This is a genomic window from Haloarcula regularis (assembly GCF_029338315.1).
Classification (GTDB): domain Archaea; phylum Halobacteriota; class Halobacteria; order Halobacteriales; family Haloarculaceae; genus Haloarcula; species Haloarcula regularis.
This window is the reverse complement of record NZ_CP119794.1, coordinates 3,027,295-3,083,706: the sequence shown is the minus strand read 5'-3', so window position 1 is coordinate 3,083,706 and position 56,412 is coordinate 3,027,295. Positions and strand designations below refer to the sequence as shown.

At 69.2% G+C, this 56,412-nt stretch carries 50 protein-coding genes, 1 tRNA gene and 6 pseudogenes (2 of these 57 cut by a window edge); 36 read left to right on the top strand and 21 right to left on the bottom strand.

Annotated elements, in window-relative coordinates; genetic code table 11:
* The 4 genes from P1N55_RS16650 to P1N55_RS16635 form a co-directional block, all read left to right on the top strand.
* Positions 1 to 322, top strand: the 3' portion of a protein-coding gene (locus P1N55_RS16650; protein ID WP_276276616.1) for a DUF7471 family protein. Its footprint begins 14 nt before the window's first position; the window shows 322 of its 336 coding nt (coding positions 15–336); its start codon lies beyond the left edge, outside the window; the stop codon is at positions 320 to 322.
* On the top strand, positions 319 to 822 hold the full coding sequence (locus tag P1N55_RS16645; RefSeq protein ID WP_276276615.1) for a winged helix-turn-helix transcriptional regulator: 504 nt from the start codon (positions 319 to 321) through the stop codon (positions 820 to 822). Before P1N55_RS16650 ends, P1N55_RS16645 begins: the two co-directional genes overlap by 4 nt.
* A 61-nt stretch (positions 823 to 883) precedes the next feature.
* Positions 884 to 2,158 (top strand): DUF7405 family protein, encoded by a 1,275-nt coding sequence (locus P1N55_RS16640; RefSeq protein ID WP_276276614.1) that lies wholly within the window; start codon positions 884 to 886, stop codon positions 2,156 to 2,158.
* Between the two features lie 82 nt (positions 2,159 to 2,240).
* Positions 2,241 to 3,290: a twin-arginine translocation signal domain-containing protein gene (locus tag P1N55_RS16635; RefSeq protein WP_276276613.1), complete on the top strand. Its 1,050-nt coding sequence runs from the start codon at positions 2,241 to 2,243 to the stop codon at positions 3,288 to 3,290.
* Here P1N55_RS16635 and P1N55_RS16630 read toward each other — a convergent pair.
* The gene (locus P1N55_RS16630; RefSeq protein ID WP_276276612.1) at positions 3,276 to 3,764 is read right to left on the bottom strand and encodes a hypothetical protein; all 489 of its coding nucleotides are present in this window, start codon (positions 3,762 to 3,764) and stop codon (positions 3,276 to 3,278) included. The two genes, P1N55_RS16635 and P1N55_RS16630, sit on opposite strands and share 15 nt — an antisense overlap.
* A gap of 264 nt (positions 3,765 to 4,028) precedes the next feature.
* Here P1N55_RS16630 and P1N55_RS16625 point away from each other — a divergent pair.
* From P1N55_RS16625 to P1N55_RS16595, 7 genes and pseudogenes are all read left to right on the top strand, one after another.
* Positions 4,029 to 5,941 (top strand): annotated as a pseudogene (locus tag P1N55_RS16625) (beta-CASP ribonuclease aCPSF1).
* Positions 5,942 to 6,102: 161 nt separating this feature from the next.
* Entirely contained in the window at positions 6,103 to 7,299 is a 1,197-nt protein-coding gene (locus P1N55_RS16620; protein ID WP_276276611.1) for an FIST signal transduction protein, read from the top strand.
* Positions 7,296 to 8,519: a sensor histidine kinase gene (locus P1N55_RS16615; RefSeq protein ID WP_276276610.1), complete on the top strand. Its 1,224-nt coding sequence runs from the start codon at positions 7,296 to 7,298 to the stop codon at positions 8,517 to 8,519. The genes P1N55_RS16620 and P1N55_RS16615 overlap by 4 nt, the downstream gene beginning before the upstream one ends.
* A 46-nt stretch (positions 8,520 to 8,565) precedes the next feature.
* Positions 8,566 to 9,201, top strand: a complete 636-nt coding sequence (locus tag P1N55_RS16610; protein WP_276276609.1) for an RAD55 family ATPase — start codon at positions 8,566 to 8,568, stop codon at positions 9,199 to 9,201.
* Positions 9,202 to 9,252: 51 nt separating this feature from the next.
* On the top strand, positions 9,253 to 10,284 hold the full coding sequence (locus P1N55_RS16605) for an aldo/keto reductase (protein ID WP_276276608.1): 1,032 nt from the start codon (positions 9,253 to 9,255) through the stop codon (positions 10,282 to 10,284).
* Positions 10,285 to 10,344: 60 nt separating this feature from the next.
* Complete coding sequence (locus tag P1N55_RS16600) at positions 10,345 to 10,992, top strand: helix-turn-helix domain-containing protein (RefSeq protein WP_276276607.1); 648 nt, start codon at positions 10,345 to 10,347, stop codon at positions 10,990 to 10,992.
* Between the two features lie 116 nt (positions 10,993 to 11,108).
* On the top strand, positions 11,109 to 11,411 hold the full coding sequence (locus P1N55_RS16595; protein WP_276276606.1) for a HalOD1 output domain-containing protein: 303 nt from the start codon (positions 11,109 to 11,111) through the stop codon (positions 11,409 to 11,411).
* A gap of 9 nt (positions 11,412 to 11,420) precedes the next feature.
* On the opposite strand, the gene P1N55_RS16590 is transcribed toward P1N55_RS16595, so the two are convergent.
* The 3 genes from P1N55_RS16590 to P1N55_RS16580 are packed head-to-tail and all read right to left on the bottom strand — an operon-like array spanning position 11,421 to position 12,894.
* Complete coding sequence (locus P1N55_RS16590) at positions 11,421 to 12,221, bottom strand: endonuclease III domain-containing protein (protein WP_276276605.1); 801 nt, start codon at positions 12,219 to 12,221, stop codon at positions 11,421 to 11,423.
* A 51-nt stretch (positions 12,222 to 12,272) separates the two neighbouring features.
* The gene (locus tag P1N55_RS16585) at positions 12,273 to 12,698 is read right to left on the bottom strand and encodes a DUF371 domain-containing protein (RefSeq protein ID WP_276276604.1); all 426 of its coding nucleotides are present in this window, start codon (positions 12,696 to 12,698) and stop codon (positions 12,273 to 12,275) included.
* A gap of 25 nt (positions 12,699 to 12,723) precedes the next feature.
* The gene (locus tag P1N55_RS16580) at positions 12,724 to 12,894 is read right to left on the bottom strand and encodes a hypothetical protein (RefSeq protein WP_276276603.1); all 171 of its coding nucleotides are present in this window, start codon (positions 12,892 to 12,894) and stop codon (positions 12,724 to 12,726) included.
* A gap of 111 nt (positions 12,895 to 13,005) precedes the next feature.
* On the opposite strand from P1N55_RS16580, the gene P1N55_RS16575 reads away from it, so the two are divergent.
* The 3 genes and pseudogenes from P1N55_RS16575 (at position 13,006) to P1N55_RS16565 (ending at position 16,729) form a co-directional block, all read left to right on the top strand.
* Positions 13,006 to 14,850, top strand: a complete 1,845-nt coding sequence (locus P1N55_RS16575; protein ID WP_276276602.1) for a glycoside hydrolase family 2 protein — start codon at positions 13,006 to 13,008, stop codon at positions 14,848 to 14,850.
* Between the two features lie 246 nt (positions 14,851 to 15,096).
* Positions 15,097 to 15,986: pseudogene (locus tag P1N55_RS16570) on the top strand (coiled-coil protein).
* A gap of 38 nt (positions 15,987 to 16,024) precedes the next feature.
* Entirely contained in the window at positions 16,025 to 16,729 is a 705-nt protein-coding gene (locus tag P1N55_RS16565; protein WP_276276601.1) for a LysE family translocator, read from the top strand.
* Here the strand turns inward: P1N55_RS16565 and P1N55_RS16560 are convergent.
* Positions 16,724 to 17,446 (bottom strand): HD domain-containing protein, encoded by a 723-nt coding sequence (locus P1N55_RS16560; protein WP_276276600.1) that lies wholly within the window; start codon positions 17,444 to 17,446, stop codon positions 16,724 to 16,726. The genes P1N55_RS16565 and P1N55_RS16560 overlap by 6 nt on opposite strands.
* A 487-nt stretch (positions 17,447 to 17,933) precedes the next feature.
* Here P1N55_RS16560 and P1N55_RS16555 point away from each other — a divergent pair, with 487 nt between their 5' ends.
* Complete coding sequence (locus tag P1N55_RS16555) at positions 17,934 to 18,662, top strand: GNAT family N-acetyltransferase (RefSeq protein WP_276276599.1); 729 nt, start codon at positions 17,934 to 17,936, stop codon at positions 18,660 to 18,662.
* Here P1N55_RS16555 and P1N55_RS16550 read toward each other — a convergent pair.
* From P1N55_RS16550 to P1N55_RS16530, 5 genes are all read right to left on the bottom strand, one after another.
* Positions 18,659 to 18,859 (bottom strand): hypothetical protein, encoded by a 201-nt coding sequence (locus P1N55_RS16550; RefSeq protein WP_276276598.1) that lies wholly within the window; start codon positions 18,857 to 18,859, stop codon positions 18,659 to 18,661. The two genes, P1N55_RS16555 and P1N55_RS16550, sit on opposite strands and share 4 nt — an antisense overlap.
* An 89-nt stretch (positions 18,860 to 18,948) precedes the next feature.
* Positions 18,949 to 20,193 carry a hypothetical protein gene (locus P1N55_RS16545; RefSeq protein WP_276276597.1) on the bottom strand — a complete coding sequence of 415 codons (1,245 nt, stop codon included), beginning with the start codon at positions 20,191 to 20,193 and terminating at the stop codon, positions 18,949 to 18,951.
* A 420-nt stretch (positions 20,194 to 20,613) separates the two neighbouring features.
* A tRNA-Gln gene (locus P1N55_RS16540) sits at positions 20,614 to 20,715 on the bottom strand.
* A 78-nt stretch (positions 20,716 to 20,793) separates the two neighbouring features.
* On the bottom strand, positions 20,794 to 21,228 hold the full coding sequence (locus tag P1N55_RS16535) for a metal-dependent transcriptional regulator (RefSeq protein ID WP_276276596.1): 435 nt from the start codon (positions 21,226 to 21,228) through the stop codon (positions 20,794 to 20,796).
* The gene (locus P1N55_RS16530) at positions 21,225 to 21,698 is read right to left on the bottom strand and encodes a ferritin-like domain-containing protein (protein WP_276276595.1); all 474 of its coding nucleotides are present in this window, start codon (positions 21,696 to 21,698) and stop codon (positions 21,225 to 21,227) included. The genes P1N55_RS16535 and P1N55_RS16530 overlap by 4 nt, the downstream gene beginning before the upstream one ends.
* Positions 21,699 to 21,845: 147 nt before the next feature.
* Here P1N55_RS16530 and P1N55_RS16525 point away from each other — a divergent pair, with 147 nt between their 5' ends.
* Positions 21,846 to 23,474 (top strand): alpha-amylase family protein, encoded by a 1,629-nt coding sequence (locus P1N55_RS16525; protein WP_276276594.1) that lies wholly within the window; start codon positions 21,846 to 21,848, stop codon positions 23,472 to 23,474.
* A gap of 36 nt (positions 23,475 to 23,510) precedes the next feature.
* On the opposite strand, the gene P1N55_RS16520 is transcribed toward P1N55_RS16525, so the two are convergent.
* The 5 genes from P1N55_RS16520 to P1N55_RS16500 form a co-directional block, all read right to left on the bottom strand.
* Positions 23,511 to 24,017 carry a GNAT family N-acetyltransferase gene (locus P1N55_RS16520; protein WP_276276593.1) on the bottom strand — a complete coding sequence of 169 codons (507 nt, stop codon included), beginning with the start codon at positions 24,015 to 24,017 and terminating at the stop codon, positions 23,511 to 23,513.
* A 120-nt stretch (positions 24,018 to 24,137) separates the two neighbouring features.
* On the bottom strand, positions 24,138 to 25,349 hold the full coding sequence (gene sufD, locus P1N55_RS16515; RefSeq protein ID WP_276276592.1) for a Fe-S cluster assembly protein SufD: 1,212 nt from the start codon (positions 25,347 to 25,349) through the stop codon (positions 24,138 to 24,140).
* 2 nt (positions 25,350 to 25,351) lie between these two features.
* Positions 25,352 to 26,782: a Fe-S cluster assembly protein SufB gene (gene sufB / locus P1N55_RS16510; RefSeq protein WP_276276591.1), complete on the bottom strand. Its 1,431-nt coding sequence runs from the start codon at positions 26,780 to 26,782 to the stop codon at positions 25,352 to 25,354.
* A gap of 31 nt (positions 26,783 to 26,813) precedes the next feature.
* Positions 26,814 to 27,740: a Fe-S cluster assembly ATPase SufC gene (gene sufC, locus P1N55_RS16505; protein ID WP_276276590.1), complete on the bottom strand. Its 927-nt coding sequence runs from the start codon at positions 27,738 to 27,740 to the stop codon at positions 26,814 to 26,816.
* A 134-nt stretch (positions 27,741 to 27,874) separates the two neighbouring features.
* Complete coding sequence (locus tag P1N55_RS16500) at positions 27,875 to 31,912, bottom strand: DNA polymerase domain-containing protein (protein ID WP_276276589.1); 4,038 nt, start codon at positions 31,910 to 31,912, stop codon at positions 27,875 to 27,877.
* Positions 31,913 to 32,069: 157 nt separating this feature from the next.
* Between P1N55_RS16500 and P1N55_RS16495 the strand changes: the two genes are divergently transcribed.
* The 3 genes from P1N55_RS16495 to P1N55_RS16485 are packed head-to-tail and all read left to right on the top strand — an operon-like array spanning position 32,070 to position 33,227.
* Complete coding sequence (locus P1N55_RS16495; protein ID WP_276276588.1) at positions 32,070 to 32,261, top strand: DUF7331 family protein; 192 nt, start codon at positions 32,070 to 32,072, stop codon at positions 32,259 to 32,261.
* Between the two features lie 41 nt (positions 32,262 to 32,302).
* Complete coding sequence (locus tag P1N55_RS16490; RefSeq protein WP_276276587.1) at positions 32,303 to 32,770, top strand: DUF7322 domain-containing protein; 468 nt, start codon at positions 32,303 to 32,305, stop codon at positions 32,768 to 32,770.
* A 25-nt stretch (positions 32,771 to 32,795) separates the two neighbouring features.
* Positions 32,796 to 33,227 carry a DUF7346 family protein gene (locus P1N55_RS16485; protein WP_276276586.1) on the top strand — a complete coding sequence of 144 codons (432 nt, stop codon included), beginning with the start codon at positions 32,796 to 32,798 and terminating at the stop codon, positions 33,225 to 33,227.
* Here P1N55_RS16485 and rad50 read toward each other — a convergent pair.
* Both rad50 and mre11 read right to left on the bottom strand, forming a co-directional pair.
* Positions 33,219 to 35,887: pseudogene (gene rad50, locus P1N55_RS16480) on the bottom strand (DNA double-strand break repair ATPase Rad50). The gene P1N55_RS16485 and the pseudogene rad50 sit on opposite strands and share 9 nt — an antisense overlap.
* Positions 35,888 to 35,900: 13 nt before the next feature.
* Positions 35,901 to 37,219, bottom strand: a pseudogene (mre11, locus tag P1N55_RS16475) (DNA double-strand break repair protein Mre11).
* Between the two features lie 205 nt (positions 37,220 to 37,424).
* Here mre11 and P1N55_RS16470 point away from each other — a divergent pair.
* From P1N55_RS16470 to P1N55_RS16410, 12 genes and pseudogenes are all read left to right on the top strand, one after another.
* Positions 37,425 to 38,060: a DUF7310 family coiled-coil domain-containing protein gene (locus P1N55_RS16470; RefSeq protein ID WP_276276585.1), complete on the top strand. Its 636-nt coding sequence runs from the start codon at positions 37,425 to 37,427 to the stop codon at positions 38,058 to 38,060.
* Positions 38,060 to 38,533 (top strand): DUF7311 family protein, encoded by a 474-nt coding sequence (locus P1N55_RS16465; RefSeq protein WP_276276584.1) that lies wholly within the window; start codon positions 38,060 to 38,062, stop codon positions 38,531 to 38,533. Before P1N55_RS16470 ends, P1N55_RS16465 begins: the two co-directional genes overlap by 1 nt.
* Positions 38,526 to 40,382: an ATPase, T2SS/T4P/T4SS family gene (locus tag P1N55_RS16460; protein ID WP_276276583.1), complete on the top strand. Its 1,857-nt coding sequence runs from the start codon at positions 38,526 to 38,528 to the stop codon at positions 40,380 to 40,382. Before P1N55_RS16465 ends, P1N55_RS16460 begins: the two co-directional genes overlap by 8 nt.
* Positions 40,379 to 42,091: a type II secretion system protein gene (locus P1N55_RS16455; protein WP_276276582.1), complete on the top strand. Its 1,713-nt coding sequence runs from the start codon at positions 40,379 to 40,381 to the stop codon at positions 42,089 to 42,091. The genes P1N55_RS16460 and P1N55_RS16455 overlap by 4 nt, the downstream gene beginning before the upstream one ends.
* A gap of 33 nt (positions 42,092 to 42,124) precedes the next feature.
* Complete coding sequence (locus P1N55_RS16450) at positions 42,125 to 42,586, top strand: DUF7283 family protein (protein ID WP_276276581.1); 462 nt, start codon at positions 42,125 to 42,127, stop codon at positions 42,584 to 42,586.
* Positions 42,567 to 42,956 carry a DUF7285 family protein gene (locus tag P1N55_RS16445; protein ID WP_276276580.1) on the top strand — a complete coding sequence of 130 codons (390 nt, stop codon included), beginning with the start codon at positions 42,567 to 42,569 and terminating at the stop codon, positions 42,954 to 42,956. The genes P1N55_RS16450 and P1N55_RS16445 overlap by 20 nt, the downstream gene beginning before the upstream one ends.
* Positions 42,953 to 43,825 (top strand): DUF7284 family protein, encoded by an 873-nt coding sequence (locus tag P1N55_RS16440; protein WP_276278754.1) that lies wholly within the window; start codon positions 42,953 to 42,955, stop codon positions 43,823 to 43,825. The genes P1N55_RS16445 and P1N55_RS16440 overlap by 4 nt, the downstream gene beginning before the upstream one ends.
* Positions 43,822 to 46,833, top strand: coding sequence for a DUF7286 family protein (locus tag P1N55_RS16435; RefSeq protein WP_276276579.1), 3,012 nt, complete (start codon positions 43,822 to 43,824; stop codon positions 46,831 to 46,833). The genes P1N55_RS16440 and P1N55_RS16435 overlap by 4 nt, the downstream gene beginning before the upstream one ends.
* A 41-nt stretch (positions 46,834 to 46,874) precedes the next feature.
* Positions 46,875 to 47,303: a DUF5791 family protein gene (locus tag P1N55_RS16430; RefSeq protein WP_276276578.1), complete on the top strand. Its 429-nt coding sequence runs from the start codon at positions 46,875 to 46,877 to the stop codon at positions 47,301 to 47,303.
* A gap of 2 nt (positions 47,304 to 47,305) precedes the next feature.
* Positions 47,306 to 48,190: an SDR family oxidoreductase gene (locus P1N55_RS16425; protein WP_346429981.1), complete on the top strand. Its 885-nt coding sequence runs from the start codon at positions 47,306 to 47,308 to the stop codon at positions 48,188 to 48,190.
* Positions 48,191 to 48,235: 45 nt separating this feature from the next.
* Positions 48,236 to 49,435: pseudogene (locus P1N55_RS19825) on the top strand (DHH family phosphoesterase).
* A gap of 48 nt (positions 49,436 to 49,483) precedes the next feature.
* A complete protein-coding gene (locus P1N55_RS16410; protein ID WP_276276577.1) occupies positions 49,484 to 50,569 on the top strand; it encodes an aldo/keto reductase in 1,086 nt (361 codons plus the stop codon).
* On the opposite strand, the gene P1N55_RS16405 is transcribed toward P1N55_RS16410, so the two are convergent.
* On the bottom strand, positions 50,570 to 50,740 hold the full coding sequence (locus tag P1N55_RS16405) for an HVO_0758 family zinc finger protein (RefSeq protein ID WP_276276576.1): 171 nt from the start codon (positions 50,738 to 50,740) through the stop codon (positions 50,570 to 50,572).
* Between the two features lie 115 nt (positions 50,741 to 50,855).
* On the opposite strand from P1N55_RS16405, the pseudogene P1N55_RS16400 reads away from it, so the two are divergent.
* From P1N55_RS16400 to P1N55_RS16385, 4 genes and pseudogenes are all read left to right on the top strand, one after another.
* Positions 50,856 to 51,991, top strand: a pseudogene (locus P1N55_RS16400) (MFS transporter).
* Positions 51,992 to 52,069: 78 nt separating this feature from the next.
* A complete protein-coding gene (locus tag P1N55_RS16395) occupies positions 52,070 to 52,540 on the top strand; it encodes a DUF7109 family protein (protein WP_276276575.1) in 471 nt (156 codons plus the stop codon).
* 61 nt (positions 52,541 to 52,601) lie between these two features.
* Positions 52,602 to 53,219 carry an NUDIX hydrolase gene (locus tag P1N55_RS16390; RefSeq protein ID WP_276276574.1) on the top strand — a complete coding sequence of 206 codons (618 nt, stop codon included), beginning with the start codon at positions 52,602 to 52,604 and terminating at the stop codon, positions 53,217 to 53,219.
* Positions 53,219 to 54,325: an NAD(P)/FAD-dependent oxidoreductase gene (locus P1N55_RS16385; protein WP_276276573.1), complete on the top strand. Its 1,107-nt coding sequence runs from the start codon at positions 53,219 to 53,221 to the stop codon at positions 54,323 to 54,325. Before P1N55_RS16390 ends, P1N55_RS16385 begins: the two co-directional genes overlap by 1 nt.
* Positions 54,326 to 54,353: 28 nt before the next feature.
* Here the strand turns inward: P1N55_RS16385 and P1N55_RS16380 are convergent, their stop codons facing one another.
* Complete coding sequence (locus P1N55_RS16380) at positions 54,354 to 54,791, bottom strand: Hsp20/alpha crystallin family protein (RefSeq protein WP_276276572.1); 438 nt, start codon at positions 54,789 to 54,791, stop codon at positions 54,354 to 54,356.
* A complete protein-coding gene (locus tag P1N55_RS16375; RefSeq protein ID WP_276276571.1) occupies positions 54,788 to 54,946 on the bottom strand; it encodes a DUF7559 family protein in 159 nt (52 codons plus the stop codon). The genes P1N55_RS16380 and P1N55_RS16375 overlap by 4 nt, the downstream gene beginning before the upstream one ends.
* A gap of 96 nt (positions 54,947 to 55,042) precedes the next feature.
* Here P1N55_RS16375 and P1N55_RS16370 point away from each other — a divergent pair, with 96 nt between their 5' ends.
* Positions 55,043 to 55,840, top strand: coding sequence for a DUF429 domain-containing protein (locus P1N55_RS16370; protein ID WP_276276570.1), 798 nt, complete (start codon positions 55,043 to 55,045; stop codon positions 55,838 to 55,840).
* A gap of 41 nt (positions 55,841 to 55,881) precedes the next feature.
* On the opposite strand, the gene P1N55_RS16365 is transcribed toward P1N55_RS16370, so the two are convergent.
* On the bottom strand, positions 55,882 to 56,412 hold the 3' portion of the coding sequence (locus P1N55_RS16365) for an SDR family NAD(P)-dependent oxidoreductase (protein ID WP_276276569.1). 171 nt of this gene lie beyond the right edge of the window; only the last 531 of its 702 coding nucleotides appear in the window; its start codon lies beyond the right edge, outside the window; the stop codon is at positions 55,882 to 55,884.

Below are 56,412 nucleotides of genomic sequence, written 5' to 3'. Positions count from 1 at the left end.
CCCCCTGGACGTCCAGGCCGGCGGCCTGCAGCCGGACGTCGCCTTCGTCCTCGCGGTGTCGGCCGTGGCGACGGGGGTGCTCTGTGCGCTGGGCGTGGCGGCCTATCGCCGTCGCCGGTCGCGAGCGTACCTGCTCGTCGTCCTCGCCCTCGCGGCCCTCGTGGCCCGGCCGCTCGTCGGCGCCCTCTCGGTGACGCCGCTGGTCTCGCCGGAGACGCACCACCTGCTCGAACACGCTATCGACGCCGTCGTCGTGGTGCTGGTCCTCGGCGCCGTCTACTACGCCCGCACCGTCGAGCGGCGACTGGAGGACGACGCATGAGCGAGACGCGCGACCGGATCGACCGGCACATCGAGGCCAACCCGGGCGTTCACTTCCGGGAGCTGACCCGCGCGCTTGACCTCGCGACCGGCCAGGTCCAGTACCACCTCAAGCGCCTCGAGTCAGTCACCGAACAGCGGTGCAACGGCCGCATCCACTACTACCCGGCGGGATACGGGCCGTGGGAGCGGCGGACGCTGGCGTACCTCAGACGGGAGACGGCACGGGACGTCGTCGTGCTGTTGCTCGCGGCGGAGCAGGCGTCGCCGGCCGCGATCACCGAGGAGCTGGGCGTCGCCCGGAGCACACTCGAACACCACCTCGACGGCCTCGTCTCGGCCGGCGTCGTCGCGAAGCGACGGACGGGGAACCGGGTCACTCTGTCGCTCCGTCGGCCCGCGGCGACGGCCGGCCTGCTCCGGACCGTCGAACCCACGTTCGCCAAACGCCTCACCGACCGCTTCGAGCGCCTGTTCGACCAGCTCCTCGAGGGGGCGTGAGGCGACCGGTTTCGAGCGGCGTACCACAACCATCATGCGACCGTAGGGCCTAGCGGTGGTGATGACCGGACGCGGAATCTCCCGTCGCGAGTTCGCGAAGAGCGCCGTCGCCATCGGCGGGGCCGCCGCGCTCGCCGCCTGTCTGGACCGCGGCGGCGGGTCGATACCGGCGGGGACCGACGACCCGTCGAGCCTGCCCGAGCGCCAGCACGCCTGGGACGCCGCGCTGGCCACCGACGACGCCGGCAACCCCCGGCTGGCGCGCCACCACGTGTTGCTCCTGCTGGAGTACGCCGGCGAGGGGACGCCCACCGACGCGGACCGGACGCAGGTCGAGGACGCGCTGACGTCGCTCGAACGCGCCTACGAGTGGAGCAGCGAGGGCCTGCTCTTTACGCTGGCGTACGGCCCGACGTACTTCAAGCGGTTCGAGGCCGGCGCGCCCGCAGGCGTGGACCTGCCGGCCCCCGAGGCGCTGGCGCCCTTCGAGGACCCCGAGCCGGACACGCCCGACGCCCTGTTGCATCTCGCGAGCGACGACGAGCGTGCCGTGCTCGCGGCCGAGGAGGCGCTGCGAGGCGAGACCGACACCGCGAACGGCCACGAGATGGCGGCGGCGTTCGACGGCGTCTTCGAGACGACGGCCCGCCGGACCGGGTTCGTCGGGGCCGGCCTGCCCGCCCAGAACCAGGACGTCGACGGCATCCCGGACTCCGAACCCGTCTCCGAGGACGCCCCCCTGTTCATGGGTTTCAAATCGGGGTTCAAGGGCAACCAGGCCACCGAGGACCGCGTGACCATCGAGGAGGGCCCGTTCGCCAGCGGGTCCACCGAGCACCTCTCATTTATCCGCCTGCAGCTCCAGCAGTGGTACGAACAGGACTCCCGGGACCAGCGCGTCTCGAAGATGTTCTGCCCGGCCCACGCCGCCGAGGGGAGAGTCGAGGGCGTCGGGGAGAACCTGGGGACGGACAGCGCCATCGACGAGTGCCCCGAGGACGTCGTCGAGAGCAGTCGCCGCGAGGGGGTCGTCGGTCACTCGCAGAAACTCGCCCGGGCACGCGACGGCGAGGACAGCCCGCGTATCCTCCGCCGGGACTTCGACTCGACGGACGGCGGCGAGGCGGGCCTGCATTTCCTCTCCTTGCAGGGCGCCATCGCCGACTTCGTCGAGACCAGAGCGGCGATGAACGGCACCGACGTCGCCGACAACTCCGCCGTGGGCCAGCGGGTCAACAACGGCATCCTCCAGTACATGCGCGTCGAGCGGCGGGGCAACTACCTGCTGCCGCCCCGGTCGCTGCGTGCCCTGCCGCCGGCCGACCCGTCGCAGTAACTCGCAGCCGGCCGGACCCGCATCGGTCGTTTTCGCCCCGCGTACCAGAACCGTCTTTCACGAGAGGCCGGTAGGGACGTACATGAACAGACGACAGTTCCTCGCCGGTGCCGGCGCCACCGGGGCGTCGCTGCTGGCGGGGTGTGGGTCGCTGCGCTCGCAGTCGGCGCGCGCGCCACCGCTCGTCGACGACCGCCCCGACGCCACGTACCGCCCCACCCACAGGGAGGGGATGGGCATGGTCGGGATGGGCCAGGCCGGCGACTACATGGTCGGCCTGACCTACTCGTTCCCCCACCGGTTCTGGACGGTGACCGGGACCGACGCCGAGCGCGTGGACATCCGCGAGGAAGACAGCCTCCACCTGATGGCGAGCGTCTGGGACCCCGAGAGCGGGACGGTCCTGCCCGTCTCAGCCGGCGTCTCGATATCGGTCGAACGCGACGGCGAGACGGTCGCCGACAAGCAGCCCTGGCCGATGGTCTCTCAGAACATGGGCTTTCACTACGGCGACAACTACGCCCTCGACGGCGAGGGACTCTACCAGGTCACCGTGCGCGTCGAGGGGATGACCGAACGCCGCCTCGGCGCCTTCCAGGGGCGATTCGGCGAGGCCGGCGAGGCCACCGTGGAGTTCGACTTCGCCGACGCCGCGCTCGAGGGACTCGCCTACGAGGAGTTCCCCGAGACGCAGGGCGAGCGGGCCGCGCTCGACCTGATGCAGATGGAGATGATACCGACCTCGCAGGTCCCCGCTCCCGGGTCGCTGCCCGGCACGGTGCTCGGGACCGCGAGCGGGAGCGACGCGGAGTACGTCGCCGTCTGGCTCCGTGACGCCCCCTTCCTCGGCGACGGCGAGTCATACCTCGCCGTGTCGGTCCGCACGCCGTACAACCGGGTGCCGCTGCCGATGATGTCGCTCGACGGCACCGTCGAGGCCGACGGCGAGACGGTCTTCGAGGACGCCCTGCGGGCGGCGCTCCACCCGGCGGTCGGCTCCCACTACGGCGCTGTGGTGCCGACGACGGCGGCCGACCCCTCGGTGACCGTCGACGTGGTGGCCCCGCCGCAGGTCTCCAGACACGAGGGGTACGAGACGGCCTTCCTCGGGACGCCGTCACTCACCTTCTAGGGCGAACGGGCTCGGCGTCTCCTGCCAGGGCCAGCCGGGGAGCCGCGTCTGGATCCCCGCGGCCAGGGCCGCGTCCAGGTCGTCCGCCCCGGCGGGGTCGTCGCTGTCACCGTGGGTCCGGACGTCCGCGACGTGGAACGTCGCCTCCGCGAGGAGGCGGAGCGGCTGGTCGCCGGCCACCACGGCGGCGAGTTCCCGGCCCAGCAGCTCGTCGACGACGAACCCCGGATAGTCGCCCTCGACGTCCAGGTCACGGAGCAGCCTGGAGAGGGCGGCGACGTTGACGGCCCGGTCGCCGTCCGCGAACACCGTCGCCACGGCCTCGTCGTACTGCGTGTCCGTGACGGCGGCGACGTCGACGTCGAACTGCTCGCCGAGGTGCTCGCGGGTGTCGTTGATGAGCGGAACCACGACCGACCGCCGGTCGCGAATCCACGCGTACTCCTCGCGGACGACGGTGGGGGTGACGCGCATGGGGATGCCGTCGCGTGGCGGGAGCATACGCCTTGTGCCGGAATTGGGGGTTCCGTCCACGGTCGAACACGACCCGGTAGTGCGAAGCCTTTTATATTGTGAGGGGAATACCTCGGGTAGAGGCCGATTTTCCGGGCGGAGTTCCGTTCCGGAGAGATATACAAACTGTATGACACCCGTAGACAGCGTTCATCCCGCAGGTGCCGGGCCGACCGCCAGCGAGCACGGGGCCCGCCTGTCGGCGACACCGACCCGTTCTAACTCATGAGTACGGTAGACAAGCAGCTCGAAGGCGTGAAGGCAACGATAGACGACGTCGTCCCGCGACGGATCTCCATCTCGGACGTGACCTACGAGGGACCGGAGCTGGTCATCTACACGCGAGACCCGGCGGAGTTCGCGGCCGACACCGAACTCGTCCGGCAGCTCGCGTCCACGCTCCGCAAGCGAATCACGGTCCGTCCGGACCCGAGCGTCCTCACGCGCCCCGGGGACGCAGAGAGAGTCATCCGGGACGTCGTCCCCGACGACGCCGGCGTGACCGACATCGAGTTCGACCGCGAGACCGGCGAAGTCCGTATCGAGGCCCGGGACCCGGGCGCCGTCATCGGCCGCGGCGGCGAGACCCGCCGCGAGATCACCGCGGCGGTCGGCTGGACGCCCGAGGTCGTCCGCAGCGCCCCAATCGAGTCCTCGACGGTCGACAACGTCCGCAGCTTCCTCGGCCAGGAGCGCGAGGAGCGCCGGACCATCTTAGAGCGCGTCGGGCGACAGATCCACCGCGAACCGATGTCCGACGACGAGTGGGTCCGCATCACCTCGCTCGGGTGCTGTCGCGAGGTGGGGCGTGCCGCGTTCGTCATCTCGACGCCCAACACGCGAATCCTGGTCGACTGCGGCGAGAAACCCGGCGCCAACGGCGAGACGCCGTACCTCGACGTGCCCGAGGCGCTCGGGTCCGGGGCGTCGACCATCGACGCCGTCGTCCTGACCCACGCCCACCTCGACCACGCCGCGCTGGTCCCGCTGCTGTACGAACGGGGCTACGACGGCCCCATCTACTGTACCGAACCCACACGCGACCTGCTGGGCCTGCTGACGCTGGACTACATCGACAGCGCGAACGCCGACGGCCGGACGCCGCCCTACGACTCCGAGATGGTCCGCGAGGCGATCAAACACACCATCACGCTGGAGTACGGCGACGTCACCGACATCGCGCCGGACGTCAAGCTCACCCTGCACAACGCCGGCCACGTCCTGGGCAGTTCCGTCGTCCACTTCCACGTCGGCGAGGGCCTGTACAACGTCGCCTTCTCCGGGGACATCCACTACAGCGATACCCGCCTGCTCGACGGGGCGGTCAACCAGTTCCCCCGCGTCGAGACGCTGGTCCTCGAGTCGACCTACGGCGGCCGCAACGACTACCAGACCGACCAGAACGACTCCGAACGAAAGCTCAAACAGGTCGTCCGCGACACCGCCGACCGCGGCGGGACGGTCCTGGTGCCGACGGAGGCCGTCGGCCGGGCACAGGAGGTCATGCTGGTCCTCGCCGAGGCCATGCGCGAGGGGGAGATTCCCGACCTGCCCATCTACCTCGACGGGATGGTCTGGGAGGCGACGGCCGTCCACACGACCTACCCCGAGTTCCTCCGGGACGACATGGCGGACCGCATCTTCGACGCCGACGAGAACCCCTTCCTTTCCGACCAGTTCCACGCCTTCGACGGCGACGACGCGGAACGGGAGTCGATCGCCGGGGGTGACCCGGCGATCGTCTCGCCCCGTCCGGGATGCTCACCCGGGGCCCGGTCCGATCGTGGCTCGAACACGTCGGCCCCGATCCCGACTCGGCGCTCACCTTCCTCGATTACCAGGCGAAGGGGACGCCGGGCCGGCGCATCCAGAACGGGCAGCGAGAGGCTCCGGCGCGCAACGGCAGCCGCGAGACGGTCGACCTGTCGCTGCGCGTCGAGACCCTCGACGGCTTCTCGGGCCACGCCGACCGGCAGGGCCTCGAGAACTTCGTCAACACGATGAGCCCGCGCCCGGAGAAGGTCCTCTGTGTCCACGGCGACGAGTCCGCGACCCAGGACCTCTCCTCGGGGCTGTACCACGAGCACAACCTGCGGACCTTCGCCCCGGAGAACCTAGAGACGTTCCGCTTCCGGTGACCTGACACCGCCGTCTCACTTCCGAGACCGCCGGATCAAGCGCTGACGTGTCGCTGTGGGGGCTGTCCACGGTGTATCAATTCCGATAATCCGACACTAGTTTTAATTACGGCTCACCTCCGAGGTATCGACACGCTTCGGGTCCAGCCCAGTGGAACACGATGGAGACTCAGTTCGGTTCCGGAATCGCGGTCGACGCACACGGGCGGAGCGCCGGCCGAACCGCAGCCGCCGACGCCGCCGCCGAACTCGACGCCGACCGGGCCGACTTCTGCCAGGTGTTTGCCTCCGCCACCTACGACTACGGAGCGGTTCTGGACGGCGTCGACGAGGTCCTCGACGACGAGACGACGGTCGTCGGCTGTTCGTCGTCGGGGGAGTTCACCGACCAGCGAACCGCCTCGGGGAGCGTGGCGGTGGCGCTCGTCGCGAGCGATACGATGGCCTTCTTCGCAGACTACGGCACCGGCCTGCGCGAGGACGTCACCGGGTGCGTTCGCGAGGCGACGCGCTCGCTCCCGAACGAGGTCGACGGCTACCCCTACAGGGCAGCCATCGTGCTACACGACGGGCTGGTAGGCGTCGGCGAACAGGTCGCGATGGTCACCCAGCGACGGCTCGGCCAACAGGTGAGCCTCGCCGGGGCGTCGGCCGGCGACGACATGCGGATGGAGCAGACGGAGGTGTTCTGTGACGGGACAGTGGTCACCGACGGCGTGGTCGTCGCCCTCGTCGCCTCGGCGGAACCGACGGCGATCACGGTCGACCACGGCCACACCCCCATCTCGGACCCGCTGACGGTGACTGACGCGGATGGCAGCGTCGTCAGGGAACTGGACGGCCGACCCGCCTTCGAGGTGTGGCGCGACGCGATACGCGACCACGCCGCCGACGAGTTCGACGTCGACGTCGACGCGCTGGAACCGGGGACCGAGCTGACCGAGCTGCTTACCCGCTACGAGTTCGGCATCGACCAGGGCCGGGCCTACAAGATCCGGTGGCCGGGGCTGACCACCGACACCGAGGGCCCGCTGGAGTTCGCCGTCGACGTGCCAGAGGGGACCGTCCTCCGGGTCATGGAGAGCCCCGACGAGGCCCAGGTCGAGGCCGTCAGGTCGGCCGCCCGGGAGGCGCGAGCGGAGCTCGGCGATGCCGACGTCGCCGGTGGGTTCGTCTACGACTGTGTCTGCCGGTCGGTCATCCTCGGCGACGCGTTCGACACCGCCGTCGACGCCATCCGGGACGAACTCGCGGCCCCGTTCACCGGCTTCGAGACGTACGGCGAGCTCTGCATGGAGCGGGGACAGACGAGTGGCTACCACAACACGACCGCTGTCGTCCTGTTACTCCCACGATGAGCACGCCGACCGACGTCGACGACATCGTGGCGTCGTTCAGCCAGAGCGTCGGCGTCGAGAAGGCCCGGGAGATGGTCGCGGAGGCGGCGGCCACCGTCGGGGCCGACGGCCCCGCGTTCACCGATCAGGAGGTCGTCGACGTCTGTGAGGTCATCACCGAGGAGTACGGCGGCTACGTCTCGATCATCGCTCGCGACATCCTCGTCGAAAAGCAGGCCGAGAAGCGGTTCTACACGCTCTTAGAGAGTATCCCGGATCCGGCGGTTGTCGTGACCTACGACGAGACGACACCGGTGGTCAGGAACGTCAACTCCGCGTTCGAGTCGGTGTTTGGCTACGACCGCGACCGGGTGCTCGAGACGTCGCTCAACGAGTTCATCGTCCCGGACGACGACCGCGAGCGCGCGACCGAGATGGACGAGCGACTCGACGCCGGCCGGGAGGTCGAGCGCGAGGTCCAGCGCGTGACCGCCGACGGCGAGCGGCGCGATTTCCTGCTCCGCGGCGTGACGCTGACTACCGACCGGGGCACCATCGAGTGCTACGCCATCTACACGGACATCACCGAGCGCAAGGAGCGCGAGCGGGAGCTGGAGGCGCGAAACGAACGGCTCGACCAGTTCGCAAGCGTCGTCAGCCACGACCTGCGGAACCCGCTGAACGTGGCCGCCGGCCACCTCGAGCTCGCGAGAGAGACCGGCGAGGACACGCACTTCGAGGCGGTGGCCGACGCCCACGAACAGATGGAGGCGCTCATCGACCGGTTGCTGGACCTCGCCCGGAAGGGCCGGACCGTCGGCGAGTACCAGCACTGTGACCTCGAACCCATCGTCAACCGGGCCTGGTGGGCCGTCGAGACCGACGCGGCGACGCTGTCCGGCGCGTCCGAGTTAGGCGTCGTGGAGGGCGACCCCGACCGGCTCGGCGACCTCTTCGAGAACCTCTTCCGGAACGCCGTCGACCACGGGGGTGACGGGGTAGCGGTCAGCGTCGGGATGCTGGACGAGGGGTTCTACGTGGCCGACGACGGCCCGGGCATCCCGCCCGAGGACCGCGAGGCCGTCCGGGAGTACGGCCACACGACGGCGTCGGGGGGCACCGGCCTCGGTCTCGCCATCGTCGACAGCATCGTCGGCGCCCACGGCTGGTCGCTCGACATCGACGCGAGCGAAGCGGGCGGGGCCCGCATCGAGGTCCGAGACGTCGACAGAGTGGCGTGACCCGGAGCGACGGCAGACTTTTCGTCTCGTCCGACATGGGGAACCTATGCGTCTCTCGACCGGTATCGACACTATCGACCGGACACTGGGTGGTGGCCTCCAGCCCGGGAGCGTCGTCGCGTTGCTGGCCCCGCCGGAGGCCCAGTCGCTCCCGCTCCTCTGTGCACACGTCGGCCTGCGTCCGACACACTACGTCACGACGCTGCGGACGCCCGACAGCGTCCGGCGCCAGCTCGACCAACAGGACCTCGACCCGAAGCTCCGGCGGATCGAGCACGTCGACCTGGACGACGCGCTCGCGACTATCGAGGCGGGCCTGGAAGATCTCGAGGACGGCGACGACCTGGTCGTCGACGTGATGGACCCGCTCGAGCGGACGGCCGAGATGGCGGCGTACCTGGACCTGCTCACCGCGCTCTCGCGCCGACTGACCGAGACGGGCGGCGTCGGAATGCTCCACTGCCTCGAGTCGGGGCGCGAGGCCGACTCCCCCAACCGCGAACTCACGCTGTCGATGGCCGACCACGTCTGGCGCCTCGAATCCCGGCGCGACGGGCGCCGCTCGCTGTCGTACTACCTCGAGATCCCGAAGGCCACGGGCATCGCGCTGCGCGACGACCAGCGCGTCCAGGAGCTCGAGGTCGGGTCGTCGGTCCACGTCGACCGGACCCGGGACGACTGACCGACAGCATCGGACCATAGGATTTTGACCCGCCCCCGCCTGCCCGCAGCTATGGAGTACACACGACTCGGCACCACGGGCACCCGCGTCTCCCAGCTGTGTTTCGGCACCTGGCGCTTCGGCCGCGAGACGGGCGGCGTCGTCGAGACCGACCGCGAGGAGGCCCACGAACTGCTCGATGCGGCGTGGGAGCACGGTATCAACTTCATCGACACGGCCAACGTCTACGGCACGCCCAACGGCCGCAGCGAGTCGTTCATCGGCGAGTGGCTCGAGGACTACGACCGGGACGACTTCGTCATCGCCTCGAAGGTGTACTTCCCCTTCGACGGCAGGGGCGAACCGGGCCCGAACGACCGGGGGCTGGGCCGCAAGCACATCCGCGCGCAAATCGAGGGGACCTTAGAGCGCCTGGGCACCGACTACCTGGACCTCTACTACATCCACCGCTGGGACGAGGAGAGCGACGTCGTCGAGACGCTGCGGACGCTGACCGACCTGGTGCGCGAGGGGCGGGTCCACTACCTGGGCGCGTCGACGATGGCCGCCTGGCAGCTGACCAAGGCGCTCTGGAAGAGCGAGGTCGAGGGTCTCGAGCGCTTCGAGGTCACCCAGCCGCTGTTCCACGCCGGTTACCGCGACGACGTCAAAGACTACCTCGACGTCTGTGCCGACCAGGACCTGGCAGTCTGTCCCTACTCGCCGCTGGCCGGGGGCTTCCTCACCGGGAAGTACGAGCGGGCCGACCCCGACGACCCCAAAGCATTCGAGGGGCCGGAAGGCTCCCGAGGCGACATCTACGACTCCTTCGAGGAGTACTACCTCTCCGAACGCGGCTGGCACGTCCTCGAAGAGATACAGACCGTCGCGGACGAGCTCGACGCGACGCCGGCCCAGGTGGCGCTGCGCTGGCTCGTCGAACAGCCGGACGTGACCTGCGTACCCATCGTGGGTGCGCGGACCACGGACCAGCTCGCGGAGAACGTCGGGGCCGTCGACGTCTCGCTGTCCGACGACCAGTTCAACCGCATCGTCAGCGCCCGGTACGCCGACGACGGGCAGCGCTGGGGCCACCGGCGCTGAGCGTCCGTCGCGGCCATACTGTCACCGTACTTATACCCTTCGGGCGAGAATGGAGAGGCAATGGCGACGCTCGCGGAGTTTACCATCGATCAGGGCGCGTTCCCCTTCGACGCCGTCTTCGAGTCGTTCCCGGACGCGACCATCGAGATAGAGCGACTGATTCCGACGGGAGACGCGATCTTGCCCTACATCTGGGTCAGGGGACCGAACGGCGAGCAGGCCCGCGAGAGCCTCTCGGAGGCGGCCACCCTGGCGGACGTCGAGGTCATCGACCAGGTCGGCGACCGCTCGCTGCTCCGGTGTGAGTACGTCACCACCTACGAGGGCGTGCTGGGGGCGATAGTGGAGACGGACGTCTCGCTGCTCTCGGCAAACGGGACGACAAAGGACTGGACGATCCAGGTCCGCGCCATCGAGCCGGGTGCCATCTCCCAGTTCGACGGGGCGTGCCGTGACCGGGGCATCGAGCTCACGCTGACGGAACTGCACGACCTCTCGGCAGGGCGGGAGTCCGAGCCGCCGGAACTGACCGCCCCACAGCGGGAGGCGCTGATGCTGGCCTACGAGCTGGGGTACTTCGACGAACCGCGGACGGCCACCCTAGAGGACGTCGCGGCCGAACTTGGGATCTCGCGACAGGCCGTCTCGAGTCGCCTGCGGCGGGGCCACCGGACGCTCGTCAGCGAGATGTCGTCCAAAAACGGATGACGTCACTGAGCCCATATATAAACACATTACATAGTCAACCGGCTATTCCATTCTCGTAGACATATTCCGTACGTACATGGACGAGTTATCTGAACGAAACGGGCCCGGGCGCGCTAGTGAGCGACGGGATGTTCCCCTTTACGAGCCTCAGGACGGACGAGGTCACTGGCACGACGGAAGCGGAGTTCGACCCCGCCGACGGCGTGCCGAGCATGGCGGTCACGGCGCTGGTCGCCGACCGGAAGGACGTGGACCCGCGCGACCTGCCGGTCGTCTACGACATCATCGACCCCGACGCGCTGGACATGCTCTTCAGCGACCACCGCGCGGGGCTGGCCAACGCCACCGTCTCGTTCCAGTACGAGGGGTTCGACGTCCGCATCGACCACGGCACCATCTCCATCACCGAGAGCGACTGAGAACGGATTCTAGTCCGCCTCGCTCGGGTCGACGACCTCGCCGGCGGCCGGGTAGACGCCCACCTGGTCACAGAGCCCCGCCAGCGGACAGGCGTCGGGGTCGTCCAGACACGCCGGCTTCCGCGCGGTGCAGTACTCGCGCCCGAACTGAATCATCGCCGTGTGGCCGAAGCCGCACTTCTCGCCGGGGACGTCCCGCTCCAGATACTCGCGGACCGTCTCGTGGTCGGCGTCGGCCGGTGCGAGGCCCATCCGCCGGGCGATGCGGTGGACGTGCGTGTCGACGGGGAAGACGCCTGGGCGGCCGCCCGAGAAGAGGAGGACACAGTCGGCCGTCTTCGGCCCGACGCCGTTCAGCTCGAGCAGGCGGGCCCGGACCTCGACGGGGTCGCCCGTCTTGACGTACTCGTCGAAGCCGTCGGCGCCGCCGTACTCGTCGACCACCAGCTCGGCCAGCGCGACGATACGCGCCGACTTCTGGTTGTACAGGCCGGCCGACTCGATGGTCTCGGCCACCCGTTGCTGGTCTGCCCCGGCGAGCGACGCCGCCAGGTTCTCGCCGCCGTAGGCGTCCATCAGCGCGTCGTGGGCCGGCTGGCTGGCCGTATCGGAGGTGTTCTGGCTGAGGATCGTCCGGACCAGACACTCGAAGGCGGGCTGGCCGCCGTAGGTCTTCTGCCAGTAGAGATCGCCCAGTCGGTCGACGACGACATCGGCGCGCGTCTCTCCACTCCCGGGATCGAACGTCCGCGTCGTGCCGCCACCCGTCTCGCCGCCGCTGATGTTCCGGTCGGGTTCGGGGTCGTCCATGTCCCGACGGTGAGCCGCGAGACTCAAAGAGCCGTCGAGACCGGCGACCGCTCAGTCGCCGGCGACGCGCAGGGTCATCGTCACGTCCGCGCCGTCGGCCACCGCGGCCACGAGGTCGCGGTCGAGGTCGCCGGCGGCGGCGTCGGCCCCGACCATCACCGTCCGCTCGTCGACGTAGTCGCTCGTGCGCAGGACGTGGCTGCGGTCGCTCTCGAAGGTCAGGTCCGGGTGGCCCGACCCCGTGACCGTCGCTGTGTGGCCGGCCGCCTGGAGGGTGGCGGTGATCGTCGCGTCGGCGTCCCGGCAGGCAGCGACGAATTCGGCGTCGAACTCGCTGGGGACCCGGTGGGCCTCGATGCCGAGGATGCAGTCGCCGGCGGGGGTCAGGAAGTCGTCGCTCGTCAGTTCCAGCGTACTCGCGTGCTCGGCGGTGACGTGTTCGTGGCCCGTCGCGTGGACGGTCTCCTCGATGGTCATACGCCCCCTCGACGGTCGGGGTACTTCAGCGAGACGACTCGGGCCGGCAGACGGTGACCGTCACCGCACCGCACGCACACTCGTAGGCTGCGCGGCGGCCGGCGTCCGTCTCGAACACCAGCGCCGGATCCGCGAGCGGCCGGTCGCAGTCGTGGCCGTCACAGTGGGGCGCGTCGTCGAGTAGCTCCTCGAACATACTCCCAGTGTGTGCCCCCTCCCACGTGAATGCGAGCCACCCGGAGTGAAAGTGAAAGTGGAAACCGACAGCGGAGTAACTGATATGTCTCCGGCGGACGCCCCACCGGGTATGTCGCTATCGTGGCGCGCCGCGGCGGTCACGCCGGACGGGACCCCGCCGACGCCGGACGCGTGGGACCCGGCGACCGTGCCGGGCCGACCGGCGCAGTTCGCGGGTGCCGACGCCGTCGCCTACGAGACGGCGTTCGCTGACCCGCGAGGGCCAGGTGAGGAGCACGTCCGTCTCGTCCTGCAGGGCACGTACGCACACGCTCGCGTGTGGTGCAACGGGGAACGCGTCGCGACCCACGACGCCTACTTCGCGCCGCTCCGCGTCAGGTTGCCCGATGCCGAGGAGTACCGCGTCGTCGTCGAGTGTCGCGCACCCGAGGACCGCTTCGGCGGATTGCACGCCACCGACGCACTGCCGGCCGAGCGGTGTGTGCCCGGCATCTGGTGGCGCGCCGCCGTCGAGACCCGGCCGGACCCGTACGTGGACGACGTCCGGGTGGCGCCACGCCTGACCGACGACGGCGCGGCCGTCGACGTCACCGCCGACGTGGTGACGACCGACGCCATCGACGACCGCCTGACGGTCACCCTGCGACCGGAGGGGGCGAGTCGGGGCGGCGGGACGATGTCCCGCTCGCAGGTCACCGCCGGGAGCGGGACTGCGACTGTCACACACACCGTCGAGGTCCGCGACCCGGCGCTGTGGTGGCCCCACGACCGGGGCGAGCAGGCCCGCTACGTGGTCCGGGCGAAGGTCGGCGACGACGCCCACGCGGTGACCACGGGGCTCCGGACCGTCGAGGCGGACGACGGCGGCGTCCGGGTCAACGGCGAGCGCGTCCCGGTCCGCGGGGTGACGCTGCTTGACCCGACGCCCGAGGACATAGAGCGGGCCGCCGCGGCGAACGCCAACCTCGTCCGGGTCAGAGCCCAGGGGACGCCGCCGGCCGTCGCGGCCGCGTGTGACCGTCACGGCGTCCTGCTCTGGCAGGACCTCCCGCTGACCGGCCCCGGCGGGTTCGACGCCGAGCGCGGGACCGAGCTCGCGGCGTCGCTCGTCGACACCTACGCTCACCACCCGAGTCTCGCCGCCGTCGGTGTTCACGACGCGCCCGTCGGGGCCTACGCGGCGGGCCTCGGGTCGGGGACCCTCGCCCGCCTGCGCTTTCGCGTCCGGGCCTGGCGGGCCGCCTACGACGCGACGGCGGCCGAGCGTGTCGCCGGTGCTGTCGAGGCCGTCCCGACCGTGCCTGTGGTCGGCCCGCCCGGTATCGACCCCGACGCCCTCACGCTGTTTTCCGGGTGGGAGTACGGACGGGCCACGGACCTCGGGTGGCTCTGTGACCGGTACGGCGGGGCCGGCGTGGTCGGCGGGTTCGGTGCGGGGTCGCTGGGGACCGACGACCCCACCGACGAGACGGGGTTCGACCGCCGCGCCCACGAGCGGTACGTCGACGACGGCCGCGAGGCCTCACAGGCCTACCAGGCCCGCGTCGTCCGGACGGTCGCCGAGAGCCTCCGCGAGCGCGGGACCGGCGTCGTCGTCCTCGAGGCGTTGCGGGACGTGGCCGACGCCGGGATGGGCGTCCTGACGGCCGACGGGGCGGCGAAACCGGCCTTCGACGCGCTGGCCGACGCCTACGAACCGACGCAGGTCGTCCTCACCGACCCGACGCCCGGCGCGAGCGACGTCGTCCTCCTCCACGACGGCGGGACAACCGAGACGGTGACCGTCGAGTGGGATCACGAGGGCGCCCGCGAGCAGGCCGAACACACCGTCGGGCCCCACGGACGCGTGACCGTCGGGTCGCTGGACCTGTCGGCCGGCGACGAAGTGACACTGGCCGTCGCCGTCGCGGACCGGGTCGTGAGATCGACCTACCAGATAGCGAGTGATATATAGGTGGTAGCAGAATCGTGGTAATCCTTCACGCAGGCACACAGGGGCATGAGAGCGGTTGTCGCGGCATCCAGTGTACCGCAATATTTAAACACAATCGCCCGATAGTAATAGTCACCAGAACGCTTCCGCGTTCAGGCAGTATCGCCTTCCGCCCAACATGAGAGGGAATCCTTATTATTGGCGTCAGCCCCTCACGAGCGGACTCGCTGTCTGTGCAGAAGCGGTGATGGCATAGAGGTTTCAACAATGGCAGACTCGATAGACGAATCAAAGAACGTTACAGTAACCGAAGAGGATCTCGAAAACAAGTCCAAGGGCGAGCTCATCAAGCTCGCAGGCCAGCTCCGTGACCGACGGAACGAGCTGAACCAGATGGCCTCCGAGCGGGCCTCCGCCCGCGACGACCTGAACGCCGAGACGCGCGAGAAGGTCGACGAGGCCCAGGAACACCGCGAGAAGCGCGACGAGCTCAACGAGCAGGTCCAGGAGCACAAGGACAAGCGAAACGAGCTCAACGCGAAGGCCAACGAGCTGTTCGACAAGGTCGACAAGCTCAAAAACGACCTGGAACTCGACGAGGGGACATCCGTCGAGGAGCTCAAAGAGGAGATCGAGGAGCTGGAGTTCAAACAGCAGACCGAGGTGCTCTCCTCCGAGGACGAGAAGAGCTCATCGAGAAGATCGAGACCAAACGCGAGAAGCTCCAGGAGAAGACCGAGAAGCTCGACGAGAGCGGTGACTTAGAGGAGCTGAAAGCCGAGGCCGAAGAGGTCCGCTCCGAGGCGTCCAAGCACCACAAGAAGGTCACAGAGCTCGCAGACGAAGCCCAGAAGCACCACAACAAGATGATCGAGGCCTACCGCGAGGCCGACGAGATCCGCGACGAGGCCGACGAGAAACACGAGGAGTTCGTCGAGGCCCAGGAGGCCGCCGACCAGCACCACGAGGACTTCGTCCGCGTCCAGAAGCGCCTGCGCGAGCTCGACAAGAAAGAGGAGCAGGAAGAGCGCTCCCAGCGCGAGGAAAAGCAGGAGGCCGCCCGCGAAGAGGCCGAGGAGATCTACCAGAAGTTCAAGGAAGGCGAGACCCTCGACACCGAGGATCTGATGAAGCTGCAGAAGGCCGGCAAACTGTAACGTCGACGTTTTCTTCTCTCCGTTCTCCACTCCGATAGATGCTTCACTGGCTCGCGCTCGCCCCGACCGGACCCGTCTCGCTCCTCCCGACAGTCGTCGGCGGGGCCGTCTTCGGCCTCGCGCTCGCGGCACCCCCGGGGCCGATGAACGCCATCATCGCCGAGGAGAGCGCGGTCCGGGGCTGGCGGTCGGGGTTCGCCGCCGGCCTCGGGGCGATGGTGGCCGACGCCTGTTTCTTCGTGCTGGCGCTCGCCGGCGTCGCGACGGTGGTCCGGTCGATGCCCGTCCTGCGGCGGGCGATGGTTGCCGTCGGCGGCCTCCTGATGCTGTGGTTCGCCTACGGCGCGGTCGAGGACGCGACGGCGCTCTCGTCGGTCGACGCCGACGACGGGGAGAGTCGCGGCTTCCGGAAGGCGTTCGTGCTGGCTCTGACCAACCCCTACCAGGTCGTCTTCTGGCTCACCGTCGGCGTCGGTCTGCTCGAACCCGGACAGGTTGACGTCCTGGCGGTCCTCCCGGTGGTCGGGGCGGACCTCGCGGACGTCCTCGTGGTCCGGACGGGGCACCCGCTGCTGGTCGCGGGGCTGTTCGGCGGGATCGGCCTGTGGATAACGGGGTTCCCGGCGACCATCGTCGCCGCCCGGCAGCGCGTCAAGCGACTCGCGCCGGTCGTCGCGTGGGCGAGTGCGGCGGTGCTCGCGGCCACCGGCGTCCTCTTTCTCGCCCGGTCGCTGGGACTATGACTCGCCCATGCCGGTGGCGACGTCGTCGAGCTGGTCCTCCTCCTCGGCCGCCATCTCGGCGACCTCGACCTCCAGCCACTCCTGGAACCAGCGGGTCCGCTTCAGGCGCTGGTGGATGAGCGAGTCGGCCGTGTCGCTGACGATGCGGTCGCGGGCGTCCTGCCCGCGTTCGATGACGCGTTCGACCATCTCGGCCGTGTCCATGTGGGTGCGGGCCTCGTAACCCATCCGCAACAGCATGAGCGCCGTCCCGTTGGCGCCGACCTTGTCGAGGATGTCGGCCTCGATGAGACACCGGGTCTCCAGCGAGAGATCGGTGAGGTCGCCCTGGTAGGAGTGGTCCTCGATGGCGGTACACACCTGGTCGACGAACGAGTCGGGGTAGTCGCCGTGGCTGACGAGGTACTCGCGGGCGATGCGCGCGCCGGCCTCGGCGTGGACGTCCTGTTCGGCCTCCAGTTTCGCGATGTCGTGAAACAGCGCCGCGACTCTGGTGACGTCCTCGTTTGCCCCTTCCCGGCGAGCGATCTTCGTCGCGATGTCGACCACGTTGAGGATGTGGTTGAACCGGTACTCGGCGGAGTGCCAGGGGTACCAGCGCATCCGTCCGCCCTCGCCTTCGTTCTCGACGCTCGCGGCGAGGTAGTCGTGGACGAATTCCTTCATCGCCTCGAACTCCTCGTCGGAGACCGGCGACTCCTTAATCTCGATGCCCACAACACCACCTCCGCAGAGAGGGTCCGATAATCATCTTACAGGTAGAAAGGTACGTTCGACTCTTTAGCGTTACGACAGGGAGAATCCGTCTCGCACGGGCAGAGGATGCGGCTGCCCGTGGCGGGGACAAAGGGGGACGCTCGTCGCTGGACGGTACTGAGAGAAACGGCACGAGGCGCGGCCCCCACGGGGATGGTTGAGCGAGCGAACCCGCATGGAAGGTACAAGGTCGCTGTGAGGGCCACACATGCACAGACGGACGTTGGCTCGACACGTCGGACACAGGCGGTCGGAAACTGGCTCGAGTTGTTCTTAATCGTCCACCTCCAATCGCAGTTAGTAATCAAAGCAGTAGTAATATAAACATTTTCACGCCATTCATCGAACAGTATCGAGTCTAACAGGAGATATTAACAGATTTAAGACACAGCGCAGATCCGGCCGTCGGGACTGTACGTTTATGACGGTTGGCACACAGAATGAGAGTATGGATATCCGAACGGCCAGATCCGCAGACAGACCAGCCATCAGAGACGTCGCCCGGCGGTCGCTGCAGGCCTCGTACTCGCTGGGTCCGCAAGCGATCACCAGCGCCATCGAGGAGTGGTACGACGAGGACCGCCTGGCGGAGATCATGCACGACGAGGACCACACGCTGCTGGTCGCCGAGGAGGACGGACAGGTCGTCGCCTTCTCCGAGAGCGTCGTCTCGGCGGACAACACCGGGACGCTCCTGTGGTTGCACGTCGACCCGGCCTACCGCGGGGAGGGCATCGCCTCGGACCTGTTCGAGGCGACCCGCACCCACCTGTCCGACCTCGGGGCGGCACATCTCGACGGGCGTGTCCTCGCGGACAACGTCGAGGGGAACACCTTCTACACCGACCGCGGGTTCGAACAGGTCGGGACCGACGAGGTCGAGATCGACGGCCGGACCTACGTCGAGAACATCTACACGGAGACCGAACAGTGGGGCCGGGAACCCATCGAGACCGCGGACGGCCGCACGGTCTACATCGACCACGACAACGCCGAGCGCGGCTCAGTCGCACCCTTCCAGGTGGTCTTTGCCGACGAGGAGGGCGACGACCGCTACGGGTACTTCTGCAGTAACTGCAACACCCTGGCCAACGCCATGGATTCGATGGGACGCATCGAGTGTGACAGCTGCGGGAACGTCCGCAAGCCCCTCCGCTGGGACGCCGCCTACCTCTAGTTCCCTGTATCGCGCCTCGACGAACCGCCGTCGTTGGGCCCGTCCCGCGCACGACCCCGCTTTGCCCGGAGAAGTATCAGCTTGTAGTAGAGGGCAAAGAGGACCACCGCGACGAGGACGCCGACGGCGACGTCGACGGTGAGCGTGGCCGGTGCCGCTTCGCCGAGGACCGACGGGAGCAGTGTCTCATAGAGCATATCTAAAGGTAAGATATCATTCATTATAACCGGCCCGTGGTTTCTCGCGGACTGGGAATGGCTCCCGTTAGCATGCGGGTGGAGTGGCGCTACTCGTCGACGGGCGTGGCGGGCTCCCCGGCGCCGCCGAAGGCGTCGGCCAGCGACGCCCGGAACTCGCTGAGTCCCTCGACGTCACCGCGGAGCGTCTCGACCTCCGCCTGAAGCGCGTCGACGTCGGCGGCGACGTCCGAGACGCTGGCCTCGACCGAGTCGACGGTCTCTGCGTTGCGTTCTATCTCCGCTTCGATGTCGCTGACGCGGGCCTCGAGCGCCTCGTAGTCGGCGCGCAGCGAGTCGAGGTCCTCGCCCTGATCGTCGAGCTGCGTGTCGAGTCGCGCCACGTCGTCGTCGACCTGCGCCCTGACGTCGTCGAGGTCGTCCTCGACGGCCCCTCGTGCGTCCTCGATGCGCGCCTCCAGGTCGTCGGCCCGGCGCCGGAGTTCGTCACCGAGGTCCTGGTTCGTCTCCCGGACGGCGTCGACGTCTGCCGAGACCTCCTCGACAGCGGCCGCCAGCTCCGCTACCTCCTCGTCGACCCTGTCGATGAACTCCTGGGCTGTGCCCTGCTCGTCTAAGAACGACTCCAGCGCGGTGGTGTAGGCCGCGAACTCGTCGACCCGTGCCGAGAGGTAGTCGAGTCGGGTCTCGACGCTCCGCCGCGGCGATTGCACCTGCGTTGACTCGCCTGTGCCGTCGTCCTCGTCGGCGTCGTCCGTGTTGGCTCCCCGGATAACGTCTTTCACGGAGGTCGACGGGGCGTAGACGCCCTGCTGTCCCCCGTCCGAGGCCGACGGTGAGCTCCCGTCGGCCCCCTTCGGTGCGTCCGTGCCGCCAGTGGCCCCACTGCCGTCGGCGCTTTGGGGCGCGGCGGTGGCCGCGTCGCCGTCTGTCTGGGCAGCAGGGTTCTCGCCGCCATCGGTCTGTGCGACCGAGTTCGACGGGTCGGCAGCATCGACGCGCTCGATTTGCGGTTCCTCGAACGCCACGTCGCTCACCGGGTCGGCCAGTTCAATGCCGAAGTCGACGCTGACGGCGTCGTCCTCGACCGGGAGCCGCACCGACACCCGCTGGGGCGTTATCTCCCCGTCGCTGGGCGGGTCGTCCCGCTTGAAGCCGACGCTCTCGACCGGCAGGTCGTCGGGAAACTCCTCGACGACGTGCACTACGTCCGGCCGCTGGCTGATGGACTCGACCTGGATGGTACCGACGACCCACCCGTCCTCCACTGATAGCGTCCGTTCGACGAGGATGCCGTTCGCCGAGACGGTTGCCGTTTTGTTATCAGAAATCATTGTTTCGTTGCCAAGTGTATGACACATGTCATCCTGTAATGTTATAAAACTAACTGGAAGTATCTGTTGTGGGAATGACGTCTCAATTCGCCGTCAGGAACGCCACGATATTTGTCGCCCTCTGAGCCAGTTCCCACGCATTGGGCGCTCTTCGGAGGTCTGAGCGGACTCTGTGAAAACCGCCCCCGTGAGTGCCTTCGAACAGGCCACTCGTTTTCGAATTCGATAACCCGTTTCGGAGTCCGTTTGGCGACCTCGGGCCCCTCGAGCGCAGTCGGCTCGGCCGGGTAGTCCGACGGCCTCCGGGCGACGGGAGTCTTGCACCCGGGTGGATTCGAACCGGAGGAAACCTCACTCCGTTCGGTTTCCAGGGTTCGAATCCGCGTCGTAACTACGATTGCTCGCTGTCGCTCGCAGAAGTAGTCCCGGGCGGATTCGAACCGCCGTCAAGGGCTATCTTCGACGAACGGGAACCCGAACGCCTCCAAAGGCCCTTATGATTGGCCACTACACCACGGGACTTCGCTGCGTTCGTCCCGCGGGACTGCGGGACGCTATCGGTATCGTTCGCCGGAGCGTACTTGAACGCTTCGAGACCAGTCAGTCGCTGGTGACTTCGGCCTCGACGTCGAGCAGGCCACAGACGTCGTCCTCGGCGTCGAAGCAGTCCGGACACTGTGGTTCGCGGTCGATGATGGTGTCGAGGCGCTCGGCCACCGTCTCGTCGATGACGCCCTCGAGCTGTTTGGCCTCCGTGCGGAACTGTTCGACCTCCAGGACCTCGACGAGGAACCGCTCGATGATACAGTAGTTCTGGAGGGCGTCGCGGGCCTGCTGGATGCCCTCGTCGGTGAGGTCCACGCCCTTATACTTCTCGTGTTCGAGGAGGCCGCGGGACTCCAGTTTCCCGATCATCTCGTTCGCGCTGGCCGGACTCACGTCCAGGAAGTCAGCGACGGCGCCCGTCGAGGCGGGGCCGTCAGCCTGTTGCTGTGCGAGGTAGATGGCCTTGAGGTACTGGGCCTGGGTGTTCATCGGTAGTCCTCCATGAGCTCGGTGACTTCCTCGACGCCGTCGGCCTCCTCGTCGCGGATGGTCTCGAGGACCGACAGCAGGTGCGTCCGGTCGACGCCGAAGTCGGCGTCCGAGGCCTCGATGGCGCCGATGAGGTCGTCGTAGAACTTATAGGCGGTCTCCTCGTTGCACAGCTGGTCGTAGAGGATGCCGTCGAAGTCCTGGTCGGCCTCGTACTGGGCCTCGACGAGCGTCTGTATCTCGTCGAAGGGGACCGTCTCCGCGTCGAGGTCGGCGATGATGGCCTCCAGTCGCTCGCGGTGCTCGGCCGACTCCGCGACGGCGTCCTCGAGCATCGCGACCACCTCGGCGTCCTGGGTCGCCTCGGCGTGTTTCTCGGCGCGGGCCTCGACGACCTCCTCGAGGACGATGCCGATCTGGAGGAGGCGCGCCAGCTGGTGGTCCGACGCGATGGGGGCACGGAGGCTCATCGGAACACCTCCGGTCGGCGGTGACGGGGCGATTCGATCATGCCCGCACATCCGGGAGGCGGCGACTTAAGCCGTTCCCTGTGGCCTACAGCCACGATGGGAGTCGAAACGCTAACTTTCCGCCCCCCGGAGGTGTACGCCAGGACAATGACTGACCCCGACTGGCACGAGGACGCGGTCATCTACTCGCTCGACGTGAAGACGTTCAAGGACAGCGACGGCGACGGCTGGGGCGACTTCCAGGGACTCATCGAGAAGGTCGACTACCTCGAGGCGCTCGGCGTCGACTGCCTCTGGCTCCGCCCCTTCTACCCGAGCCCGCTGCGCGACAACGGCTACGACGTGGCCGACTACCGCGCCGTCGACGACCGCCTGGGCACCCTCGAGGACTTCGAGGAACTCGCAGAGAAGGCCCACGACCGGGACATCCGGGTCCTCACCGACCTCGTGTTGAACCACACCTCCATCGACCACGAGTGGTTCCAGAAGGCCCGCGAGGACCCCGAATCGAAGTACCACGACTACTACCTCTGGACCAGCCACCTCGAGGACGCCTACCACACCTCGAACATCTTCCCCGAGTACGAGGACGGCGTCTGGTCCTACGACGAGGTGGCCGGCAAACACTACTTCCACCAGTTCTACCACCACCAGCCCGACCTCAACGTCTCGAACCCGGCCGTGCGCGACGAGATGCACGACATCCTCCGCTTCTGGCTGGAGAAGGGCGCCGACGGCTTCCGCATCGACGCCGCACATCCGATGCTCATCGAGAAGGGACACAACGCCACGACCGAGGACATCGGCCTCTTCGTCGAGATGAAAGAGGTCGTCCGCGAGGCCAAGTCCGACGCTATCCTGCTGGCCGAGGCCGACGACCAGCCCGAACACCTCGACCACTACTTCGCCGACGGCGAGGCCTTCGACCTGATGTTCAACTTCGTCCTCAACGCCCACATGGTCTACGGCATCGGCGTCGAGGACGTCTGGCCGCTCCGCCGGGCCGACGAGATTCTGCCCGACGTCTCCGGCGTGGGCCAGTGGGCGAACTTCCTGCGCAACCACGACGAGTGGAACCTGCTGAAACTCCCCCACGAGACCCTCCAGCACGCCAAGGAGTACTTCGGGCCCGAAGACGGCTCCTCGTGGATCTTCGGTCGCGGCCACCGCCTGCGCCTGGCGGACCTCTACGACCACGACCACGACCGCATCGCGATGGCCCACAGCCTGCTGTTCTCGTACCCCGGCACCCCGGTCGTGCTCTCGGGCGACGAGATCGGCATGGGCTCGGACCTCTGGCTCGACGAGCGCGAGTCCGTCCGGACGCCGATGCAGTGGGACGACAGCGAGAACGGCGGCTTCTCGACGGCCGACCGCGAGGACTGTTACAACCCGCCAATCGTCGACAAGCCGTACGACTTCACCCACGTCAACGTCGCCGACCAGCGCGGCGACCCCGACTCCCTGCTCTCGCGCATCCAGCGGGTCATCGACGCTCGCCACGCCAACACAGAGATAAGCGACGGCCGGTTCCACATGGCCGACTCGGGCCACAAGGACGTGATGGTCCACCGCGTCGACACCGACGACGTGGCGCTCATCTTCGCGCACAACTTCGCCGGCGAGCCCCGCGAGTCGGTGCTCCAGTGGGAGGTCCCCGCGGCCGACACGACGAAAGAACTCGGCGCGGGCGACTATCACGTCGCCGAGGGCGGCGTCACCTTCTCGCTCGCGGGCCACGACTACGTCTGGCTCCGCGGCGACAAGTCCGACTGAGAGTGAACGGCGTCGGCGCCGCGTTCGGAAGTTGGCTCAGGTTCCGTCCGTGGCCGGCGGAAAGTCGACCCAGGCGAGGTCCCGGCCGGGGTACGCGACGGACTCGAAGGGCCAGTCGGTCTCGACCCACTCGCGGACCGCTTCCTCGATCGCGGCGTCGAGCCCGCGAGTGAACGCCGTCGCGGACGTCCAGTAGTACACCGCCGCGTCGTACCCGTCGACGCGGGTCGGCTGGACGTACACACAGCCCAGTTCGACCGTCTCGTCGGGGTCGACGACGGCGTAGGTGAACGCGTCGCGGCGCTGGTGTTCCTTCTGGTGCCAGGCGAGGTCGATGCGGTTCTGCCCGAGCGTCAGGTCCGGTTCGGGCCAGGCGTCCGCGGGCCCGAAGGTCCCCCGCAGTCGCTCGCGGCTCGTCGTGACCGCCTCGTAGTCCATCTCGGCGTCCTCGATCGTCAGCGGGCGGACGACGAACGCGTCCGTTTCCAGCCGGTCGGGGACGGCGACGTCGGCCGGGACGAGTGGTGGGGTTTCGAACGGCACGTGTCGACACACGCGCCCGTCGCCAATCCGGGTTGTGGTCGGGGCCGGACGTGCGACTGGTCCGTCTCTGTCGCCGAACGTGACGAAATCGAAAAGTGGATCGCGCAGTCGACCGCGACCTTACGCGGTGAGGCGCTGGACGATGAGGTCGTCTAAGTCCTCGCGGAGTTCGTCGACCGCGACTTCCTCCAGGACGGGCACGAAGAAGCCCTCGACGAGCATGTTCTTCGCGCGCTCGGGGTCGACGCCGCGGGAAGTCATGTAGAACATGTCCTCGTCGTCGACCTGGCCGACCGTCGCGGAGTGGGAGGCCTCGGTGTCGTGGTTGTTGATGATGAGCTTCGGCGAGGCGTCGGCCTCGGACTCCTCGGAGAGCATCAGCGTGTTCTCGCGCTGGTACGAGGAGGTGTCCCAGGCCTCGCGGCCGACGTCCTGGACGCCCTCGTAGACCGAGCGGGCTTCGTCGTCGAGCACGCCGCGGGTCACGAGGTCGGCGACGGTGTGCTCGGCCTCGTGCCAGACACGCGACGCGATGTCGAAGTGCTGGTCGTTGTGGCCGAAGAAGGCGCCGACGATCTGGGACTCGCTGGAGTCACCGAGCAGGCGCGTCTCGACGCTACTCTTCGTCAGGCGCGAGCCGATGTTGCCCTCGATCCAGTCGACCGTGCCGTAGGTGTCGGCGTGGCCGCGCTTGACCTGGTAGTTGTAGGTCTCCTCCGAGAGGTTCTGGAGCGTGCCGTACTGGATGTAGGCGTTCTCGCCGCCGACCGCTTCGACGACGCCTGAGTAGTATCGCGCGCCCTCGACCTCGTCGCCCGTCGTCTGTCGCTCCAGGATGGTGACCGAGGAAGACTCCTCAGCGAGGACCAGCGTGTAGTTGAACAGCGACTTGCTGTTCATCGTGGTCCGGATCTTCACGTCCTCGGCGTCGACGCCCTCGGGGACGTAGACCACGGTTCCGGCCGAGAACAGCGCGGTCGACAGCGCGGTCAGATAGTCGCGCTGCGGGTCGACGACGCTGCCGAAGTGCTCCTCGATTGTGTCGCCGTGCTCGTCGAGCGCCTCGCTCCAGGAGAGCACGTCGACGCCCTCGGCGTCGATGCGGTCTTTCTCCTGGGCGTAGTCGAGCGGGTCGACCAGCGTCTCGTAGTCGAGCGCGTCGAGGTTCGTCCACGTGCGGCCCGGCGTGCGGATGACGTCGGGCATGTCGAGGTCCTCGAGCGCCGCGAGCGCGTCTTTCCGCGTCTCGAGCAGCCACTCGGGCTCGCCCAAGTCGTCTGAGATCTGTTCGACCTGGCTCTCTGTGAGATTTGCGTGTACCTGCGTACTCATTGTTATCCGAGCGACCCCTCCATCTCCAGTTCGATGAGGCGGTTCAGTTCGACGGCGTACTCGATGGGCAGTTCCTCCGTGATGGGCTCGATGAAGCCCGCGACGATCATCTGCTTTGCGTCGTCGTCGTCCAGGCCGCGGCTCTGGAGGTAGAAGACGTCCTCGTCGCCGATCTTGCCGACCGTCGCCTCGTGGGCGACGTCGACCTTGTTCTCCTGGATCTCCATGTACGGCATCGTGTCCGACGTCGACTCGTTGTCGAACATCAGCGCGTCACACTCGACGGACGTCGAGGAGCCCTCGGCGCCGTCGGCGATGTGGACGAGGCCGCGGTAGTTCGTGCGGCCGCCGTCCTTGCTGATGGACTTGGACTCGATGGTCGATTTGGTGTTGGGCGCGTTGTGGTAGACCTTCGCGCCGGTGTCGATGTCCTGACCCTCGCCCGCGAAGGCGATGGTGATGTGATTGTCCGTCGCGCCGGGGCCCTTCAGGATGGTCGCGGGGTAGAGCATCGTGGCCTTCGAGCCCATGGACCCGGAGACCCACTCCATCGTCCCGTCGGCCTCGACGATGGCGCGCTTGGTGTTGAGGTTGTACGTGTTCTTCGACCAGTTCTGCACGGTCGAGTACTGGACGTGGGCGTTCTCGCCGACGAACACCTCGACGCCGCCGGAGTGGAGGTTGAAGGCGGAGTACTTCGGGGCGGAACAGCCCTCGATGTAGTGGACCTCGGAGTTCTCCTCGGCGATGATGAGCGTGTGCTCGAACTGGCCCATGCCCTCGCTGTTCATGCGGAAGTACGCCTGGACCGGCATCTCGACGGTGGTGTCCTCCGGGATGTAGACAAAGGACCCGCCGGACCACACGGCACCGTGGAGCGCGGCGAACTTGTTGTCGCTCGGGGGGACGCACTTCGTCATGAAGTGCTCGCGGACGAGGTCTTCGTGTTCCTGGACGGCCTTGTCCATGTCACAGAAGATGACGCCCTTCTCCTCCCAGCGCTCCTGCATGTTCTGGTAGACGATCTCCGACTCGTACTGGGCGCCGACGCCCGAGAGGGCGTTCTTCTCGGCCTCCGGGATGCCCAGCTTGTCGAAGGTGTCCTTGATCTCTTCGGGGAGGTCCTCCCAGGACTCCGCGCCGCCGCGAGTCTCGATGTCCGGGCGGATGTACGGGACGATCTCGGCGACGTCGACCTCCGAGAGGTCGGGCGCGCCCGGCCAGCCCTCGGGCATCGGCATCTGCTGGAACTGTTCGAGGGCGCGCAGGCGGCGCTCGAGCATCCACTCGGGTTCGTCCTTGTCGTCCGAGATGACCCGGATGGTCTCCTCGGTCAGGCCCTTCTCCGCCTGGAAGGCGGCCTTCTCCTCCTTCTTGAATTCGAAGCGGGCTTCGGTGTCGGTCTCTTTGAGGTGGTCTTGGTCTGAGCTCATGATTGTGTTTGGTTCTGTGGACTGATGGGCGTTACGCGGCCTCGTAGACTTCCTCGCGGACCCAGTCGTAGCCCTCGTCCTCGAGTTGCTCGGCCAGTTCGGCACCGCCGGACTTGGCGATCTTGCCGTCGAGCATCACGTGGACGTGGTCGGGTTCGACGTAGTCGAGGATGCGCTGGTAGTGCGTGATCTGGAGGATGCCGGCGCCCTGCTCGTCGCGGAGCGCGTTGATGCCGTCGGAGACGTCCTGCAGGCGGTCGATGTCGAGCCCAGAGTCGATCTCGTCGAGCACGGCGATGCTCGGCTCGAGGATGGCAGCCTGGAGGACCTCGTTCTGTTTCTTCTCCCCGCCGGAGAAGCCGGCGTTCAGATAGCGGGAGGCGAACTTCTCGTCCATGTCCAGTTGCTCCATCTTCTCCTGGAGGATCTGCTGGAACTCGGCGACGCCGATCTCGCCCTCCTCGACGTTCCCTTCCATCGGCGAGGTGTCGTAGCCGGCGGCGTCCTCGTTGGTGGCCTCGGCGCCCTCGTCGTCCTCGTCGTCCTCCTCGAACAGTTCCTCGCGCTCTTCGAGCTTGGCGTTGAGTGCCGTCCGGAGGAAGTTCACCATCGTGACGCCCTCGATCTCGGCGGGGTACTGGAAGCCCAGGAAGACGCCCAGCGCGGCGCGCTCGTTGGGTTCGAGCTCGAGGAGATTCCAGGTCCGCATGTCCTCGGGGATCTCGAAGTCCGCGCCGAACTCGTCGTCCTCGAGGTGGATAAGGACCTCGCCCTCTGTGACTTCGTAGGCGGGGTGGCCGGCGATGATCTTCGCGGTGGTGGACTTGCCCGACCCGTTCGGGCCCATCAGGGCGTGAATCTCGCCCGACTGCACTTCGAGGTCGACCCCGCGAAGGATCTGCTCACCGTCCGCTTCGGCGACTTCGGCGTGGAGATTGTTGATTTCGAGTACTGCCATGGTTATCTCTTAGGTCAACCGAAAACTAGTGCGAGGCGCTGATAATAGTTTCGGGTTTCACTGGGCTCGTTGCCGATTCGAAAAGCAATTTTTTGGTTTCAGAAATACGCCCCGCGGCGGGCGCCCACCGGACCTCACATGAACTGCCCGAGCCCGGTCTGTTCCTGGCCGCTCTTGACCTCGTCCCAGGAGATGTCCAGTGCCTCCAGGATGCGGGCGATGGGGCCTTTCAACGTCTTTTCCAGCATCTTGTCCCAGTCGACCTCGAACTCCTCCGGAATCTGGTCGGCGTACTCGAAGCAGATGACGTCGGGGTCCCGTCGGAACTCGCCGTACAGCGGGTCCTGTGCGGGATCGAGGCCTTGCTCGGCCTCCACGCGCTCGAAGAAGTCCGAGTGGACCCGGTCCAGGTACAGGCGCTTTGGCTTCGACCCGCGCTGGAAGTTCGTCCCCAGCAGGAGGTTGGCGTACTTCGCGCCCCGCACCTGTGCGGTGTCGGTGTCGTAGTTGTCCAGTTGCTTCCCGATGCCGCCGGGGATGCCGACGTCGTCGAAGTCGACGTTGCCAGCCTGATAGTCCTCGATGACCTCGCCGACGTAGGACTTGATGCTCTCGGCGCCCTCCCCGTGGACGATGCGGTCGATGACCTCCTTCTGGACCCGCTTGGTGATGGGCGCGATGTCCGAGCGCTGGTACTCGAAGCCCGTGATGTCGATGTCGTCGACGTGCTTGCCCTCCTTCCAGACGATGTGGCCGGCGTAGCGCTTCTTCTTGCCCGCCTGGAAGAACCGCCGGTAGAGCTTCTCGAACTCGATCTGGAAGCGGTGGAACTCGGCGTTCAACTGGTCGAGCGCGAACTCGTCATAGGAGTCGTTGATCGTCTCTTCGAGTTCGAACCCCTTCTGGATGGTGGCAGCGATGGTCTCGAGTTCGGCGTCGTCCATCTCGGGGTGTTTCTCACGCATCTCGTCGGAGACCGCGACGTCGCCCTCGACGTCGTCGGGGCCGATGTCGCCCAGTTGGAGCATGACGGAGTCGGTATCTCCGTACACGACCTCGTACCCTTCGTTTTCCACGACTTCGTCGGTGTAGTCGATCACCTCCCGGCCAGTCGCGGTGACCGCCGCGCCCATCTCCTTGTCGTAGAGGCGGAAGCGGTCCCATCCGAGGACGCCGTACAACGACTGGCCGACGAACTGGAAGGTTCCGTTTCGACCCGCCATGAGCGTGTGGTTGTCTTGGACTGTGACGCAGTAAACGCCGTCGTCGGCAGTACTCATCGAACTGCTCCGGTGCATCCGAAGCGTGTTCTTGCTGTCTTCGGTGACGTAGATCCGCCACGACCCGCTGTCGTGATTGTAGTTCGCGGTCAATCCGAGGTGCGTACAGAGGCGGAGGACGTCGTCTCGGAGTCGTTCGCTGGAGGTCGTGTACCGCCAGGAGTGTTTCTGCCGGTCGCCGTCACCGTCGATCAGGGTCTCGAGGAAGCGGCGTTTCTGTGCTTGACTCGCCTCGAAGACGAACTCGGGAATCCGCTTGTGGAAACTGTCGGTTCCGGCGAGGTCGCGCAATAGCTCACCGAGCAGTTTCGAGGTGAACTGATAGGACTGGTCGTCGACGTAGTAGTCGAATCCCATCCAGGCCAGTAGGTCGCCGATTGACGTGTGGTGACCCTCGCCGCCGTCGGCGATGGCCTGCTGTGCAATCTTGACCGTCGTCGCGGAGCCTCTCGTCTTGTCGCCGAACTGTTTCGTCTCGGAGGTGTAGACGTTTCCTTCGGTGATATACCACGCGAGCATTTCGAGGAAGTTGTCCCCGTCGAACGTCCGTGGGATCCACTTTCGACCCGATTCCGCGTGGATGTACGTCGCCTCTGCGACGCTCTCGATGTACTCGCGGTGTGCCTCGAACTCGTCGGGGCCGAAGACGTAGCCCTCCACGCCGTCGTCGTTTTTCAACACCGTGTCGGGGTAGTACCCCAGTTCGGCGGCGAAGGTGTGGCCGTGGACCGACGGCCGAACCCACACCTCGTAGTCGTCGACGTACTCTGTCAGGTCGACCGTCTCCAGCGGCTCGCCATCTGGCCCGTCCCAGTCGTGAGGCAGTTCGTAGTTCGTCGCGTCGTCGAGGTCGCCCGCTTCGACGAACCGATACTCGTCCTCAGTGATGCCGTTGGTCTCGTTCTTCCGGACGAGCATCCGGTGATTCGGCGTCACCCGAAAGTCGATCTTGCTCGTCTCGATGTCGACGAGTTCGCCCCGGTAGTCGGGATAGGCCTGCGTCTCGACGACCGGTTTGACCTCCATCTCCATGGTCTCCGGGTCAAGCGAGTAGACATCGTCGCCGATATCGAGGTCGCGGATGTTCCGAACGCCGTCCGGGGTCAACACGTCCGTGTCCGGCGTGAAGCAGTTCATGATGACCTTCACCGCCGCTTGCTGGCGGTCGAAGCGCTCGTACTCAGGGTCCGATGGCGCGTGCTTGTTACGCTTGCCCTTCTTCTCCTCACGCTCGGTCAGCAGTTCGTCGACCATCTCCCGGATGACGCCGTCGGGCTCTTTCCGGAAGTGGGTCCCGTTGGGCGCACGGTACGTCTCGCCGTCGTAGGTCTCCGGGTCGACCTTCGTCTCGGGACTCGCGTTGGTCGTCACCATGCACATCGGGTAGAGCGACTTCAGGTCAAGCACCGTGACGTTCTCGCGGACGCCCGTGATGGGGTCGAAGACGGCCCCACCCTCGTAGTCCTCGCTCTCCTGCTGTCCCTTCGATGGGAGCGCGTACTCGCCGTACAGCTTGTGCAGGACGTACATGTCGACGGCGTCCCCGGGCGTCGTGGCGTCCTCGAGTTTGCACCCGACGAAGGTGCGGACCTCGTCCCAGAAGTCGACGATGTCCTGCTCGCGGTCGAGTTCCACGCAGAGTTCGACGTCCCGAAGGTTGTACTCCAGCAGTCGCTCGGGGTCCTGTTCCCAGAGGTCGCCGATGTCGCCCGAGTAGCGTTCCTTGCCGACGCCGAGTTCCTGCTCGCCGACGGCGTCGAGTCGGTAGGACTCGAGTTCGGTGAACTGGGTTCGCTTGTAGGCATACAGCAGATCGAAGACGACCCGGCCCTTGATGTCCGGGCCCTGCCAGTCGCTGCGCCAGACCTCGTCGACCCGCGAGAGGCGGTCGACGTCGAGGTCGTAGTCGTGGGAGTAGTCCTGGAGGACTTCGAGGCGGTCAAGCAGGTAGGGGGCGTCGAAGTCGTCGAAGTTCCACCCGGTCAGGACGTCCGGGTCGGTCTCGACGATGTAGTCGACGAACGCCTCGAGCATCGCCTCCTCTTCCTCGAAGATACGAACGTCGGCCTCGAAGTCCGCGTCCTCACGGATGGGGTCGTACTCCGCGAGCGCCTCGGGCCCGTCGATGCCGTCGGGCGACTGGTAGAGCCAGACGACGTACTCGTCGGTGTAGGAGTCGTGGGAGGTGAGACAGAGGATCTGTTCGTCCCCCTCTTCGGGGAAGCCCGAGCGGTCGTCGACCTCGATGTCGAAGGTGTTGACTCGGGGCTCGGCGTGGGCCTCGACGGCCTCGATTTCGGCGTGGTGGACCTTCAGACTCCCGTCGTCGAGTTCGCGGGCCGGGACGCGGACGCCGCTCGTGATGTCCTTGTCGATGAGCAGGCGGTTGGGAAAGAGGATGTCCGCCTCGTAGTGGTCGAAGTCGTCGCGCATCTGCCCGACGTCGCGGGGCGTCTGGCCGAAGATCTTCACCAGGCGCTCGCCGCGGATAGACTCGTAGGGCTCGCCGTCGGCGTCGGCCTCCTCCCATCCGGTGATGCGGTCGTACTGGCGCAGTCGGTCCGGGGTGGCGCTGTCGGCGGGCGCGTAGAAGTACGGCTTGAAGTCGTAGACGCGGGCGTGGACGGCCTCGTGGTCGTCGGTCCGGCCAAAGACGTGGACGACCGGGAACTCGTCGTCGCCGCTGCCCTCGACGGTGTAGTCGACCTGCGTGACGACGAACTCCGTCGTCTGGTCGACGGCCGGGAACTGCTGGTCGTCGACGTCGACGACCTCGGCTCCGCCGCCCCCGTTGCCGGCGACGGCCGCCGCCTCGTCGGCGACGGGCCGGTCGTCCCCACCCGCAGTTCCCCCGGCGAAATCGCCGAGGGCTCGCTGGCTCTCGTCGGTCATTCGTCTCCACCTTTCGAGATGCCAGATAAAAACACCGGCGGTCGGCGGCCCGGCGCGGCCTCCCCCACGAGACCGACTCGATAGTGAAGGGGTGACAACATCTGACACGGGCAGAAAGTATTTGTGAAGGTGTGCCATACCCATAGGCGACGACCCCATGTCGCACCACGTATCCCCCGACGGCGAGGCGGACAGGTCCGAAGCGCTCCGGTCGGAGCCGGCACTGCCGGCGGCCGTGCAGACGACCGAGACCTACGAGACCGACGAGGGGACAGTATTCTACGACGCGGAGAACCCGCTCGCGTGGCTCCAGACCGACACCGTGGTCACGCTCCAGGACGCGAACTGACTGCGAACGCTTTTTCGACCGCGATACGTAACTCCCCGGTAGTGGACATCCCCGGCGACGACGACCCGGACGTGAGCGGGAACGTCTTCACGCAAAAGAGCAAGCACGAACCCGAGGAGTTCGACCCCGACAGCCTCGGTCCACCGACGCCGACGCCCAGCGAGGCCGACTACCAGAGCGACGTCGCCGGGCTGTTCGTCAAACTCGTCGTCGTGTTCAACGTCGCGCTGCTCGCACTGGCGCTCGGCCCGATGCTGGCGTACTTCCGCGGGCAGGTCGACCTGGGGAGCCGCGTCTTCCTGGTCGGCGTCGTCTTCTTCGGTTACGGCACCTACGAGTACCTCAAGTTCACCAGACGGGACACCGACGACGACACTGGAGACCAAGACCGGGATACCGACGACGGGGTGAGCGACGGAGAGTGGGCCACCGACGAGAGGGGCGACGCCGACGAGACCGGGACGGCCGTCGCCCGACCCGACGACGGGAGCGACGACCACAACGGCTAACCACGCCCGACGGCTACTCGGGGACATGCGAACGGTTCGAGACGAGTCCGGGCACCACTATCTCTTGGTCAAGGAGTCGAGCGACGCGAGTCTCGTCCGCGACCCGGCGACGGGCGCCCAGCGACACCTCCCCAACGACGAGCTCGAACCGGTGGCAGGCGAGTCGCCGCTCGTGACCGCGGTGGGTGGCGTCCCCGCGACCGTCCGGCGCGTGCTCTCGGCGGTCCACGACGACCGCGCGCTCGGTCTCCTCGTCGAACTGGACGCCCGCGGCCCGCTGTCCGTTCACGAACTGCTCGACGCCTACGACCTCTGTGAGAGCGACCTGCACGGCCTGCTGGCCGAGTTCCGCGCGGCGGGCCTCGTCGTCGAGGCGGATGCGGCCGGCCAGCGCGGTTACGACGCGACCGAGACGACCCGCGAGGCGCTCGCGGTCCTCGCGCCGTCGTCAGACTAGCTCCGCCACCGACGCCTCGACCCGGTCGACCCGCGAGCGGTTCGAGGTGGCGTCTTTCTCGACCCGGACCAGGTCGTCGGCCGCGCCGACCAGTTCCTCGTCGTGGCTGACGACGAGAATCTGCTCGACGCCCACCTCGTCGCGCATGTACGCCACCAGGTCCAGCAGCTGCGTGACGTGGCCCGAGTCGAGGAACACCGTCGGTTCGTCGAGGATGAGCGGCGGCATCGGGGCCGACCCCTCGATGCCCTCCGCGAGCAGGCGGTAGATAGCACAGCGCAGGCTCAGGTTGAACAGCGCCCGCTCCCCGCCCGACAGCTGGCCGGGTTCGAGCGGGTCGCCGTCCTTCTGGTAGACCGTCAGCTCGTACTCGCCGTCCAGCTCGATGTGGGAATAGGAGTCGTTCTGGTAGACGAGCCGGAACGTCTCGTTGAGCATCCGCTCTAAGGTCTCGACGTTGCGCTGGCGTAGTTCCGCGCGCAGACGCCCGTACATCTCCTGGAGGTCCTGAGTCTCGTCGTAGAGGGCCTCGAGGTTCTCGAGAGTCTCCTCGAGGGCGTCGCGCCGTTCGCGGAGCGCCGCAAGTTCTTCGAGTTCGTTTCGCACGCCGCCGATGGCGTTTTGCAGGTCGTCGCGCGTCCCCCGGAGCTCGTCGAGTTTCCCGTCGGCCTGCTCGATGTAGGCCTCGGCGTTCTCCTTCTGTGAGCGTGCCTGTTCGATACGTTCGTCGTCGAACTCGGCCTCCAGTTCCTCCTTTCGCTCCCGCTTGTCGGCCAGTCGCTCGCGGCGCTGGTCGTTCAGCTCGGCCTGCTGTTCGCGTTTCTCGCGCAGGCGCTCGACCGTCTCCTCGCGCTCCCCCATCTCTCCGAGCAGTCCTCGACGCGCTCGAGTCGCTTGATTGCCGACTTGACGGTCTGGCGTTCCTGGTTGCACTCGGCGACGACCGACCGGCACGCCTCGGCCTGCTCTCTCGCCTCGGCGGCAGCCTCGCGCTTTGCTTCGGCCTGGGACTCCAGCTCCGCGGCCTCCTCGCGCAGCGTCCCGATGCGGTCCTGGTCGTCGTCGATGCCGCGCTCCTTCTCGGCGACCAGCTGGGCGACATTCTCGCGGTTGGTCTCGAGCGTCGCCAGGTCGTCGGCTGCCTCGACGAGCGCCTCTGCCTCCTCGAGGTCGGCCTCGAGTTCCGCGACCGTCTCCCGGGCGTCTTCGAGGTCGGCCTCCAGTTCGGCGACGCGCTCCCGGTCGTCCTCGATGGATTCGACGTGGGGTGAGTCCTCGACGTCCTGGCCACACTCGGGACACTTGCCGGCCTCGAGCAGTGCCTCGGCCTCCGCCAGCGACTCGCGCTCGTTCTCCAGGGTGGTCTCCAGCTCGGTCACGCGCTGTCGCGCCTCGCGCAATTCCGCCGCGACGTCGTCGCGGTCGGCCTCGGCCCCGTCCCGGTCGACGGCGGCCGACTCGAAGCGCGTCTCGAGCCGGGCGATGTCGTCGTCGATGTCGTCGAGCTTCTCGCGGCGTTGGGCGATGGTCTCGCGGGCCGCCTCGACCTCCGCTTCCAGCGAGTCGGCCTCCGACCGCTTGGATTCGGCACGCGATTCGAGGTCGGCCGCCGTCTCGGCCAGCGAATCGGCCTCGCCGCTGTGCTTCTGAGCTTCGACGCGTTCGTCCTCGATCCTGGCCTGGAGCTCCTCGTCGCGCTCCGCGAGTGTCTCGAGGCGGGCCGCGACGGCGTCGGGGTCGGCCGCCGCCAGCTCCGTGTCCGCGAGCGTCTCCTCGAGGTCCGCCTCGAGCGACTCGCGCTCGGTGCGCACCTCCGAGATGCGGTCCTTGAGCCGCGTCCGCTCAGTCTCGGTCTCGGTTATCGCCTCCCGGAGCGACGCGACATCGTCCTCGAGAGCGGCGAGCTCCTCGCGTTTCTCCGCGTGTTCCTCGAGGACGGTGGTGGCCTGCTCGAGAGTCTCCCGGGCCTTCTCTCGTTGGTCGGTGAACTGCTCGATCTTCGCGTTGACCTCGCTCCGGCGCGTCTCCAGCGAGTTCAGTCGCTCGTGGAGGTCCTTGGCCTCTTTCTCCGCGATCTGTTCGTCCAGCTGGGAGAGCGCACCTCGCTTGTCGTCGCGCACGCGCCCGACGCCCAGACGGGCGTCGCTCGCGCGCTCGCGGTACGTCTCGAGCTTCCCGAGCTGGAGTAGGTCGTCGAGCATGTCCTGGCGCTCGCTGGGCGAGGCGTTGATGAGCTTGTTGACCTCGCCCTGGCGGACGTACGCGCAGTTGACGAACGCCTCGTCGTCCATCCGGAGCAGTTCGGTGACGCGCCGGCGGACGTCGCGGGCCCCCTCGAAGGTCCCCTCCGGCGTCTCGAGGACGCACTTGGCCGTCTGGGCCTGCTCGCCAGTATTGCGCACGCGGCGGGTGAGGTGGTACTCCGTGCCGCCGTGGGCGAACCAGAGCTCGATGGTGCAGTCCTCGGCGCCGATGGTGACGACCTCCTCCAGCGTCTCGTCGATTGCCTTCGAGCCATAGAGCGCGAAGAAACAGGCCTCCAGCAACGAGGACTTCCCGCTCCCGTTGAGGCCGTGGATGACGGTCACGCCGCGGTCCAGTCGCAGGTCGGCGTCGTCGTAGCACTTGAAGTTCTCCAGGCGGACCCGCTGGAACCTCATCGGCGGCCCCCCGTCACAGGAATTCCCCCATGTCGGCCTGGCCGTCGGTGCGGGGCGCCGGTGCCTCGGCGTCCCCCTCCTGGGACTCGGGGCCGTCCTCTGAGGCCTCGTCGGCGGTTGCCGACCTCTCGGTGGCGTCCGCCGACGCGTCGGTCCCCGTGGTGGCCTCGCCCCCGTCGGCCCCGGCCGTGGTCTCGGCATCCTCGCTCGACGGGTCGGCCCCTGTGGTCAGGGCGTCCGAGTCCGCCTCGACGAGGTCACGGATCCGCCGTTCGACGGTGTCGGCGACGTTCGAGTCGGCGACCTTCGACGCGCGGACCGTCTCGTCGATGTCGCGGGCGGCCCCGCTCAGGCCGAGTTCGCGGACCCGCTCGGTGACGGCCTCGTCCGGGTCGGCGAAGCTCACGCTCGTCTCGCGGTCCTCGGTCGCGAGTTCCCGGTGGTCGGTGACGCGGGCCACGAGGGCGCCGGCGTCGAGCGCGAACTCCTCGATGCTCGCGGGGCGATCGGATCGCCTGCGCCGTCGATGGTCACGACGACGACGGCGTCCTCGAGGTCGTGTTGGCCGACGCGGCGACGGACGCGGTCGGCCCCCTCCTCGCTGTCGAGTTCGACGTCGACGAAGACGAACTCGCGGGTCTCCAGGCCACGGCGCGTGATGCGGACCTCGCCGTCGAAGGTGACGATGTTGTACCCCCGGTCGTCGCGCTCGCTCGCGCTGGCGCGCTCGGTCGACCCGCAGTAGGTGACCCAGGCGCCCTCGACGCGCTGTTTACCCGGCGCGTGGTTGTCGCCGAGTAACATCGCGTCGAAGTCCACGGACGCTTGGGAGAGTACCTCGCTCGCGTCCCAGTCGCCGTAGTCGAACGGCTGGAAGAGGCCGTGCGTGACGAGCGCCGCGTGGTCGGTGTCGGACGGCGCGAACTCGTACTCGAGGTCGTCGCGCTGGGACCGCGGGACGAAATCGAGCCCGTAGAACGCCGTGTCGCCGACGACGGTGGGGTCGGCGCCGAGCCGCGTCGCCAGCCCCAGCGACTCGTAGAGATCGAGCCACTGGGCGTCCCGTTTCGCCTCGTGGTTGCCGACGACGGCGAGAAACGGGATACCGGTCTCGTCGAGCGTCTCGAGCACCTCGAGCGTCCCCAGGATGTCGGTCAGCGTCGGCCGGCGATCGTGGAACAGGTCGCCGGCGTGTATCACCGCGTCCACGTCGTCGTCGATGGCGTCGTCGACGACCTGCTCGAACGCCGCGAGGAAATCCCGGCGGCGTTCGGGCACGTGGTACTGCTGGTACCCGATGTGGGTGTCACCGGTGTGTATCACCCGTGTCATTTGCCGTGGCGTACGCCAGCCCCGCCTAAAGAGGTGTCGCGAGCGCGGTGAAAGTGGTCGCCGGCGGCCGCCCGACGGTAGGGCTCAAGGCCGCCGTCGTCTGGTCGGTTCCGGACACGGACGTCGCTTGCCCCCCGATAGGCGATAAACCCTCGGCAGTGCCCCGGCCGAGGGTTCAAGTACGGGGACGGGACCACCCCCGTCCATGACCGACCTCGAAACGCTGGCAGAGCGCGTCCGGACGGTCGAACGGGCCGTCACCGACGGCGAGAGCGAGTTCCCCGACGCGACGGGACTCGCTGAGTTCGAGACACGCATCGGGGCGCTCGAGGACCGCGTCGCGGACATCGACGACCAGACGACCGAACTGGAGGCGGCGACCCAGGCGCTCCGCGGGTACGTCGGGAACGTCCGCTCGGTCAACGAGGACGTCGAACAGCGCGCCGACGCGGCCCTCGCCGCGACCGACCGACTGGAACGGCGACTGGACGAGGAGCTGCCCGGCCGGGGCAGGTCCGCCCCGGTGGGTGACGGTGCGCCGACTGGACAGGGCGGACCGGACGAGTCAGTCACCGAGCAGAACGGGATGGAAGACACATCGGCCGGACAGCGCGGGCCGGAGTCGGTCGACCAGCGCCGTGACGCGACAGATGGAATCCGCCCCCCGGACGGGCATCCGGAGCACACGCAGGAGGCCACCGAGTTCGACAGCTCGCCGGCCGGCAGTGGAGGCGGTCACGACACGGACGGCCTCACGTCGCTCACGGAGGGAGCGTCCGACCGCGACCCGGACGAGGCCGACGAGCCCGGGGTGCTCGCCCGGATACGGGCCTACCTGTGATGGTTCGCCTGGTCCTGGCGGCCGTCGTGACGGGGGCGCTGCTCGCGGTGAGCACGCCCGCGATCTCCGCGGCGGGCGTCGAGCGAACCGACGCGACGCTCGAACGGCAACTCGGGGCGCTGTCTGACCGACTCGAGCACCTGGTCGCCGCGGACGACCCCGGCCAGGGAGCGAGCGCGCGAGTGGTGGCGACGCTGCGCCTGCCCGGCCGGTCGCTGACCAGTGCCGGCGTCGAACGGGTGACGTTCCGCGAGCGCGGTGGGGGAGGCGTCGTGACCTGGCAGGTCGGGGCGGGCCACCGCGGCCGGCACCTGCTGGTCGACGCGCCGCTCCGTCCCGTCGGTGGAGCACTCACGCTGGCGGCGGCCGGCACCCACAGGCTCGCGTTCGAGCTGGCCGGCCACGACGGCGCGCCCGTCGTGACCGTCCGGCGACTGACGGGGGGACAGTCACGGGAGGCCACCGATGCGTGAGACGCCGCCCGGGTCAGAAACCGCGGCCGAGTGCGAGTGTGCGGCCACCTTCGACCGGGACACCCTGACCGTCGACGCTGCGGCCTGTCCGGGGTCGGGTGCCCTCGCGACAGCGCCGACCTGTCGGGCGACGGTGGTCGACGCGCTCGGGGGGGCCGACGTCGACAGCGTGGTCGTCGAACAGGAAGGGGCAGAGCGTGCCTACTGTGACGACGCTGCGGCCCTCCTGGTCGCCGCCGGTCGGTTCGCCACCCGCGTGGCGCCCGTCGACGAACGGGTAGCGCGCCGGGCGAAGCGCGATCCCCTCGCCGCGGCCAGCGAGGCGGCGGGGCGGACCGGCACCGTCGCGGACCTGGCCGCCGAGACGGGACTGACGCTGCTGGCCGAGCGGGCCGACGACTACGACGGGGCGCTTTCCTGTTACACCGGGCCCGCAGTGAGCGACGCGCGCGTCGGCACCGCGCCGCCGCCCGACGCGACGCTGCAGGACCGCGAGCCCCTCGAGACGGGCGCGGTGGTCAGACGGTACGCGACACCGTCCGGTCGGCTGGACGCCTACCACGTCGAACCACGGGAACAGCGGTTCGACGAGTCGGCCACGGCGGCGCTCCAGCGCGCACACGAGCGACTGGTACGCGCCATCGGCGACGAGCAGACGAGCCCCAGACTCGCGGCCAAAGCGGTCTGTGCGGACGGCCAGACGGCGGCGGCCGTGGGAGCGGTGCTGGCGAAACACACAACCGGCCTCGGCATCCTCGAGGACTTCTTTGCCGACCCGCGCGTCTCGGACGTCTTCGCCACCGCCCCGGTCGCGGAGAACGCGCTCCGCGTGCGAGTCGACGGCGCGACGCGCCGGACGAACGTCCGCCTCACTGACGCGGGGGCCAGGGCGCTCGCGTCCACCTTCCGCCGGACGAGCGGCCGGTCGTTCTCGCGGGCGAGTCCAACGCTGGACGCGACGGCGACGGTGGCCGACCGACAGGTCCGGGTGGCGGGGGTCACCGAACCGGTCAGCGACGGCCTCGCGTTCGCGTTCCGCGCACAGGACGAGGAGTGCTGGGATCTGCAGGACCTGGTCGCGGCCGGGTCGATGCCGCCCGCCGTGGCCGGGCTGCTGTCGGTGGCCGTCGAGCGGGGGAGCGCATGTCTCGTCGCCGGGCCGCGCGGTGCCGGGAAGACGACGCTCCTGGGCGCGCTCCTGTGGGAACTCCCCCGGTCGATCAGGACCCTCGTCATCGAAGACACCCCGGAACTCCCGGTCGACGACCTGCAGGCCGCGGGACGGGACGTCCAGGCGCTTCGGACGACCACCGGCGACGGCCCCTCGGTGACGCCGGCCGAGGCGCTGCGGACAGCACTCCGCCTCGGCGAGGGCGCGCTCGTCGTCGGCGAGGTGCGCGGGGAGGAGGCGAGCGTCCTCTACGAGGCGATGCGCGTCGGCGGCGGCGACGGAGCTGTCCTGGGGACGATTCACGGCGACGGGGCCGAGGCGGTCCGCGAACGACTCGTCACCGACCTCGGGGTGCCGCCACGGTCCTTTGCGGCGACCGACCTGCTGGTGACACTCGCGCCGCCGACCTCCAGTGCGGGCCGCGGCGTCGAGCGCGTCCAGGAGGTCGTCGGGACCGAGTCCGGGGCCCGGTTCGAGACGCTCTACGAGCGCGACGGCGAGACGGCGACCGCGACGGGTCGACTCGCCCGGGGCACGAGCCACCTGGTCGACGCGCTTCGGGGCCCGGGTGAGTCCTACGAGTCCGTGCTGGCGACTGTCGACGACCGAACGGGGACGTTCAAACGCCACCGTGGCGAGGGCACCGGTGCGGACGACAGTGCGGGGTCGGCGCCGTGAGCGGGAGCGCCGGCCTGCTCCTGCGGGTCGTGGAACCGTGTGCGAGTGTCTGGCCGTGGTCCGTCGACGTCCCGCCCGCGTTTCGGCGGGGCTGTGACCTGCTCCAGCTGCCGGTGGGGCCGACGTCCCTGCTCGCGGCCGCGTACACCGTCGCGACGGTCGGAACGTTCGTCGGAGTGATGCTCGTCGCGCTCGGGGTCGCTCCGTTCGTCGCCGTCGCCGGCCTCGTGACACTCCTTGCATCGTCGGGACTCGTCCTGGCCGTCCGGTACGGCGTCCCCGTCGTGGCCCGGGCGAAACGCCTCCGGATGCTGGGCGCCGCGCCGTCGCTGGTGACGATGCTCACCCTCGGGGCGGCGCTGTGGGGGAGCAGCGAGCGGGCGACGGAATTCGCCACGCGGGCCACCGACCGGCCGCTCGCCGACTCCCTCGCCGCCCACGCTCGACGTGCAGCGGGAACGCCACGGAGTGGGCTGGAGGCGTTCGCCAGCCAGTGGGACGAGTCGGTGCCGGCGCTCACGGACGCGATCCAGCGAATCGAGCGGGCGACCGCCCGACCACCGGCCGAACGAACGGCGACGCTCGCAGCCGCCCGCCAGTGTGTCCTCGAGGGAGTACGCCATGAGACGAGTGCGTTCGCCGCCGAGCTCCGTGCGCCGGCCACGGGGCTCTACGCGTTCGGCGTCCTGCTGCCGCTGGCGCTGGTCTCGATGCTCCCGGCGGCGAGCGCGGCCGGCGTCCCGGTGGGGACGCCGCTGCTCGTCGCTGCCTACGGGGTGGTCCTCCCGGCTGCGCTCTGTCTCGCGAGCGGGTGGCTTCTCTGCCAGCGCCCCGTCGCGTTCCCGACCCCAGCGGTGCCACACAGCCACCCTGCCGTCCCGGACGGGCGCCGACGAGCGGCGGGCGCAGGCATCGGTGCTAGTGGCGCCGCCGGTGCCGTCGTCCACGCCATCGGCCTGGCGTGGGCGGTTCCGGTCGTCGTCCTGGGAGCGGGTCTCGGGACCGCACTTGTCGTCCACTACCGACCGGCGCGAGGGGTCCGCGAGCGCGTGACCGCCATCGAGCGCGGCCTCCCGGACGCCCTGACGGCCGTCGCCGACCGGGTCGACCGCGGCCAGTCGGTCGAAGCAGCCCTCGCCGACATCGCCGAGACACAGTCCGACCCACTGGCAGGGATACTCGAGCAGGCCGCAGCGCGACAGGTGGTCCTGGGTGTCGACGTCGAGACGGCGTTCCTGGCTCACCGGGGCGCGCTCGCGGCGGTCCCGAGTCCACGGACGCGCCAGGCAGCCACGTTGCTCGGGGCCGCAGCGACTATCGGGCCGCCCGCTGCAGACTCGCTTTCGGCACTGGGGGAGCACCTGTCGGCGCTCCGGAGCGTGGAGCGGGACCTGCGCCGCGACCTGGCTCAGGTCACCGGGACGCTGTCGAACACGGCTGCCCTGTTCGGGCCGCTCGTGGCTGGTGCGACCGTCGCGCTCGCCGGGACGATGGGGACCGCAGGCCCCCTCGGGGGGCCGCCCGTCGAGTCGGTGGGCCTCGTCGTCGGCTGGTACGTCCTCGTCCTCGCGGCCGTCCTGACGGCGCTCTCGACCGGGTTGCGATACGGGGTCGACAGGGCGCGCGTGGGGTACCGCGTCGGGACGACACTCCTGTCGGCGACGGCGACGTACGTGGCGGCCGTCCTCGCGACCCGGCTGGTCGTCTGAAGGTTTATATCCGAGAGCGGGACCAGAACCGCCGTGTTCGAGACACCGGTCGATACGCTGTTGCTCTGGATGGCACTCGGCGCCGTCGCCGTCGCCGTGCTCGGCGTCGTCGGGAACGTGCCGACGACGGCGCCGCCCGACGCCGCGGGGATGGCAGCGACCATCGACGAAGTGACGACGAGCCCGTCGGGGTCGGTCCGCCGGCGACCGGTAGCCGCCGAGTCGTGGCGCCTGGACGGGCGACGACTCGAACTGCGAAACGACGGCGGGACGGCCCACGCACGGCTCACGCGGCGAGCGGTACCGGTCGGGACCGGGCCGCTCAGCCATGTGCTCAGCGAAGGGGCACCCGGGCAGGTTTTCACGTCGCCGACGGCGTTCAAGCGAGCGGTGCGCCGGGGCGCGGCAGCCACCGACGGATGGCGTCCGGCGCCCGACCGACTGACCGTCAGACACGTCGTCTGGAGGGGGATCGATGTCACGCTCGTCGGCTAGGGGCGCGATTGCGCCCACGGCGGCGCTGGTCGCCGTGACGGCCGTCGCGCTCGGCCTGTCGCTGTACGCGGGCGTCCTCGACGAGGCCGTGGCGGACGCGACGGGGACGCGAAACCGGGCCGCGGCCACCGCGGACGCCGTCGAGCGGCACCTCGCGCCGGCTGGGATCGTCTCGCCCGGGCGGCTCGCGAGCGTGCGCGAAGCGATGCCGTCGGGATACCAGGGGAACGTGACTCTAGAGAGCGCACAGCGGTGGGCTGTCGGGCCGACGCCGCCGCCCGCTGCCGACACGGCGACACGCGTGGTGAGCGTCCGGCTGGGACCGGGAGCGATTCGACGTGGTCGTCTCACGGTCCGGGTGTGGCGATGACGCGCGCGACGAGTACCGTCATGGACGTGACGCTGTTCCTGCTGCTGGTCGGTGCGGGGGCCGCGGCACTCGTCGGGGGAGCCACCGTCGAGGCCCCGGCGGCCGGGAACCCCGCGAGCGAGCGGGCGGAGCTGCTCGCGACCAGCACCGCCACCGTCGACTACGAACTCGTCGTCCCGGGCCCGGAACCGTCGTGGGTCGGAAACGCGTCGGCCAGGCGCCAGCGGACCGCTCACGGGACGCTCACGGCGTTGCTCGGCGAGGCAGCGATGAGTCGCGTCCGCGTCGACGGGACGCGCGTCTCGCTCGCGGGCCGGCGGTTCGAACAGCAGGTCGGTGCGACCGTCGAGCGACGACTCGCGGACCGGCGCTACCGGACGAGCGTCCGTGTGACGTGGGCCCCGTATCCCGGCGCGCCGGTGACGGGCAGGTTCAGGCTCGGTCCGCGACCGCCGGCGTCGGCCGACGTCCGCGCGGCCACGGTCACCGTCGCGAGCGGCCTGGGCAACGCGACGAGCGGCGCACGGGTAGCAACACGAGGGGGCGGCTACCGCGGCGCCGCACGCGCCGTCGCCAGGACGGTCGTCGACGGGCTCTTTCCCTCGGACCGGGCCCGCGTCGCGCTCCAGGGGGACTATCCGGACGACGCGGTGGTCGCTCGCCGCTACCGGCGAGTCGGTCGGGTCGCCGGTGTAGACTCACTCGACATCGAGGACCACTCCGTGGCGACGACGAACCGCATGCTGACGGTGGCGCTGACGGACCTGCTGACTGCCGACCTGCGCGCCCGCTTCGAGTCACCGGCGGCGGCCGCGGCGGCCATCGACACGGAGACCGTCCACATCACGGTCAGGACGTGGTCGCCGTGATCGCCGACACGCGCGGCCGAGTCCCGTTCGCACTGCTGGGCGTGTTGCTGCTCGTGAGCAGCCTCTCGCTCGCGCCGACGCTCGCACCGACCGCGCCACCGACCGAGACGGCAGTCGAGCGGGTCCTCGACGAGACGACGGCCGAGACGCAGACGGCCGTCCGGACGGGCGTGGCGGCGGCCGCCCACCGTGCCGCGTCCAACCCGGTGATCCGGCCCGCCGACACCACCGTCGGCCGGGCGCTGAACGAGTCGATGCCGTTCCGCGACGCGCTCCGGTTGCGGGCGTACCTGCAGGTCAGGCAGCGACTCGCCGGCGTGTCGGAGACGAGCGAGGGCGTCACGGCGACGGCGGGGGTGCCCCCGATCGAGAACGCCAGCGACGTCCGGGAAGCCATCGAGCGCGTCCATCTGGTCCGGGCCGGCCCGAACGGGACCGCGACGCGCGCGACGGTCGAGAACGTCACGCTCACCGTCAGACGAGGCGGGCGGACCGTCACGACCCGCGTCCTATCGCCCAGCGTGGTCGTGCCGACGCCCGTTCTCCTAGTCCACGACCGGGTGGCGGCCTACGAGCGGCGACTGAACGCCGGCCTCGGGAGTCCCGGGCTGAGCCGGCGCCTGACAGCGCGTCTCTATCCCATGGCGTGGGCGCGCGGCTACGCCCAGTACGGCGGCGCGCCCATCGAGAACGTCGTCGCGAACCGCCACGTCGCACTGGCCACGAACGGGGCGCTGCTGGGCGTCCAGCGGTCGACGATCGGCCGGAGCGACCCCGACGGCCGCCGGGCGCTCACCGAGGCGACGGCCGTGACCGGCGTCGAAGACGTGATTCGCGGGAGCGGTGGGGCGACGCTCGCCGGTCGCGTGCTCGACAGGACCGAGTACCGGCCGGCGGCCGAAACCATCAGCACCGTGGACCGGCCGACGGGCGCGCCGGACCCGGAGACGCCGGTGCGGGTCGGGCTCGACGAGACTGCGGTCGAGGCCTTCCGCGCTGTCGCGGCCCCGGGACAGCTCGATCGGACGCTCCGCGAGGCCTACGGGGTCGAGGTCCGACTCGCCGCGGCCACCGATCGCGTCAGCGGCGGGCGGCCCGGTCGGCCGCCGTCGCCCGGAACCGACTGGACGCTCGTCGACGAGGAGACGACCAGGCGGACGAGGGTTGCCGGGACGGCGAGTGCGACCGTCGACGACCCGGACGGCTGGCACGCGCTGGAGGAGTTCGGCCGTCTCGTCGTCCGCGAGTACGCCCGGACGGCCGTCTGGGAGAACGGAAACGAGACACGGACGACGGCGACGACGAGCACCGAGCGCTGGCACGTGTCCGTCGCCGTCCTCGGTCGCCACGAGGGCGAATCGGTCGCACCGCCACGGCCGATACGGACGGCCCACGAGCGCGGCGCCGGCCCCCTCTCGGGTCCGAACCTCGCAGACGTCGCGGCCAGGGCCGAGCGACACCTGGTGCGTCGGGCGGGCGGCAGCGACGCCCTCGCGAAACGGGCCGTGCGCGGTGACCTCGAGACGGCGGCGATCACCGTCTACGGCGAGCGCCCCGGCGGACTGCGGGCGTGGGTGTACCGTGACCTCGCCGCCCTCCGCGAGCGCCTGCACAACGTCTCCGTCTCGGCAAAGCGAGGGACCGTCGGCACGTTCGAGACGAATCCCGCGCGACGACTCCGCGAGCGGGTGACAGAGCGGCGTCAGAAGCTGACCGCCGTCCCCGAGGCGTACGGGAGCACGGCCGAGAAAGCCAGGGTCGCAGCCCGCATCGCGTACCTGGACGCGGTCGAACGCCGACTCGACGAGCGAGCCCGCCGGCGAAGCCGTGCCGGCGAGACGCTCGGACAGGTGGTTCGGAACCGGACCGGCGGTTCCCTGACCGATCTCAGGCGCGGGCTAGCGGCCCGCGCGACGCAGCAACCACAGCCCCGCCCGTCACCGACGGGCCCCGCGGGACCGGTCGACCTCCGGGTCGACGCGAGCCCGCAGTACCTCACTCGGGCCGCGCTGTCGGAGCGGAACTTCCCGGCGGTCGAGGGGCGCGAGCACCCGCTTGTCACCCGCAACGTCAACGTCTTCACCGTCCCGTACGGTGACGCCGCCGCAGCGATCACGGACGGACTCGGGGGGGCGGACAGACGGGTGCGACTCGCGACGGCGGCCCGGACGCTCGCTGCGGCCGACCGGACGGCAAGCGAGTCGACAAACGGGTCCGGCGTGGCCGGGCGACGCCAGCTGTCGGCACAGGTCGCCGAGACAAACGCCGAAGCGGCACGCGCCATGGCGGCGACGGTCCGGGAGACCACCGGTGCCGACGCCCGGGAGAGTCGGGCCATCGTCGCCGCGGCGATGGGGGACTGGAACGGGACGGCAGCGCGGGGCCTCGCGCTCGCGAACGGGTCGGCGCCCCGGCGCGTCGCCGACCTCGCGGCGGGCAGACTCGCGCTCTCGGCGACGGAACGGGACTGGCTCGGCGTGCGGCTCCGGAGTGCCGTCGCCGGAACGCTCGAACGGCCCGAGGTCCGCCCGCGAGCGAGCGCCGTGAACAGGACCGCGACGGCGGTGCGGTCGGTCGCCCGGAAAGAGGCGACCGGGGCGCTCGCGGACGCGGGCCGCACGCAGGTAGAGCGCGCCGTCGAGCGCCGCGTCGGCACCAGCACGCTCCCGTCAGGTCTCCCGCTCGCCCCGCCGCTGGCGCCGTGGTACGCGACGGCGAACGTCTGGTGGGTCACCGTGCGAGGGGAGTACGCACGCTTTCGCGTGACCGCTCCGTTCGGGTCGCCGGCCACACAGGGCGCCACGACGTCGTACGTCCGCGACGGCGACCCGGTCCGACTCGACGTGGACAGCGACGGCGACCCCGAGCGGCTGGGGACCGCCAGCCGCGTCACGTTCAGGGCCGAAACGGGCGTCGTGGTCGTGGTGCCGCCCCGGCCGCGGGGCGTCGGTGACAAGGACGGGCAGGCCGTCGAGACGTCGGCGGGGTGGCCCACGCCCGGCTCGTGACGGGACTCAAATCACAAATACCCCCCGACCCTACCGCCGGTATGCTCAGAGCCGAGTTCCCGGACGCGGGCGAGCGGACGGTCGAGGAGTTGCTCGCAGCCTACGAGGCCGTACTCGCGGACACCGTCGAGTCGGTCGGCGTCGAACGAGTCGTCGAGGCGACGGGGCTCGACCCGGAGACGGTCGAGGCCGTCGGCGCCGGCGACGCGGCGGACCTCTCGCTGTCCGACGCCGCCGCCGTGCTCGCGACGGACCCGGAGCGGCCAGACGCCGACGCCATCCAGGCCGAGGCCCAGGACATCCTCCTGATGGGGATGACGACGGCCGTCATGGACGTCGAGTCGCTGGCGTCGGGCATCGACGACGCGATGGAACCGAAGGAGATACAGCAGAAGATCGAGGGCCGGTACCCGATGACCGTCGGCGAGTACGCCGTCCTCCACCAGCACATCGAGGGCGCGGCGCGCTGACGATGCGGGTCGCGATCCTGGGCTGTGGCTACGTCGGCCTCGAGCTGGGTCAGCAGCTGGCGCCGGCCCACGACGTCGTCGGCGTTCGTCGCTCCGAAGCGGGCGTCCAAGCCATCGAGGACGCCGGGTTCGAGGGCGTGCAGGCGGACATCACCGACCCGGGGGCGCTCGATGCCGTGCCTGACGCCGACTGGGTGGTGTTCGCCGCGAGTTCGGGCGGTCGGGGTGCCAAAGCGGCCCGAGAGGTGTACGTCGAGGGGCTGCGGACGGCTATCGACCACTTCTGGGCCCGCGCGGACCCGCCCGACCGGCTGGTCTACACGTCGAGCACCGGCGTCTACGGCGACCACGGCGGCGACTGGGTCGACGAGACGACCCCGCTGGACCCACAGACCGAGAAGACCGAAGTGCTTGCCGAGGCAGAGCGCATCGCCCGCGAGCGACCGGCGGCACGGGGTGGCCACGGGACCGTCGCCAGGTTCGCCGGCCTCTACGGTCCCGACCGTTACCGTCTGGAGCGCTATCTCGACGGTCCCGTCACGGAGGGCTATCTCAACATGGTCCACCGGGACGACGCGGCGGGGGCGGTCCGGTTCCTGCTCGAGGGCGGCCACCGCGACGAGGTGGTCCTGGTGGTCGACGACGAACCGGTCGAGAAGTGGGCGTTTGCCGACTGGCTGGCCGACGAGTGTGGCGTCCCCCGCCCGCCAAAGCAGACGAAGGCGGAGCGACTGGCCGACGAGACGCTGTCGTCGACCGCCCGCCGTCGCATCCAGACGAGCAAACGGTGCTCGAACGACCGGCTGCAGGACCTGGGCTATCAGTTCGCCTATCCGACGTTCCGGGAGGGGTATCGCGCCGCGATCGACACGTTCCGCGCGGGTTGACAGGTCAGGGGAACCTTCTTATCGGTGCCCGAACCATCCCATGCTATGCTACTGGTGGCCGCGGGGCTCCCCGAGTCGATAGTCGGGGCGGTGCTCGGGTTCACCACGTCGAACCCGCTGCTCGCCGCCGGCATCCTCGTCGGGGCACTCGTCCTGGGCGGCGGGGCTGCGTGGCTATACCGGTACCTCACACGACCGGCGGTCAAGCGGTTCCAGTCCGTCCTCGCGGGATACGACGAGGTGGCGGTGCTGATGCACCCCAACCCCGATCCGGACGCGATGTCCTGTGCGCTGGCCGTCGAGCGACTGGCACGGGCGGTCGACACCTCGGCGTCGCTGCTCTACTCGGGGGAGATACGCCGCCCGGAGAACCGCGCGTTCGAGACGGTCCTCAACCTCGAATTCGACCGGATCGAGACCCGCAGCGACATCGAAAGCGGTGCCGTGGTGCTGGTCGATCACAACGAACCGCGCGGGTTCGCGGGCGCCAGCAACGTCGACCCGGTCGCCGTCGTCGACCACCACCCCGGCGGGGGGGAGCGGCAGGCGGTTCACCGACGTCAGGGACGGGACCGGCGCCTGTGCGACCATCTTCGCCGACTACTTCAGCGACCTGGACTGGGAGTTCCGGGAGGTCGACGTGGACCCGACCAACGACGGACCCGACCTGCAGGATATCCCCGACGCCTGCGTCCCGAGCCACGTCGCGACCGGGCTCGTCTACGGCATCCAGTCCGACACACGGTCGCTGACCAACGGCTGTTCGCCCGCGGACTTCTCGGCGGCGGCGTACCTCTACGACGGGATGGACGGCGACCTGCTGAACCGCATCGCGAACCCCCAGATAGACGCCGAGGTCTTAGAAATAAAGGCCCGCGCGATAACCGAACGGGACGTCCGGGCGCCTTTCGCCGTCAGCGACGTGGGTTCGGTCTCGAACTCGGACGCGATTCCACAGGCCGCGGACGAACTCGAGACGCTCGAGGGCGTCTCGGCCGTGGTCGTCGTCGGCGAGACGGACGGAACGATACGCCTTGCGGGCCGGTCACGGGACGACCGGGTCCACATCGGCCGCGCCATCGAGGCGGTCACCGACGACATCCCGATGGCGGAGGGGGGCGGCCACGCCCGGATGGGCGGGGGCAAGATTCCCGTCGAGTACATGAACGGTCTCGGACCCAGCGAGGGGATCTCCCGCGACGAGTGGCCGAGCGGTTGTTCGAGGCGATGGGCGGCGAGCGCTGACGGCCCGGAATCTCGCCCCTTTTGTTCCGTGGGCCCGAACCCGCGGTCATGGTGACACGGGAGGCGACCTGGGCGTACCGGGACGAGCACGACGAGTTCGCGCGGACGTTCTTCCGGCGGTTCGGCGCGGGCGTCGTCTCCAGCATCGGCGTCGGGACCTACCTGGGCGACCCGACCGACGAGCGCGACGCGGGCTACCACGAGGCCATCCGAACCGCCCTGGAGTCGGGGGTCAACGTCGTCGACACGGCCATCAACTACCGCCACCAGCGCTCGGAGCGGGTCGTGGGGCGGGCCGTCGCCGACGCGGCCGTCGACCGGGACGCCGTCCTCGTCGCGACGAAAGGTGGGTTCGTCCCCTTCGACGGCGAGCGCCCGGCGAACCCGGGGGCGTTCGTCCAGTCCGAGTACGTCGACACGGGCCTGGCCGACCTCGACGACCTCGTCGGCGGCCAGCACTGTCTCGCGCCGGCGTTCGTCGACGATCAGGTCGACCGCTCGCTCGCGAACCTCGACCTCGACACAATCGACCTCTACTACGTCCACAACCCAGAGACGCAGCTAGCAGAGAACTCCAGGGAGGCCGTCTACGACCAGCTCGAGGCGGCCTTCGAGGTCCTCGAACGGCGGGCGGACGAGGGGGACATCGCCCACTACGGCGTCGCGACGTGGGAGGCCTTCCGCGTCCCCGAGGACCACGAGCGGTACCTCTCGCTCCCGGAGGTCGTCGACCGGGCACGGTCGGCCGCGTCGGCCGCGGGCAACGCCGCGACGCACCTGCGGGCGATACAGCTGCCCTTCAACGTGTTCATGGCCGACGCGTTCACGGTCGAGGCCCACCGCGGCGCCGAGGGCGCCCAGTCGGCGCTCTGGTTCGCTCACGAAGCGGGCCTGGACGTGTTCACGAGCGCCTCCATCATGCAGGGGCGACTGGCCACGGAGATGCCGGAAGCCGTCGCGGCGAGAGTCGACGGGGAGACGCGGGTCCAGCGCGCCATCAACTTCGCCCGGAGCGCCCCGGGCGTGACGTCGTCACTGGTCGGAATGGGGGACCCAGACCACGTCGGGGAGAACGTCGACGCGGGCCGGTACGAACCGCTGGGTGCGAACGCCTTCGACGCCGTCTTCGAGTAGCTATCCGATCTCCTTCCACTCGGTGCCACACTCGGGACAGACCCTGACCTTCCAGACCTCGTCCGGGCGGCTCTCCGTCGAGAGCGTCTCTCCGCAGGTCGTACACGAGAGGCGACCGTAGCTGTCTTTCTCGACGTCCCCGGCGCGTAGGGCCTTCCTGACCGAATCCATATCGGTGCTCCGTCACCGGCGGACAAAAAGCCCGTGGCCTTCCGGAACGCTTCTTGCCCTCGCCGAACCAACCCCAGTCGTGTCCCGACGCACGGTGTTTGGGTCCCTCCTCGGCCTGGTCTTCCTGGTCAACCTCGCCCGCGTCGTCTTCGCCCCGCTCTTAGAGCCCATCCGGGCCGCGACGGGCGCGAGCGACGCCACTCTCGGCCTGCTGGCGACGCTGGTCTGGGCCGGGAGCGCGCTCCCGCGCCTCCCGACCGGCTACCTCCTGACGCGGCTCCGCCGACCGACGGTGGTGTTCGGGTCGGGCGTCGTGCTGACCGCGGGGCGACGTTCACCGCGCTGACGAGGGACCCGGATCTGCTGCTCGTGGGCGCGTTCACGATGGGGCTCGCCAGCGGCGTCTACCTCGTCGCGGCGAACCCGCTGGTCACCGAACTGTTCCCGGAGCGCCCCGGTCGGGCCCTGGGGCAGCACGGCGTGGCCGCCCAGCTGGCCGCCGTCGCGGCACCGGCGCTCGTCTCCGCGGCGCTTCTGGTCGACTCCTGGCGGACGACGCTCCAGCTGGTCGCGGTGGCGGCGGCGCTCATGACAATCGGCTTCACGCTCGTCGCCCGGCGGGCCGAGTTCCCGGCCGCCGGCGCCGACGACACCGACTTCGCGGGCGCGATTCGGACCCAGTGGCGCCTCGTCCTCACCGGCGTCCTGGCCATCGGCGCGACGACGCTGGTCTGGAACGGCGTGTTCAACTTCTACGTGACATACCTCAACACGCTGTCGCTGTCCGGCGGGACGGGGCGGCTCATGCTGCTGATCGTCTTCGCGGCCGGCCTCCCGGCGTTCTACGTCAGCGGTCGACTGGCCGACCGCCTCCCGAACCTCCCGTATCTCATCGGACTCATCGTGGCCTTCACGGGCTGTATCATCGTGTTGCCGGCCGTCGGCGGGCGCTGGCCGCTAGTGGCGTTCAGCGCAGTCCTCGGCTACGTCGTCCACAGCATCTTCCCGGCGGCCGACACGTACCTGCTCGGTTCGCTCCCGGACCAGCACCGGGCCAGCGCCTACGCCGCGTACAGCGGAGGGATGATGCTGCTGCAGGCGCCCGGGAGCGTCATCGTCGGGACGCTCCGCGACGCCGGCGTCTCCTTCCCGGACATCTTCGGTGCGATGAGCGCCGGGCTGGTCGTGGTCTCCGGCGTGTTACTCGTGCTGTACGTCGGCAGTCGCCTCCCCACGAGTGCACAGGAGTGACACCACCGCTGTGGGCCGCCCCACGGACCCGGGCCGGCCTCCAACAGTCTGAAGCCCCTCGCCCACGGGTGGGCAGGTATGGACCCGACACCCGACGAGCTCGCGGGCGTGGTCGACCTGTTCGGGGCGCTGACGCGTGCCGAACTCGGCCAGGCCTGTGCGGAGCTGGCCTTCAAGCGCGGGGACCGGGTCGACGCCGACGCGTTCGAGTCCAGTATCGACGACGCCGTCGCGTCCTACCACCTCGTCGCGGTCACGGACCACGGCGCCGACGTCGACGCGCCCCTGCTCGTGGCCGGCCCGACGGCCTTCCCGACGCTCCCGGAGGGGGCCGGGGACCTCCCGCACATCCTCGACGTGCCGGAGCGTGCCCTCGACCGGGACGCCGTCGTCGCGGCCGCCGAGGACCGGTTCCAGGAGGACGCGATGCTTGCGGCCAAGGCCGAGGACGAGGCCCGCGCCGCCGAGCTCGTCGACGTCAGTTACGACCTGGACGCCTGGGGCCCCGTCGCCGTCGACGGCATCCGCGAGCGACTCGACAGCGTCTAGAGCGACCGCGGACGCGGCGAGCACGAACGGAATTAAGAGCGTCCGCACCATCCGGGCTAGCATGGACTTCGACCGGGTGGCGGCGTACGACCCAATCGTCGTCGAGGACGAACAGCGGGAGGCCGCCGTCATCGCACCGGTCGTCACCCGCCCGGAGGGGCCCGCGATACTGTTCACCAAGCGGGCCGACCACCTCACCGACCATCCCGGACAGATGTCGTTCCCCGGAGGCGGGCGCGAGCCGGAGGACGACGACCTGCTGGCGACGGCCATCCGCGAGGCCAACGAGGAGATCGGCCTCGACCCGATGGCGGTCAACGTCGTCGGCCGACTCGACGACATCCGGACGGTAACCCACTACTCGGTCCGCCCGTTCGTCGCGCGCATCCCCGACCGCGAGTACCTCCCCAACGACGAGGAGGTCGCGGAGGTCGTCACCCTCTCGGTCGCCGACCTCACCGACCCGGACAACTATGAGTCCGAACAGCGCGACCACCCCTACTACGGGGAGATCCGCCTGCACTTCTTCTACGTCGACGGCTACACCGTCTGGGGGGCGACCGCGCGGATGCTCGTCCAGTTGCTCGAGCTCGCGACCGACTGGCGGATGCCGCCGGAACCCGACCGCTACGCCGGCCCGGACGACGACCTGCCGCCGAGCGTCCGCGACCAGGTGTGATGCGCATCGCCGTCGTCGGCGGTGGCGCGGTCGGACTCGTCGCCGCCGCCGCCCTGGCCGACCGCGACGCGGACGTGGTCTGTTTCGAGCGCGACGAACTGGGGAACGGGGCGACGGGCCGGGCCGCGGGCATCTGCTACGACGCCTTCGCCGACCCCCTCGACGCCGCCGTCGCCGACCGCGCGCTGGCCCGCTACCGCGAGTGGGACCTCCTGGAACCGTGGCCGTACGTCTGGGTCGCCCGCGACGAGGCCGACGCGCGAGCGGTTCGGGCGCAGGTCGACCGGATGCAGCGCCTCGGTCGGAACGTGAGCCACGCCGACGGGGCGACGCTGGCCGACCGGTACCCCGCGCTGGAGACCGAGACCATAACGGCAGCGGGCGTCGCTCACGACGCTGGCCTGCTCGACCCGACGGAGGTGGTCGACGCGCTCGCCGTTCGCGCTCGCGAGGCAGGCGCGGTCCTTCGGCCCGGGACGCCGGTGTCGCTCGTGGCGGACGACCTGCGGACGCTCGCGACGCCCGCCGGCGAGGAGCGGTTCGACGCAGTCGTCGTCGCCGCGGGGTGGGCCACTGAGCGACTGCTCGCCGACGCCGACGTCGACCTCGCGCTGAAGACCTACCGGGCACAGGTGCTCGAGACGACGCCGGTGGACGCGACGCTCCCGTCGCTGTACGACGCGACCCGGGAGTTCTACTGGCGGCCGCGGGGCGACGGCCTCCTCGTCGGCGACGGCGCCCACGACGCGTCACCCGGCGAGTGGAACCGCGACGCCGACCCCTCGTTTCTCGAGTCGGCGCTGGGTCGCCTCGGCGCGACGACGACGCTGGACCCGGCCGTCGCTCGCTCGTGGGCCGGCCTGTGTACCGCCACGCCTGACCGGGACCCGCTGGTGGGTCGGGTCGCCGACGGACTCTGGGTCGCGACGGGGTGGCAGGGCCACGGCCTCATGCGGGCCCCGGCGATGGGCGAGTATCTGGCCAGTAGCGTCCTCGGGACAGAACACCCGATCGACGCACAGGTCGCGGACCGCCTGGACCCGACGCGGTTCGACGGGACCGAGACGTTCGACGCGCTCGGTGACCCGACCCGCGACTGGGAGTGAGCGACGCCCCCACGCCCCGGCGATGCTCTCAGGCCTCGTCGTCCGCCGCGTCGTCGTGGTCCGTGTCGGCGTCGTCGTCGGCCGTCTCGACGGCCCCGTCTTTCGGGATGGTGACCTGCAGCGTCCCGTTGTGCTTCAGTGTGGCCGTCGCCGCCTCTGGGTCGACGACGGCGTCGTCGGGCAGCGTGACCGAGCCGTCGAGCGCCAGGCCGCGGCCCGGGTAGCGCATCTCGAATCCCTCGTGGAAGTCCCGGAACCGGTCGATGCGGACCTCGACGCGGTCGTCGACGTAGCGCACCTGCACGTCGCTCGACACCGCGCCCGGGGCGTCGAAGACGACCAGGTAGGCGTCGTCTGCCTCGAGCAGGTCGGCGGGCAGGGGCTTGTTCTCCTGGACGCGACTGGACGCTCGCCCGAGGTTGCCGAAGATGGCGTTACCGATGGACTCGCCGATGTCCCGCATCATACCTCGATGGCCTCCAGCGTCTCCGTCTGGCCGCAGTACGGACAGTGAAAGTCCGACACGCCGGTCTCGTCGGGCATGTCGTAGGTGTAGTGGAGTTCGAACATGTCCAGCGTACAGTCGTCGTTGTTGCAGACGAGTTCCAGGGTCGCGGGCATACCATTCTGTTGGCACGTCCCGGACAAACCGCTTTCGGACGCGTTCGACCTGTCCAGTTCCAAACATTGATAATAGCGGGACCTAACAAACAGTCTATGGGTTCCGGTGTGCTGGGCGTGGACTTCAGCGGTGCCAGGGAGGCAGGGGACACACTCTGGGTGACGGAGGCGAACCACACGGCGACCGGCCTGGTCGTCGAGGACTGTTACCGTGCGGGCGACGCGTGGGGGCGCGACCGCGAGTCGGCCTACGCGGGCCTCGTCGAGCGAATCACCGACGACGACGTGACGACCGTCGGCCTGGACTTCCCGTTCAGTCTCCCGCAGGTGCTGCTTTCGGCCCTGTGTGGCGGCGACTGGACGGGCTTTCTCGAGTGGGTCGCGGGGAGCGGCGGCCCCGCAGACCCCGTGGCGTTTTCCTCGCGCTGTCGGGAACGGGCCGAGGCCCTCACCGGCGCGCGCGACGTGCGGCGCGAAACTGACCTCCAGCGCGCGGCGCTGTGTCCTTACACGAATCGCGTCCGGAGCATGACCTACCACGGGGCGCGGGAGGTACTGGGTCGGCTCGCTCCCCGCGAGGACACGGCCGTCGTCCCGATGCAGGCCGACGACGCCGCGACGCGGGTCTGTGAGGTGTACCCGGCGGCGACGTTCGGCTGGCTCGGGTGCTACCGCGAGGGGTACAAGCAGGTCGACGGCGCCCGCGAGCGGCGGGCCCACAACGTCCGGACGGTCGAGGCCTGCAGCGTGGACGTCGGCGACCACCGCGAGACGTACCTCGAGAACCACGACGCGCTGGACTCGCTGGCCGCGGTGGTCTCGGCCGCGCGAGTCTGTGACGGCTCCCGGCCCGACCCGGTCGGCCCCGACGCCGAGGGCCACATCTACATCTGAAGCGCGGCACCGTCACTGCCCGCCCCCGCCGCGCACCGCCCTCACCACGCGATGACCTCGCGGTTCCGCCAGAACCGCCCGCCCGTACTGCCCGGCCGGAACGTCGCCAGCCAGACCGGCGTGTCTGCCCCCTCGGCGGGACTCTTCGGGGCGGCCGGCGAGCCCATGTCGGTCCGCACCCATCCCGGACACGCGGCGTTGGCGACGAGGCCCTGGCCGTGGTACTGGCCGTGGAGGTACGTCGTGAAGCCGTTGAGTCCCGCCTTCGAGACGCGGTAGGCCGGCCAGCCACCGCTCATGCCCTCGCCGAGCGCACCCATCCCCGAGGAGACGTTGACGACGCGGCCGCCCTGGCCGTCCAGCAGGTGCGGCAGCGCGAGTTGCGTCAGGACGACCGGCCCGCGCAGGTTCACGGCCAGTGTCGCGTCGACGTCCTCGACCGCCGCGGCGTGGAGCGGGCCCCGCGGCCCGCCGACACCGGCGTTGTTCACGAGCACGTCCAGACGACCCGCGTCGGCCGCGACGTGGTCGACGGCCGCCCGCATCGTCGCGTCGTCGGTCACGTCGAGTTC

Coding starts and splice junctions, on each gene's coding strand:
- P1N55_RS16645 (WP_276276615.1), top strand. CDS start 319: ATGAGCGAGACGCGCGACCGGATCGACCGGCACATCGAGGCCAACCCG.
- P1N55_RS16640 (WP_276276614.1), top strand. CDS start 884: ATGACCGGACGCGGAATCTCCCGTCGCGAGTTCGCGAAGAGCGCCGTC.
- P1N55_RS16635 (WP_276276613.1), top strand. CDS start 2,241: ATGAACAGACGACAGTTCCTCGCCGGTGCCGGCGCCACCGGGGCGTCG.
- P1N55_RS16630 (WP_276276612.1), bottom strand. CDS start 3,764: ATGCGCGTCACCCCCACCGTCGTCCGCGAGGAGTACGCGTGGATTCGC.
- P1N55_RS16620 (WP_276276611.1), top strand. CDS start 6,103: ATGGAGACTCAGTTCGGTTCCGGAATCGCGGTCGACGCACACGGGCGG.
- P1N55_RS16615 (WP_276276610.1), top strand. CDS start 7,296: ATGAGCACGCCGACCGACGTCGACGACATCGTGGCGTCGTTCAGCCAG.
- P1N55_RS16610 (WP_276276609.1), top strand. CDS start 8,566: ATGCGTCTCTCGACCGGTATCGACACTATCGACCGGACACTGGGTGGT.
- P1N55_RS16605 (WP_276276608.1), top strand. CDS start 9,253: ATGGAGTACACACGACTCGGCACCACGGGCACCCGCGTCTCCCAGCTG.
- P1N55_RS16600 (WP_276276607.1), top strand. CDS start 10,345: ATGGCGACGCTCGCGGAGTTTACCATCGATCAGGGCGCGTTCCCCTTC.
- P1N55_RS16590 (WP_276276605.1), bottom strand. CDS start 12,221: ATGGACGACCCCGAACCCGACCGGAACATCAGCGGCGGCGAGACGGGT.
- P1N55_RS16585 (WP_276276604.1), bottom strand. CDS start 12,698: ATGACCATCGAGGAGACCGTCCACGCGACGGGCCACGAACACGTCACC.
- P1N55_RS16580 (WP_276276603.1), bottom strand. CDS start 12,894: ATGTTCGAGGAGCTACTCGACGACGCGCCCCACTGTGACGGCCACGAC.
- P1N55_RS16575 (WP_276276602.1), top strand. CDS start 13,006: ATGTCGCTATCGTGGCGCGCCGCGGCGGTCACGCCGGACGGGACCCCG.
- P1N55_RS16565 (WP_276276601.1), top strand. CDS start 16,025: ATGCTTCACTGGCTCGCGCTCGCCCCGACCGGACCCGTCTCGCTCCTC.
- P1N55_RS16555 (WP_276276599.1), top strand. CDS start 17,934: ATGGATATCCGAACGGCCAGATCCGCAGACAGACCAGCCATCAGAGAC.
- P1N55_RS16550 (WP_276276598.1), bottom strand. CDS start 18,859: ATGCTCTATGAGACACTGCTCCCGTCGGTCCTCGGCGAAGCGGCACCG.
- P1N55_RS16545 (WP_276276597.1), bottom strand. CDS start 20,193: ATGATTTCTGATAACAAAACGGCAACCGTCTCGGCGAACGGCATCCTC.
- P1N55_RS16535 (WP_276276596.1), bottom strand. CDS start 21,228: ATGAACACCCAGGCCCAGTACCTCAAGGCCATCTACCTCGCACAGCAA.
- P1N55_RS16530 (WP_276276595.1), bottom strand. CDS start 21,698: ATGAGCCTCCGTGCCCCCATCGCGTCGGACCACCAGCTGGCGCGCCTC.
- P1N55_RS16525 (WP_276276594.1), top strand. CDS start 21,846: ATGACTGACCCCGACTGGCACGAGGACGCGGTCATCTACTCGCTCGAC.
- sufD (WP_276276592.1), bottom strand. CDS start 25,349: ATGAGTACGCAGGTACACGCAAATCTCACAGAGAGCCAGGTCGAACAG.
- sufB (WP_276276591.1), bottom strand. CDS start 26,782: ATGAGCTCAGACCAAGACCACCTCAAAGAGACCGACACCGAAGCCCGC.
- sufC (WP_276276590.1), bottom strand. CDS start 27,740: ATGGCAGTACTCGAAATCAACAATCTCCACGCCGAAGTCGCCGAAGCG.
- P1N55_RS16500 (WP_276276589.1), bottom strand. CDS start 31,912: ATGACCGACGAGAGCCAGCGAGCCCTCGGCGATTTCGCCGGGGGAACT.
- P1N55_RS16495 (WP_276276588.1), top strand. CDS start 32,070: ATGTCGCACCACGTATCCCCCGACGGCGAGGCGGACAGGTCCGAAGCG.
- P1N55_RS16485 (WP_276276586.1), top strand. CDS start 32,796: ATGCGAACGGTTCGAGACGAGTCCGGGCACCACTATCTCTTGGTCAAG.
- P1N55_RS16470 (WP_276276585.1), top strand. CDS start 37,425: ATGACCGACCTCGAAACGCTGGCAGAGCGCGTCCGGACGGTCGAACGG.
- P1N55_RS16465 (WP_276276584.1), top strand. CDS start 38,060: ATGGTTCGCCTGGTCCTGGCGGCCGTCGTGACGGGGGCGCTGCTCGCG.
- P1N55_RS16460 (WP_276276583.1), top strand. CDS start 38,526: ATGCGTGAGACGCCGCCCGGGTCAGAAACCGCGGCCGAGTGCGAGTGT.
- P1N55_RS16445 (WP_276276580.1), top strand. CDS start 42,567: ATGTCACGCTCGTCGGCTAGGGGCGCGATTGCGCCCACGGCGGCGCTG.
- P1N55_RS16440 (WP_276278754.1), top strand. CDS start 42,953: ATGACGCGCGCGACGAGTACCGTCATGGACGTGACGCTGTTCCTGCTG.
- P1N55_RS16430 (WP_276276578.1), top strand. CDS start 46,875: ATGCTCAGAGCCGAGTTCCCGGACGCGGGCGAGCGGACGGTCGAGGAG.
- P1N55_RS16425 (WP_346429981.1), top strand. CDS start 47,306: ATGCGGGTCGCGATCCTGGGCTGTGGCTACGTCGGCCTCGAGCTGGGT.
- P1N55_RS16410 (WP_276276577.1), top strand. CDS start 49,484: ATGGTGACACGGGAGGCGACCTGGGCGTACCGGGACGAGCACGACGAG.
- P1N55_RS16405 (WP_276276576.1), bottom strand. CDS start 50,740: ATGGATTCGGTCAGGAAGGCCCTACGCGCCGGGGACGTCGAGAAAGAC.
- P1N55_RS16395 (WP_276276575.1), top strand. CDS start 52,070: ATGGACCCGACACCCGACGAGCTCGCGGGCGTGGTCGACCTGTTCGGG.
- P1N55_RS16390 (WP_276276574.1), top strand. CDS start 52,602: ATGGACTTCGACCGGGTGGCGGCGTACGACCCAATCGTCGTCGAGGAC.
- P1N55_RS16385 (WP_276276573.1), top strand. CDS start 53,219: ATGCGCATCGCCGTCGTCGGCGGTGGCGCGGTCGGACTCGTCGCCGCC.
- P1N55_RS16380 (WP_276276572.1), bottom strand. CDS start 54,791: ATGATGCGGGACATCGGCGAGTCCATCGGTAACGCCATCTTCGGCAAC.
- P1N55_RS16375 (WP_276276571.1), bottom strand. CDS start 54,946: ATGCCCGCGACCCTGGAACTCGTCTGCAACAACGACGACTGTACGCTG.
- P1N55_RS16370 (WP_276276570.1), top strand. CDS start 55,043: ATGGGTTCCGGTGTGCTGGGCGTGGACTTCAGCGGTGCCAGGGAGGCA.